The 57,671-nt window shown below is 53.9% G+C and carries 51 protein-coding genes and 1 riboswitch (1 of these 52 only partly in view); of the genes, 34 read left to right on the forward strand and 17 right to left on the reverse strand.

Going from position 1 to position 57,671, the window contains the following annotated elements; all coding sequences use genetic code 11:
- Window positions 1-19 precede the first annotated feature (19 nt).
- The 6 genes from PYL13_RS20380 to PYL13_RS20405 all read left to right on the forward strand — a co-directional run bounded on the left by PYL13_RS20380 (window position 20) and on the right by PYL13_RS20405 (window position 4,861).
- Entirely contained in the window at window positions 20-1,009 is a 990-nt protein-coding gene (locus PYL13_RS20380; protein ID WP_275642141.1) for an ABC transporter permease, read from the forward strand.
- Window positions 1,006-1,842, forward strand: coding sequence for an ABC transporter permease (locus PYL13_RS20385; RefSeq protein WP_250985007.1), 837 nt, complete (start codon window positions 1,006-1,008; stop codon window positions 1,840-1,842). Before PYL13_RS20380 ends, PYL13_RS20385 begins: the two co-directional genes overlap by 4 nt.
- A complete protein-coding gene (locus tag PYL13_RS20390) occupies window positions 1,839-2,639 on the forward strand; it encodes an ABC transporter ATP-binding protein (RefSeq protein ID WP_275642142.1) in 801 nt (266 codons plus the stop codon). Before PYL13_RS20385 ends, PYL13_RS20390 begins: the two co-directional genes overlap by 4 nt.
- The gene (locus PYL13_RS20395; protein ID WP_275642143.1) at window positions 2,636-3,439 is read left to right on the forward strand and encodes an ABC transporter ATP-binding protein; all 804 of its coding nucleotides are present in this window, start codon (window positions 2,636-2,638) and stop codon (window positions 3,437-3,439) included. Before PYL13_RS20390 ends, PYL13_RS20395 begins: the two co-directional genes overlap by 4 nt.
- Window positions 3,426-4,529, forward strand: coding sequence for a pyridoxal-phosphate-dependent aminotransferase family protein (locus PYL13_RS20400; protein ID WP_275642144.1), 1,104 nt, complete (start codon window positions 3,426-3,428; stop codon window positions 4,527-4,529). The genes PYL13_RS20395 and PYL13_RS20400 overlap by 14 nt, the downstream gene beginning before the upstream one ends.
- Window positions 4,530-4,678: 149 nt before the next feature.
- The gene (locus tag PYL13_RS20405) at window positions 4,679-4,861 is read left to right on the forward strand and encodes a hypothetical protein (RefSeq protein WP_259147195.1); all 183 of its coding nucleotides are present in this window, start codon (window positions 4,679-4,681) and stop codon (window positions 4,859-4,861) included.
- A 246-nt stretch (window positions 4,862-5,107) separates the two neighbouring features.
- Here PYL13_RS20405 and PYL13_RS20410 read toward each other — a convergent pair whose 3' ends face one another.
- Window positions 5,108-6,568: a glycosyl transferase family protein gene (locus tag PYL13_RS20410; RefSeq protein ID WP_275642145.1), complete on the reverse strand. Its 1,461-nt coding sequence runs from the start codon at window positions 6,566-6,568 to the stop codon at window positions 5,108-5,110.
- 130 nt (window positions 6,569-6,698) lie between these two features.
- On the opposite strand from PYL13_RS20410, the gene PYL13_RS20415 reads away from it, so the two are divergent.
- Window positions 6,699-8,816, forward strand: coding sequence for a TonB-dependent receptor domain-containing protein (locus PYL13_RS20415; protein WP_275642146.1), 2,118 nt, complete (start codon window positions 6,699-6,701; stop codon window positions 8,814-8,816).
- A gap of 77 nt (window positions 8,817-8,893) precedes the next feature.
- Here the strand turns inward: PYL13_RS20415 and PYL13_RS20420 are convergent, their stop codons facing one another.
- A complete protein-coding gene (locus tag PYL13_RS20420; RefSeq protein ID WP_275642550.1) occupies window positions 8,894-9,835 on the reverse strand; it encodes a 2-hydroxyacid dehydrogenase in 942 nt (313 codons plus the stop codon).
- 148 nt (window positions 9,836-9,983) lie between these two features.
- Between PYL13_RS20420 and PYL13_RS20425 the strand changes: the two genes are divergently transcribed.
- Entirely contained in the window at window positions 9,984-10,844 is an 861-nt protein-coding gene (locus PYL13_RS20425) for a D-amino-acid transaminase (RefSeq protein WP_275642147.1), read from the forward strand.
- A 541-nt stretch (window positions 10,845-11,385) separates the two neighbouring features.
- On the opposite strand, the gene repC is transcribed toward PYL13_RS20425, so the two are convergent.
- The 3 genes from repC to repA all read right to left on the reverse strand — a co-directional run bounded on the left by repC (window position 11,386) and on the right by repA (window position 15,047).
- Entirely contained in the window at window positions 11,386-12,600 is a 1,215-nt protein-coding gene (gene repC, locus PYL13_RS20430) for a plasmid replication protein RepC (protein ID WP_275642148.1), read from the reverse strand.
- 195 nt (window positions 12,601-12,795) lie between these two features.
- Window positions 12,796-13,827, reverse strand: coding sequence for a plasmid partitioning protein RepB (repB, locus tag PYL13_RS20435; RefSeq protein WP_275642149.1), 1,032 nt, complete (start codon window positions 13,825-13,827; stop codon window positions 12,796-12,798).
- Window positions 13,824-15,047 carry a plasmid partitioning protein RepA gene (repA, locus tag PYL13_RS20440; RefSeq protein ID WP_275642150.1) on the reverse strand — a complete coding sequence of 408 codons (1,224 nt, stop codon included), beginning with the start codon at window positions 15,045-15,047 and terminating at the stop codon, window positions 13,824-13,826. Before repA ends, repB begins: the two co-directional genes overlap by 4 nt.
- Before the next feature lie 633 nt (window positions 15,048-15,680).
- On the opposite strand from repA, the gene PYL13_RS20445 reads away from it, so the two are divergent.
- Together PYL13_RS20445 and PYL13_RS20450 are read left to right on the forward strand one after the other, a co-directional pair.
- A complete protein-coding gene (locus PYL13_RS20445) occupies window positions 15,681-17,441 on the forward strand; it encodes an acyl-CoA dehydrogenase C-terminal domain-containing protein (protein WP_275642151.1) in 1,761 nt (586 codons plus the stop codon).
- A gap of 208 nt (window positions 17,442-17,649) precedes the next feature.
- Entirely contained in the window at window positions 17,650-18,525 is an 876-nt protein-coding gene (locus tag PYL13_RS20450; RefSeq protein WP_441296680.1) for a transporter substrate-binding domain-containing protein, read from the forward strand.
- A 21-nt stretch (window positions 18,526-18,546) separates the two neighbouring features.
- Here PYL13_RS20450 and PYL13_RS20455 read toward each other — a convergent pair whose 3' ends face one another.
- Window positions 18,547-19,488, reverse strand: a complete 942-nt coding sequence (locus PYL13_RS20455; protein WP_275642152.1) for a methyltransferase domain-containing protein — start codon at window positions 19,486-19,488, stop codon at window positions 18,547-18,549.
- 144 nt (window positions 19,489-19,632) lie between these two features.
- Here PYL13_RS20455 and PYL13_RS20460 point away from each other — a divergent pair, with 144 nt between their 5' ends.
- Window positions 19,633-19,899, forward strand: a complete 267-nt coding sequence (locus PYL13_RS20460) for a DUF6460 domain-containing protein (protein ID WP_192489032.1) — start codon at window positions 19,633-19,635, stop codon at window positions 19,897-19,899.
- Window position 19,900: 1 nt separating this feature from the next.
- Window positions 19,901-20,395, forward strand: coding sequence for a CAP domain-containing protein (locus tag PYL13_RS20465; protein ID WP_275642153.1), 495 nt, complete (start codon window positions 19,901-19,903; stop codon window positions 20,393-20,395).
- Between the two features lie 48 nt (window positions 20,396-20,443).
- Here PYL13_RS20465 and PYL13_RS20470 read toward each other — a convergent pair whose 3' ends face one another.
- Together PYL13_RS20470 and PYL13_RS20475 are read right to left on the reverse strand one after the other, a co-directional pair.
- Entirely contained in the window at window positions 20,444-21,535 is a 1,092-nt protein-coding gene (locus tag PYL13_RS20470; protein ID WP_275642154.1) for a quinone-dependent dihydroorotate dehydrogenase, read from the reverse strand.
- Window positions 21,532-21,882, reverse strand: coding sequence for a DUF952 domain-containing protein (locus PYL13_RS20475; RefSeq protein ID WP_275642552.1), 351 nt, complete (start codon window positions 21,880-21,882; stop codon window positions 21,532-21,534). Before PYL13_RS20475 ends, PYL13_RS20470 begins: the two co-directional genes overlap by 4 nt.
- Before the next feature lie 252 nt (window positions 21,883-22,134).
- Between PYL13_RS20475 and PYL13_RS20480 the strand changes: the two genes are divergently transcribed.
- Together PYL13_RS20480 and PYL13_RS20485 are read left to right on the forward strand one after the other, a co-directional pair.
- Window positions 22,135-22,785 carry a response regulator transcription factor gene (locus PYL13_RS20480; RefSeq protein WP_192489035.1) on the forward strand — a complete coding sequence of 217 codons (651 nt, stop codon included), beginning with the start codon at window positions 22,135-22,137 and terminating at the stop codon, window positions 22,783-22,785.
- 115 nt (window positions 22,786-22,900) lie between these two features.
- Window positions 22,901-23,572, forward strand: coding sequence for a S24 family peptidase (locus tag PYL13_RS20485; protein WP_250985122.1), 672 nt, complete (start codon window positions 22,901-22,903; stop codon window positions 23,570-23,572).
- A gap of 5 nt (window positions 23,573-23,577) precedes the next feature.
- Here the strand turns inward: PYL13_RS20485 and PYL13_RS20490 are convergent, their stop codons facing one another.
- Window positions 23,578-23,712, reverse strand: a complete 135-nt coding sequence (locus tag PYL13_RS20490) for a hypothetical protein (protein WP_259147181.1) — start codon at window positions 23,710-23,712, stop codon at window positions 23,578-23,580.
- Window positions 23,713-23,820: 108 nt separating this feature from the next.
- On the opposite strand from PYL13_RS20490, the gene PYL13_RS20495 reads away from it, so the two are divergent.
- The 3 genes from PYL13_RS20495 (at window position 23,821) to PYL13_RS20505 (ending at window position 27,364) form a co-directional block, all read left to right on the forward strand.
- Complete coding sequence (locus PYL13_RS20495) at window positions 23,821-24,459, forward strand: YitT family protein (protein WP_250984992.1); 639 nt, start codon at window positions 23,821-23,823, stop codon at window positions 24,457-24,459.
- 78 nt (window positions 24,460-24,537) lie between these two features.
- Window positions 24,538-24,843 (forward strand): XRE family transcriptional regulator, encoded by a 306-nt coding sequence (locus tag PYL13_RS20500; RefSeq protein WP_250984991.1) that lies wholly within the window; start codon window positions 24,538-24,540, stop codon window positions 24,841-24,843.
- 280 nt (window positions 24,844-25,123) lie between these two features.
- Window positions 25,124-27,364 (forward strand): methyl-accepting chemotaxis protein, encoded by a 2,241-nt coding sequence (locus PYL13_RS20505; RefSeq protein WP_275642155.1) that lies wholly within the window; start codon window positions 25,124-25,126, stop codon window positions 27,362-27,364.
- A gap of 73 nt (window positions 27,365-27,437) precedes the next feature.
- Here the strand turns inward: PYL13_RS20505 and ribB are convergent, their stop codons facing one another.
- A complete protein-coding gene (ribB, locus tag PYL13_RS20510; protein WP_250984989.1) occupies window positions 27,438-28,064 on the reverse strand; it encodes a 3,4-dihydroxy-2-butanone-4-phosphate synthase in 627 nt (208 codons plus the stop codon).
- Between the two features lie 129 nt (window positions 28,065-28,193).
- Window positions 28,194-28,340, reverse strand: a riboswitch (FMN riboswitch).
- A gap of 190 nt (window positions 28,341-28,530) precedes the next feature.
- Window positions 28,531-29,553, reverse strand: a complete 1,023-nt coding sequence (locus tag PYL13_RS20515) for a LacI family DNA-binding transcriptional regulator (RefSeq protein WP_250984988.1) — start codon at window positions 29,551-29,553, stop codon at window positions 28,531-28,533.
- A gap of 171 nt (window positions 29,554-29,724) precedes the next feature.
- Between PYL13_RS20515 and iolG the strand changes: the two genes are divergently transcribed.
- The 16 genes from iolG (at window position 29,725) to PYL13_RS20595 (ending at window position 49,996) form a co-directional block, all read left to right on the forward strand.
- The gene (gene iolG, locus PYL13_RS20520; protein WP_259147174.1) at window positions 29,725-30,717 is read left to right on the forward strand and encodes an inositol 2-dehydrogenase; all 993 of its coding nucleotides are present in this window, start codon (window positions 29,725-29,727) and stop codon (window positions 30,715-30,717) included.
- A 143-nt stretch (window positions 30,718-30,860) separates the two neighbouring features.
- Complete coding sequence (locus PYL13_RS20525; RefSeq protein ID WP_192489043.1) at window positions 30,861-31,781, forward strand: sugar ABC transporter substrate-binding protein; 921 nt, start codon at window positions 30,861-30,863, stop codon at window positions 31,779-31,781.
- Window positions 31,782-31,834: 53 nt separating this feature from the next.
- Complete coding sequence (locus PYL13_RS20530; RefSeq protein ID WP_275642156.1) at window positions 31,835-32,941, forward strand: ABC transporter permease; 1,107 nt, start codon at window positions 31,835-31,837, stop codon at window positions 32,939-32,941.
- Between the two features lies 1 nt (window position 32,942).
- On the forward strand, window positions 32,943-33,722 hold the full coding sequence (locus PYL13_RS20535; RefSeq protein WP_275642157.1) for an ATP-binding cassette domain-containing protein: 780 nt from the start codon (window positions 32,943-32,945) through the stop codon (window positions 33,720-33,722).
- 53 nt (window positions 33,723-33,775) lie between these two features.
- The gene (locus PYL13_RS20540; protein ID WP_275642158.1) at window positions 33,776-34,894 is read left to right on the forward strand and encodes a Gfo/Idh/MocA family protein; all 1,119 of its coding nucleotides are present in this window, start codon (window positions 33,776-33,778) and stop codon (window positions 34,892-34,894) included.
- Window positions 34,895-34,898: 4 nt separating this feature from the next.
- Window positions 34,899-36,818, forward strand: coding sequence for a bifunctional 5-dehydro-2-deoxygluconokinase/5-dehydro-2-deoxyphosphogluconate aldolase (locus PYL13_RS20545; protein ID WP_275642159.1), 1,920 nt, complete (start codon window positions 34,899-34,901; stop codon window positions 36,816-36,818).
- A complete protein-coding gene (gene iolD / locus PYL13_RS20550; RefSeq protein ID WP_275642160.1) occupies window positions 36,815-38,647 on the forward strand; it encodes a 3D-(3,5/4)-trihydroxycyclohexane-1,2-dione acylhydrolase (decyclizing) in 1,833 nt (610 codons plus the stop codon). The genes PYL13_RS20545 and iolD overlap by 4 nt, the downstream gene beginning before the upstream one ends.
- Window positions 38,648-38,656: 9 nt before the next feature.
- The gene (iolE, locus tag PYL13_RS20555; RefSeq protein ID WP_275642161.1) at window positions 38,657-39,553 is read left to right on the forward strand and encodes a myo-inosose-2 dehydratase; all 897 of its coding nucleotides are present in this window, start codon (window positions 38,657-38,659) and stop codon (window positions 39,551-39,553) included.
- 119 nt (window positions 39,554-39,672) lie between these two features.
- On the forward strand, window positions 39,673-40,470 hold the full coding sequence (gene iolB / locus PYL13_RS20560) for a 5-deoxy-glucuronate isomerase (protein ID WP_275642162.1): 798 nt from the start codon (window positions 39,673-39,675) through the stop codon (window positions 40,468-40,470).
- A gap of 24 nt (window positions 40,471-40,494) precedes the next feature.
- A complete protein-coding gene (locus PYL13_RS20565) occupies window positions 40,495-41,277 on the forward strand; it encodes a TIM barrel protein (protein WP_275642163.1) in 783 nt (260 codons plus the stop codon).
- A 174-nt stretch (window positions 41,278-41,451) separates the two neighbouring features.
- Entirely contained in the window at window positions 41,452-41,961 is a 510-nt protein-coding gene (locus tag PYL13_RS20570) for a DUF2478 domain-containing protein (RefSeq protein WP_275642164.1), read from the forward strand.
- 197 nt (window positions 41,962-42,158) lie between these two features.
- Window positions 42,159-43,637 (forward strand): sugar ABC transporter ATP-binding protein, encoded by a 1,479-nt coding sequence (locus PYL13_RS20575; protein WP_275642165.1) that lies wholly within the window; start codon window positions 42,159-42,161, stop codon window positions 43,635-43,637.
- Window positions 43,637-44,671 carry an ABC transporter permease gene (locus PYL13_RS20580; protein ID WP_275642166.1) on the forward strand — a complete coding sequence of 345 codons (1,035 nt, stop codon included), beginning with the start codon at window positions 43,637-43,639 and terminating at the stop codon, window positions 44,669-44,671. The genes PYL13_RS20575 and PYL13_RS20580 overlap by 1 nt, the downstream gene beginning before the upstream one ends.
- A 45-nt stretch (window positions 44,672-44,716) precedes the next feature.
- Window positions 44,717-45,760 carry a substrate-binding domain-containing protein gene (locus tag PYL13_RS20585; protein WP_275642167.1) on the forward strand — a complete coding sequence of 348 codons (1,044 nt, stop codon included), beginning with the start codon at window positions 44,717-44,719 and terminating at the stop codon, window positions 45,758-45,760.
- Between the two features lie 61 nt (window positions 45,761-45,821).
- Window positions 45,822-47,075: an LVIVD repeat-containing protein gene (locus PYL13_RS20590; protein WP_250984976.1), complete on the forward strand. Its 1,254-nt coding sequence runs from the start codon at window positions 45,822-45,824 to the stop codon at window positions 47,073-47,075.
- A 161-nt stretch (window positions 47,076-47,236) separates the two neighbouring features.
- Window positions 47,237-49,996, forward strand: coding sequence for a M16 family metallopeptidase (locus tag PYL13_RS20595; RefSeq protein ID WP_275642168.1), 2,760 nt, complete (start codon window positions 47,237-47,239; stop codon window positions 49,994-49,996).
- Window positions 49,997-50,054: 58 nt separating this feature from the next.
- Here the strand turns inward: PYL13_RS20595 and PYL13_RS20600 are convergent, their stop codons facing one another.
- Genes PYL13_RS20600 through PYL13_RS20615 form a run of 4 tightly spaced genes read right to left on the reverse strand, consistent with a single transcriptional unit; the run spans window position 50,055 to window position 53,912 of the window.
- A complete protein-coding gene (locus PYL13_RS20600; protein ID WP_275642169.1) occupies window positions 50,055-50,867 on the reverse strand; it encodes an ABC transporter ATP-binding protein in 813 nt (270 codons plus the stop codon).
- On the reverse strand, window positions 50,864-51,904 hold the full coding sequence (locus tag PYL13_RS20605; RefSeq protein WP_192489059.1) for a FecCD family ABC transporter permease: 1,041 nt from the start codon (window positions 51,902-51,904) through the stop codon (window positions 50,864-50,866). Before PYL13_RS20605 ends, PYL13_RS20600 begins: the two co-directional genes overlap by 4 nt.
- Window positions 51,901-52,893 (reverse strand): FecCD family ABC transporter permease, encoded by a 993-nt coding sequence (locus PYL13_RS20610; RefSeq protein WP_250985121.1) that lies wholly within the window; start codon window positions 52,891-52,893, stop codon window positions 51,901-51,903. Before PYL13_RS20610 ends, PYL13_RS20605 begins: the two co-directional genes overlap by 4 nt.
- Window positions 52,894-52,940: 47 nt before the next feature.
- On the reverse strand, window positions 52,941-53,912 hold the full coding sequence (locus tag PYL13_RS20615) for an iron-siderophore ABC transporter substrate-binding protein (protein WP_275642553.1): 972 nt from the start codon (window positions 53,910-53,912) through the stop codon (window positions 52,941-52,943).
- 331 nt (window positions 53,913-54,243) lie between these two features.
- On the opposite strand from PYL13_RS20615, the gene PYL13_RS20620 reads away from it, so the two are divergent.
- Window positions 54,244-56,385 (forward strand): TonB-dependent siderophore receptor, encoded by a 2,142-nt coding sequence (locus PYL13_RS20620; protein WP_275642554.1) that lies wholly within the window; start codon window positions 54,244-54,246, stop codon window positions 56,383-56,385.
- Between the two features lie 78 nt (window positions 56,386-56,463).
- On the opposite strand, the gene PYL13_RS20625 is transcribed toward PYL13_RS20620, so the two are convergent.
- Together PYL13_RS20625 and PYL13_RS20630 are read right to left on the reverse strand one after the other, a co-directional pair.
- Window positions 56,464-57,516 (reverse strand): ABC transporter ATP-binding protein, encoded by a 1,053-nt coding sequence (locus tag PYL13_RS20625; protein ID WP_275642170.1) that lies wholly within the window; start codon window positions 57,514-57,516, stop codon window positions 56,464-56,466.
- A protein-coding gene (locus PYL13_RS20630) for an NAD(P)-dependent alcohol dehydrogenase (RefSeq protein WP_259147149.1) crosses the window boundary here: on the reverse strand, window positions 57,516-57,671 show its end. Its footprint extends 891 nt past the window's final position; the window shows 156 of its 1,047 coding nt (coding positions 892-1,047); the start codon falls outside the window, past its right edge; its stop codon occupies window positions 57,516-57,518. The genes PYL13_RS20625 and PYL13_RS20630 overlap by 1 nt, the downstream gene beginning before the upstream one ends.

The raw sequence follows: 57,671 nt of genomic DNA on the forward strand, positions 1-57,671 counted from the left end.
ATAGTCGGGGATATCAGCTATGCGCCGGTCCATGACATTAGTGAAACGAAGAGCCGTCAGCGCCATTCCGGTCCTGCTGATCGTTTTGCTGTTTACTTTTGTTTTGCTTGAAAACGCCTCGGGAGACGCCGTTGATGCCTATCTAACCTCGATTGGTGGCGGCGATGCGAACCTTGTGCAGACACTGCGGGCGCAATACGGCCTGGACCAATCCATGCTTGCCCGTCTTTGGCTCTACGTTGCCTCCATAGCGCGTTTAGACCTTGGCTGGTCTCTGTCCTTCGATCGCCCCGTGCTTGCGCTCATACTCGAACGGCTGCCGAATACGCTACTACTCATGGGAAGCGCCACAGCCATTTCTTTCGCATTGGGCTCAGCGCTTGGCATTGTTGCCGGGGCGAAACCGGGAAGTGTGCGTGATCGGTTCCTGTCGGTCTCTTCACTGGCACTTTACGCCATGCCGGGTTTCTGGCTCGGCCTGGTGCTTGCCATTATATTCGCGGTTCAGCTTCGCTGGTTTCCGACATCCGGTATTGAAACCATCGCGTCGGGCAAACAGGGATGGGCGAGGGCACTGGACATCGCCAGACATCTCGTCTTGCCGGTCACCAGTCTGGGTCTGATCTATCTGGCACTTTTCCTGCGCGTCATGCGCGCCTCCATGGCCAGCATCTGGAAACTCGACTTCGTGCTGTTTGCCCGCTCGAAGGGGCTTTCACGTAGCAGGATCGTTCTACGCCATGTCGCACGCAATGCCCTGTTGCCACTCGTCACGGTGCTTGGATTGCAGTCAGCGGCGATGCTGGGGGGCAGCGTGGTGATTGAAAGCGTGTTTGCCATACCGGGGTTTGGACGTCTAGCGCAGGAAGCTGTGTCGGGACGAGATACGCCATTGTTGATGGGCATCATTCTTGTCAGCGCCGTGTTCGTGATTGTCGTCAACCTGCTTGTCGACATCCTCTATGCCACGCTTGATCCGCGCGTCGGGGCAGGGACCACCGGCACATGAAACAGCTCAGTTTTCTCATGGCTTCCGCATCGGGACTGGCCGGCGTGATCATCCTGCTCGCACTGAGCGCGATTGCGCTGGCTGCGCCCTATCTTTTTCCTGCCGATCCTCTGTCGATTGCCGGTGCGCCACTCATTCCGCCGTTCACTGACATGAGCTTTCCGCTCGGAACCGACAGGCTGGGCCGCGATGTTCTGGCCGGGCTGGTACATGGCACACGTGCGTCACTCGCCGTCGGACTGGCCGCAGCTATCGCCGCAATAACCCTCGGTACGATCATTGGCACCCTTGCCGGTTTCGCCAGTGGCCTGATTGATGAGGCACTGATGCGTGTCACTGACGCCTTTCAAATCGTGCCCAGCTTTCTCATGGCACTTGCCTTCGTCAGTACCATCGGTACCTCCATGCCAATTGTGGTCATCGCAATTGCACTCGGCGCATGGGCTGATCCCGCCCGTTTGACGCGCGCACAGGTGTTGTCCATTCGTGAAAGCGATTACGTCGCCTCTGCCCGCACGATCGGCATGCACCCGCTTGAAATCGCCTTCAGGCAGATATTGCCCAATGCCCTGCCACCGGTTCTGGCACTGGCTGCCATCATCGTCGCAGCAGCCGTGCTGACAGAAGCCGCTTTGTCGTTTCTGGGACTGGGAGACCCGAACATCGTCACTTGGGGATCGATGATTGCCGAGGGACGTAATGTGCTTCGCTCAGCACCATCGCTCTCCATCATACCGGGCCTTGGTTTGCTGACACTGGTGCTGGGTGTTTATCTTCTGGGCGAAGGTATCAATCAGGCTTTGTCGAAAAGCGACAGGGGAGGGGACCAATGACGCTTCCACTGTGCCATATCCAAAATCTCGGCATAACCTACCCCAAACAACGAACTCCGGCATTGACAGATATTAACCTTGAGATCTATGCAAGAGAGAGACTGGCAATCATCGGTGAAAGCGGTTCTGGCAAAACGACACTGGCCAGATCTCTCGCGGGACTTTTACCGCAGGGCGCTAAATCGAGCGGCTCAATTGATTGGGCCCTGCATGGAAAGCGCATAAAAGCCCGCCCACAAGCCGGTCGTGAACTGGCATATGTTTTTCAAGATCCTGGAAGTAGCCTCAATCCTGTGCTGAAAATAGGCGAGCAAGTCGCCGAAACTGCACATCAGCATCTCGATATCTCCTATCGACAGGCGTTGAGACAGGCTGTGGACCTGCTGGAACGGGTTCAATTGCCGGAACCTCAGCGCTTGGTGAATGCCTATCCACATCAGCTCTCAGGTGGCCAGAAACAACGTGTAGCAATTGCAGCAGCCATTGCGGCACAGCCATCCATATTGATAGCCGACGAGGCCACAAGTGCGCTTGATAGCGTCACTCAGGCGGCAATTGCCCGACTGCTCGATGGTCTGGTGCAAGAGGAAGGCATGACGCTGATCTTCATCACTCACGACATCGCTTTGGCCAGCAGTCTGGCGGACCGCATTGCTGTTTTGCAATCCGGACGGCTTGTAGAGCAGGGCAGGGCGAGTGAGGTCATAAACTCTCCCGAAGATGCCTACACGCGCGAACTGATTTCCGCGCATATTGATCTTTCCACGCCACCGCTGGTGCTGGAGCCCCAACAATGACCGAACCACTGCTGCAGGTAACAGGACTGTCAAAAACCTATGACGGCGGACCACGCAAGGTGACGGCACTGTCCAATATCACCTTCAGCGTCGAAAAAGGCGAAACGTTGGGTCTTGCCGGCGCTTCAGGTTGCGGAAAATCGACACTAGCCCGTATCTTGATGCGGCTTGTTCCACCGGATAGCGGGTCTATTCGTTTTCAAGGACAGGACTGGCTGGCTCTGCCGCAGGCAGCGCTTCGAAAACAGCGCAAGCACATGCAGATGGTGTTTCAGGACACTTTAGGGGCCTTCAATCCACACGCAACGGTCACAAGTGCGATTGGCGATCCGTTGCGCATCCACAATATTGTGCCAGCCACGGGACGTGAGCGTGAAATTCACCGATTGCTGGAACGTGTGGGTCTACCAGCCAGTTACGCCGTACGCCCGATCATGGCTCTATCAGGTGGGCAACGCCAACGTGTCGCGATTGCCCGGGCCCTGTCACTACGCCCCGATTTGCTGGTGATGGATGAAGCCGTCTCTGCGCTTGATGTCTCCGTTCGCAGCAGAATTTTGAAACTTCTTGTTGAAATTCAGCGTGATACCGGCATTACCTGCATCTTTGTATCACACGATCTTGCCGTTATTCGAGCTGTCTGCCATCGCATTGCGGTGATGGAAAAAGGGCATATCGTTGAAAGCGGTGTTACCGGCAAAGTCATTGCCGCACCGCAATCTGCCGCCGCCAAACAACTGATTGAGGCCGTTCCGCGGCTTAATATATTGCATGAGGACATCCGCAATGCCGAACCGTGACTGGACTTTCCTGCTCGACACACCCCCTTTCCCGGCCGATGCCTATGCGCCATTGGCGGACCAGCTGGCAGCGATACTTGGCACTCGAAACGATGTTCTCCTAATTCAGGCAGAAGCGGTGCTGGCACTTGAAGCCGTTGCGACCAGTCTGGCACGACCAGATCTCAGCGCACTCAACATCGTCACCAGCCCCTATGGCAGCTGGTTCGGCGGCTGGCTGTCGCGCGGCGGCGTGCAAGTGACCAACTTGCAGGCTGCCCCAGCCAAACCGATCACAATCGAAGCTGTCGAAGCCGCCCTTGATGCAGAACCTGACATCCAAATCCTTGCAGTGGTGCACGCGGAATCGGCCAGTGGCATTCTCAATCCATTGGAGGAGATCGTTGCCCTTGCAAAAAAACGCGGCATTGTCACCGTGGTGGATGCCGTTGCTTCCGTCGGCGGCCACGCATTGGAGGTCGACAGGCTGGGCATAGACATCGCCGTCATTGGCCCGCAAAAATCTTTGGCAGGTCCAGCCGGACTATCTGCGATCTCGATTAGCAAAGCGGCATGGGCATTTCTTGATCATGATAATCCCCCACGCGAGTCCATGTTGTCGCTGATTGACCAGAAAAAACAATGGCTTGAGATAGGGAGAGGTGCACTCCCTGGCACACCGGCGCCACTGGAATTCTATGCCTTGAGAGCAGCTTTGCAGCGTGTGGAGCAAGAGGGAATTGCCCACATTGTGGCGCGTCATAAGCGCGCGGCAAGCGCCACCCGCAGTGCATTGCAAGCCCTGAGCGCCACGCTATGGGTGGAAAAAGACCAGGCATCCGCGCTTGTGACAACCGTCATATTACCAGAAAAAATCGCGTTGAATGACTTCGCAGCTCGATCATGGGGTGCAGGATCTGATCTCACATCGGGTGTAGGTCCTGGCGCGGAACGACTTCTCCGCTTCAACCACACAGGACGTCGCGCCGCTCGAGACGCAGTCACCGCCAATATCGATGCCTATATCTCCCTAATCAAACATTTTGATGTCGCACATGACGCGATCTCTGCCCACTCAGCTCTGGCAAAAACCTACGAAGACCCAAATTAAGCCCGCATTTTCTCTCGCGTTCCATCAGTAAACATTCTTGCTATAGTCTACAGAAAAAATAGAAAATTGATTGCCTGACCAATCTTGACGAAAAAGTGGCAACAAAGCACACTTAACCGGACGTAAACGATTAGACAGGAGATACGTAAATGGTAGCAGGTATGAACATGCTTTCCTTTGACCTCTTCGGTCTCGGCCGCAAAATGCCCGAGAACAAGTCAGAAACGGGCAGTGAAAAAACTGCGGCACGCACTTCGCGCGACGAGGCATCTCGTAAGGATGTGGAGCAGGAACACGAACTGTTTTTCTGGTCCCTCTATCCGGTAATTTGACATCCGAACGATATTTGTTGTGGCATTTTTTGAGATAAAAAGTGCCACAACATAAGGCAAGACCGTGATCGAAGAAACGGGATTTATCCTTTTAGATCATGGCCTTAACGGCAACTTCAATATCTCGCCAATCTTTCAATCCATATTTCCACAATACATTTCAGACGCTGGGTTTTAACGCGGCCACTTTATAGCTGTTGCATCATATTGGGGATTTTGAAGGTGCTGTCATACTCATGACCATGGTTACGCAGCCGCCACCAGACGGTCCTTCCATAGTCTCAACGCACGTTGATAGTATTCCAGAAAACTATCGGCCGATGCACATTCAATCGTCATCAGCGCCATGGCGGCCGTCGCGCAAATCACCATTTCCATGCGTTCATCACGCGCCGCACCTGTCCAAACCGCAAACCAGTATTCCCGCATCGTCATCAACGTGTCCGGTTCTGCACCTGGCTGTTTCATGCCCGGAATAGAAAAATCATAGGACGCACCATCCAGCAAACGATAGATTGTCGTCGTTCTGAACGGGCCAAATTCCGGAATATCCCTGATATTGCCGATGATGGACAGTTGCTGCACACCCAGCAACATCGCAATATCGCGGTGTAGATCCCGTCGCGCAGATCCCGACGCACCCATGATGCTGGCCTTCGCGCCCAGTGGATTGATCAACTGCAGAATCGTATTGAGGGGCGAGCGCATTTCCATCAACGGATACAGACCGATAAGCCGGGTAATTTGTGCGTCGAGGGTTTCCATTGGAATAAAGACGCTCGCAGCCGTCTTCAGCGCATTTTTTGCATCTTTGATCGATGCGCAAACGGGAATGCCCGACATCTTCGCAGCGATAACAAATTTTGCTTCGTCCTGACCACCGCCGGCAGAACCGTGCATTGCCACGCGGTAACCAGCCATATTAACCAGTCGCACGGCATGCATGAACCAGGGAGAGGTGCGTAACTTCGGTGATAAATATACCGGCCAATCAAGATCAGCCGTCGTGGTCCCGACATCCGATGCCTTGAGATGAGCACGAAGTGCCGTGACAAAACCTGCAAATTCCGATGTCGTTGCACCGCGGAACTGCATTGTCGCCAACAAAGCACCAATCTGGATCGGATCTGCCTCGCCGTCGAGAATGATGGATAAGGCGTCTTGCGCTTCTTCCTGATTGAGCGAGCGGCTGCGGCCTACGCCTGCGCCGGACAGTGCGATATATTTCGCAAGTCGCTGCATCGGCGGTGCGTTGTCCCCTATCCGGGATAATTTATCGGCGATGTGCTCTGGTGATGGCTGTCCATCCAGAAGCATCGAGGGCCGAACCGCAAGCGGTGGTGCATCCAACAGGGCAGGGCCACTCCAACCGGTTTCGCCGGGCCTGGAGGAGGAGACGGTCTCCTTTTGCGGCGCTAACAACCGATCCGTTTCTGCCGCAAGTGCCCGAACACGAACCCGCAAGGAATCTGCAAGTGGCGTCGGCACCAACCCTCGCGCCGTTCGATGGAATAGTGGATCGCCATAAATTTCCCGCAATTGACCGAGCATTCTGCTCATTGCAGGTGGCTGTATACCCATGCTTGCCGCAGCGCGGCTGACGCTCCCCTCTCGCAAAAGAGTGTCCAGCACGATCAAAAGACGCAACTGTCCTGATCGATCTTGTGGTTGATCAACGCCCCCGCGTCGCTTTTTTTCCCCTGTCACGACATCTCCGTTCTGCCCCGTAACTTCCTCATATTCAAATTTGGAATCATTCGAAAACAACACGGTTGCTCTTATCAGACCCGTTAATTATGTGGATACCATTACTCAAGTTAATTGTCTGGAGTGTCACATGAAGTTGATCGCTGACCGTCGAGGGGACGGGCAGGGGACGATGTTGCGCGCAAAAAAACGCCAGCATCCAAGCGAAAACCTGAAAGCCGGAAAGCACCGAATTGCCTTAGCGTGCCTCGCAGGTACAGCCATTTTCATTGTTCAAAACGCTTACGCGCAGCAGTCAGTTGACACAGCCACAGATGAAGAAGCACTTATGCTTCAACAGATTGTCGTGACAGCCTCGTCGGTCGCAACCGATTTGCGCAATGCACCGGCCAGTGTATCGGTTATCAACTCTGATACATTTGAACGAAAAGCCGTCACTGATATTTCCGAGGCAATCCGCACTCAGCCGGGCGTTAATGTCGGATTTGGCAGTAATGGCACACGCGGTGTCAGTATACGTGGCCTCGGCTCCAGCTACACACTCATCCTCATAGACGGCAAGCGCGTAAACGCCGGCCTGACAACAATGCGCAAATATAACGGCGATCTTGATTGGGTGCCGATCGATGCAATCGAAAGTATTGAAGTCGTGCGCGGCCCGATGTCGACACTTTATGGCTCCGATGCATTGGGCGGTGTCGTCAATATCATCACCAAGAAAAACAGTGATCGCTGGCGTGGATCGGTGACCGCAGAAACGCTGTTGCCCAGCAATGCCCTGACCGGCAACAAACAGAAACTCAGCGGTTACGTCAGTGGTCCGATCATCCCTGATGTCCTGTCCTTCAGCGCATTTGGCAATGTCAGTAAACAAAAAGAAGCTGATGAGAGCTTGGGCGGCGGTGTGGAAACGCCACGCGGCACACGTGATTTCGACCTGACAGGTCGTTTGACATGGACCCCGTCTGCCGATCAAGTTATTGATCTTGAAGCGGGTTTTGGGCGTGAGCGTTACATCCCGTATCTTGAACCGGGCGAGGCCGACACACCGACAACAATTGAGCGCACCTCAGTTTCGTTTCGCCATGTCGGCGAGTGGGACTTTGGTACCTCGACAGTCACCGGCTTTATGGAAAATGCCGAAAACAAACACACCATCACCGATCGTTTGGGCGATGTTCTCGGCAACAGCATCACCGTTCGCAGCTACACGCTGGACGGTAAATTGGCCATGCCGCTGGATTATTTCTGGACCGATGGCCTGACTATTGGCAGCGAATTCCGCTACGAAGAACTGGACGATCCGGAAAATCTTGGCAAGGCCAATACCGTAACCGCAACAAGTGGCTCTCCACAAACCGACAACTGGACAGCTGCGCTGTTTGCCGAAAACAAGCTCGACATCATCGAAACTGTCCATCTGACAACGGGTCTGCGTTATGACTACCACGACATGTTTGGTAGTCATCTTTCTCCACGCGCTTACATCACCTGGGATGTCACTCCGGATTTGACCTTCAAAACCGGTTGGGCTCAGGCTTTCAAAGCGCCTGATCTTCGCCAACTCAATCCGAATTGGGTGCAAACATCCCGCGGCCGTGGCTGCGGTGCTGTCGGCGGCCCTTGCGAAATGGTCGGTAATCCAGACCTCAAACCGGAAACCAGCAACAGTTTCGAAGGCGGTCTTTTCTACGAAAACTCCGCTGGATTGCAGGCAGGCCTGAATTATTTCTTCAATGAAATTGAAGACAAAATTACCTCTGCCCGCGTAGCTTCCCTAATCACTGCCGGCGGCACGAAATATGTTCAACAGATCAATGTTGACCGTGCCAGATCACAGGGGTTGGAAGGTAACTTCTCCATTCCATTACACGACACTTTGACCTGGACAAACTCGTTTACCTGGCTGTTTGAATCGAAGAACCTCGAAACTAACCTGCCATTGTCTGCGGATCCGGAAATCTCCGTCCATACGGAACTGGTTTGGCAGGCCCGTGAGAATTTGAGCTTCACACTCTCAGGCGACTATTACGGAAAACAGGTCGATTATGTCACAACACCTGAAACGCTCATCGCTCAAAACGTCGAGCCTTACTCTGTTGCCAATATTTCGACCAGGTACAGCTTCAATGAGAATGTCGACTTCAAAGCTGGCATCAATAACATCTTCGATGCGCAGCCGAAGAGCGAATCCAATTTTGTGGAAAATGGCCGCACATTCTTCCTTGGCGTAACCACGAAATTCTAAGAGCACAGCTGCGCTTCATCGCGTCACGCTTCAAGATAACCCGGCGTCATCAAAGCCGGGTTATTTTTGCCCAAAATCTAGTATCCCCGTTGAATATCGACAGTCGGTGGCAAGGTGCCATTTTGCCGCCAGTTGCGAATATTGCCAGCAACGATACGCGCGGAACTTTCGCGACTGGTTGGTCCGGAAATGTGCGGTAGCACTGTCACTTTTTCATGATCCCAAAACGCAGAATTATCGGGTAGCGGCTCCACTTCGAAAACATCGAGGACAGCGTGTGAAAGCTGACCACTGTCCAAAGCGTCCAAGAGGTCATCAGTCACGATAATCGGTCCGCGTGCGAAGTTGATAAGGCTGGCGCCCTTTTTCATAATTCCAAACCGAGATGCATTGAGCAATCCACGGGTCTGCTCGGTGAGTGGCACGAGGCAGACAACAATATCGCTACGCTGCAACATGGTGTTCAACCCATCATCACCGGCAACTGTTTCAATTCCGGTTAGCGATTTCATCGAGCGGCTCCAGCCAATCACGTTGAAACCCGCATCTTTCAGTTTTCGGGCAGAAGCTGCACCCAACTCGCCAAGGCCGATCAGACCAACGGCCATTTCGCTCGGTTGCCGATATTCTAGTTCCTGCCAGACACGATGCTGTTGCTGCTTCCGATAAGCGGGCATATCCCGTTGGAGGTAATAACTCCAGGCAAGAACAGCCTCAGACATAACCCGCGAAAGTTCCGGATCAGTCAGTCGAACCAAAGGGGGAGCCTTTGGACCTAACTCCGCAACCAAACGTTCAACGCCGGCCCAAAGACTATGAACCCACTTCAGGTTTGGCAGTGCTGCGATGTGTTCGGGGTCGGGATTGGCGACAACAGCAATTTCTGCGCGCTGCTTTTCATCATCCGACATTGCCGAAAAAGAGATGATTGTCTCTTGCGGTAAAGCCGCACTCAAGGCACTGATCCAGACGGCTTCGGAGGCGGCATCACTCCGCGAGACAAATGCAATAGGCGGCAGTTGGGACATCTATCAAAAACACCTTTTTTGGAAGTGAGTGTAACTGGGTAAACCGTATTCAACCGGTCTGCGGAAGGAAAGCAATTCCCCGTTAATCACACATGTTGTAGGACGGGTGAGCTTCAAAATTCATTAAAGGAAAAGCGAAATGAGCAGGACCGTTTATGTCAACGGTGAATGGGTCGCGGAAGAAAACGCTAAGGTTTCTGTCTTCGATCGCGGTTATCTTTTCGCCGATGCGATATATGAAGTAACCGCAGTCGCTAACGGCAGGCTGATCGACTTCACTGGCCATGCGGCACGTCTCGCCCGTTCACTCGAAGCGCTCGGTATCAAACCGCCGGTGACCAATGATGTTCTCAAGTCGCTCCATTTCGAAATCATTCGCCGAAATGAACTTACGAACGGTTTGATCTATCTGCAAATCTCGCGTGGTGCGGAAGATCGCGACTTTCTCTATAGTGCCAGTCTTGAGCCAACAATTGTGATGTTTACCCAAGCCCGCAATGTCTTGGCAAATCCACGATGGGAAACCGGAATTTCGGTCGCCACGGTCCCTGAAGGCCGTTGGTCCAATCGCCAGATCAAGACCGTACAATTGTTGTATTCGTCGATGGCGAAGATGGAAGTCCAACGCAAGGGCGCAGATGATGCTCTCTTTGTCGAGGATGGTTTCATCACTGAGGGCACATCCAACAATTTTCATATCGTGACCAGCGATGGACAACTTATAACCCGCGCATTATCAAATGCTCTGCTCCATGGAATTACCCGCGGCTCGATTCTTGATATCGCGGAGAAGGCCGGTATTCCGACGGAACAGCGGTCTTTCACACCTGATGAAGCAAAATCAGCCGCGGAAGCATTTATCACTTCGGCCGGGGTTTTCGTTATGCCCGTCATCGCTATCGACGGACAAAATATCGGCGACGGAAAGCCTGGTCCTATAAGCCAAAAATTGCGTTCACTTTATATTCAGCATAGCCTCGATACCAGCGAAGGCCCCTGATTCAGGCAAACAGAAACACCTAAAACCCTGTCAGTTGACAGGGTTTTATTTTGCCCTAACGGGCGGCTTTACATTAGCCGTCACTGTCGTCCCATATCGCCAATAGATTGGCCGCGTCTTTTTTCCCCTTTCTACCGACAATTAAAAACGTCACAGCCACTTCAGTGGCTCATTGCATTTTGTACAGTTGAGTTGATCGATGGTTGATAATCACCTCCACTGCAAATCTCGCTAAGCGAGAGCTGACCTCACTATTTTCTCTCGGCCTGGAAATATGCCGAGCCATCGGGCCAAAATCTCACCAACAGTAGCAGTGGCATTTCGAAACAAATTCTGTTTCCATTTAATGCCACTTGCGAAATCGACTTTAAACCCGCCGGTTCGCTGCAATCTTCCACACTCGGCTGCCAGCGATTAATGCTTCCGACATCAGTCGACTACCATCGTCTTGCTATGAACCACCGACCGATTTCGGAAATCAGACGTTGGACTTTTATAAAGACAAACCCCGACAAGCTCATTTGCACATGACACCACCGCGTCACCCCGCCTGGCGTTGATTAGTCCCAGCCACTCTCAGCAGAGCCATCAACATTGGTCCCAATGAGAATTCGCCAAGTGCTGTGCGTTTGGTCAAATCGCGCAGATACCCGCCAGCTGAATTGATGTGCTGTGCTCGTTCCAGAATGCAGGCGATAGCAACCGCCGCATTTTCAGGACCCATGACTTCGCACGCCGACTGATAGGCGGACGGGCTGACACCCAGCATTGAGCGAACAGTCACCGCGGCACTCATCAAATCGCGCCAATTCTCAATAACGCCGTACGGACCATAGGGCACAATCTCGGGGCAGGCGCGAAGCACCATACCCAAAGGAAATGCCTTCAACTCCACATTCGGCTTGGCTGTTTTGACACCAAGTTTCGGGTCGAGCTCTTCTTCAGAGCTAGTTTCAAGTTCATTAAGAGAGTTGGTATTTGAATTCTGTTTGTGCCGCTCAAAATGATCTGCATTGCCGCTTATATTATTTGAATTGTCTAGTGTTTCCAGCAGATTGAGTACCTCTGCCCTGAGCATCTGCATCTCATCGAGCAGCGAATTCAGTTCATCGGTCGTCGGCGACCTTGGAATACGCGCAACCAGCTCGTTGTAAACTTCTTCAACAGCATGCCAATCGCCGTCTGCCTCTTCGTCGATCGCGGCCGAGACGAGCTTGCGAACATCGCGTCGGCATATCGTTAGAGCTTCTTTTGACCGTCTGAACTTCGCACGCTCTGCAGCCACCTCTTGCGCCAGGTGTGCAAATTCTTCTGCTCGTGCAAGTATTGGTGAAAGGTCAAAACCGAAAGCGTCCTGGACTTCCCCTGAACGACCTTTGCGGGCGAACCGTTTGCCATTAGCGCTGTCTTTGCGGACAATAAGCCCTGCTCCAACCAATGCTGCCAAATGCCGGCGTAATGTTGCATCCGCCATGCCATGGGCGCGAACTGAAAGACTCGCGTTTGATGGAAATACGATGAGCTGGTCACCCTGACGCAGTTCTGTTTCAGGATAAAAGCTCAAAAGCGCGTCGAGCACAGCAAGTGATCTGTCCTGCACGCCGAGCATACCTCGAGCTTCGCACACATCACGAAACACTTTCCACTTATCGGCGGTTTTACCGGATTGAATCTGAGCCGAAGCGACTTGCCGTTTCATCAGGTCAAGCGTCATCGGCCGCCGCCCAAAGGGCGTCGTCACATTGACAGGTTGCATCTTCTTTTACCTCTTTTAAGGCAACAGAAATCCGCTCACCAAAAAGATGCCGAAAACTCTTGACTGTGAATCATGGAAATGCGATTCTCGAAGTGCTAAATCTGAGAGAGGCTTCCATGCGGCAACGTTTGGGGGCCTTTTTCTTTTGCGGTAAATACCTTTCTTCGTTTTCGATCAACAAGATAGCTTGTGCTATCAGTTGTTCTTTTTTGCGCGTTGAAGCGAAAACTGCTCGACGAGTGTCGGCAATTGCTCAGCAACAAACTTGATAAATTCCTTGCCAAGCTGATCCTCGGCAGAAATGCGAACTTCTTTTGCGGACGTATTCAGTGCCACGAGACGATCACCATTGGCGTCGAGTATCTCGGTCGGTGCCTTTTCGGTGACCGTCGGCTTGATGGCTTCCAGCACATTCTGGAACCGCTTGTCTGATGTCAGCAACTTATCATTGCCATCGGCAAGAGTTTTCCGGATTACCTCCAGAGCATTCTTGTTGGCGCTGATGCGCTTAGCGAAATCGACCCAACGCGGTCGACCAATCTTTGGCGCCCGGCCGATGGCCTCAATCACGTCGGCTGGTACTGTGCGGTAAACGCCGCGCATCCGCGCCAGTTCGGCGTCGTCGATTGAAAGCGCCGCATAAATGTCGCGCGGCTTTATCCCAGCCATATCCATACGCGATGCAAACAAGGCACGCTCGATCCAGCTCAAATCCTGCCGGCTGGCATTCTCGATACCTTGCGCGACCACAAGATCCAGGTCGGAAATATCCACTTCCATTGCCTGAACCGGCTTGCCCAGTTCCTTGGCGGCGAGCCACCGGCGATGACCGTAGACAATTTGATAGCGGCCAGCTGCCGTTGGGTGTTTGCGAACCTGAATAGGTACCTTTTGTCCGTCAGTCTCAATCGACGTCTTGAAGGCCTGAAATGCATCCGGGTCATCTTCCGGCAAACGGTCCGGATAGGGGGAGGGGTCAACAACGGCGGTGTCGAGCATCAGCAGTGAACCACCACCAGCCTCTACCAAAGCTTTCAAACGGTCACGCTCGGCACGAATATCATCGATGGCACGATGTGCAGCACCAATGACACCAGCTCCCACACGATTGTTGGCAGCCTGAGGTGCCACTGCCGGTGCAGAAACCTCACCCTTCAGGTGATTTTCCAACTCAGCCGAAAGCAGTCCGAAACTGGCCACGATCGATTTGCGAGATCCTTTGCTCATTTGCGCCCCCAACTGCTATTGATCAAATCAATGATCGCTTCGTTCACGGCATCGACGGCTTCGCGAGCACGTTTATGAGTATCCCGGCCGATCTGTCCCATCTCGAGTTCATAGAGGGAACGTTTGGCAAGTCCGGCCGCTTCCACGGCAGTGCTTTCAATCGATGTTGGCAACAGAACATCGGTGCCAAACAGGTGACGTAGCATCGCCACCACTTGGGACTGAGGCCCATCATTCGGGTCATGACGTGTAATCAAATACCGTATGAAATCTTGATCGAGCTGCGCGCCGCTCTCGTTGAGAACGCCGATCAAATCACCCATCATCAATAGAAACTGGCTCATCGACGCGACATCCAACATGGCAGGATGCACAGTGATGATCATGCTGGTGGCAGCGTAGATAGCGCTCAACGTCAGAAAGCCAAGAGATGGCGGCGTATCCAGGATAACGATATCATAGTCGTCCTGAACCTCATCAAGAGCCAACCTCAGTCGTTCGAAAAAGATCGCGCCTGAACTGGACTTATTGGCGAGTACACGCGGTGTCTCATGTTCATATTCCATGACCTCAAGATTGCCGGGTATCAGATCAATACCGTCAAAATAGGTCTTGCGGATAATGTCGCGAATTGGACGACGCTCAGCATCTTCGTAGCGCAGCGCCGCATATATTGTCTCGTTTGCACCAACATCCACTTCCGGCTGCGCACCAAACATTGCCGACAAGGAAGCCTGTGGGTCCAGATCAAGCGCCAGCACCCGGTAGCCTTGCAGAGCGAGGTAGTGCGCGAGATGGACACAGGTTGTCGTCTTGGCACTACCGCCCTTGAAGTTGGCGATCGCCAACACCTGCAAATGTTCACCAGCACGACGACGCGGCAGAAAACGAAGCGCATCGGCGGGCTTCTGCTTGGCAAACAGTTCGCGCAGCTCATTAATTTGCGGAAGAGTGTAAACTCGGTGATTGTTCTCCAATCGACTCGGAACGGGCCCACGTCCTTCGCTGGACATCAGTTTCAGGGTGGAGTCAGGAATGGACGTCAATCTGGAAACCTCATTGGTCATAAAATGACGCAATGATTTTTCAGCCTTTGGGGGATACATACGAGTTCTGAGTTGCTGCAATTGACCAGACAACACGGTAGCGTGACGCATGATTTTACTACCAGCGTCTTCCTTCACTACAGCTTTGGCGCCTGCACGCTCAACTATCGTCATATTCTCCCCTTGGCGGCATTTTGTCGGTTTGCCGACCTGTGCCCGCCAAGACGTAGAACATGATTCTGACACTTCGTCCAGAAGTGAAGGTTAACAGTGCTTTTACACCACAGAAAACAACGCTCTAGCCGTTTACACGTAAGGCGGAAATCGGGAGAATTGTATAATAAAACTAAATTAGCAAAATCATCTTTCTATATATAATTCAATTAATTACTCATGTCACCCTTGAGTGACTTTATCTTGAAAACATAGGAACCTGCAGATACCCGCCTTTTGAGGGCAAAACCTCCAGCCGTTAGCCATTTCATCATCAGACTGACAAATTCAGACAGTTCATTCATCAAAAACCGCGAATCATTGCCGCCCCTGGCAGGGGTCAGCGGCAACAAGAATGCATTATACTTACACGTCAGCAGAACCCTGTTTCCGCACATATTGCCTGACTCAGTAATGGAGACGCCATTCAAAGAGCCACATAACCGTCGTCCCTCCAATCGAGAAACCGGTATAGATTTGTGAAATTTTCGTCCTTGAAAAGTGTAACAGTCGTTTGGTACATTGAGGGTCAAACAGGTGGTGTGCCATCATCCCTGTTAGGACGCGGCATTCCAAGGGTGGAGGAAATCTGAAATGGCGCCATATACCGCACCGGTCGATGATATCGGGTTTCTGCTGGAGAGAATTTTCAACTTCGATGGTGTTATGCAAGACCTGCGGGGATTTGAGGAGGTCAATGCAGAACTTGCGGTTACCGTCATGGAAGAGGCCGGTAAGTTTGCAACGGGTGTGCTGGAACCGATAAATCGAGCCGGTGATGAGGAAGGTTCCACTCTGGAAAACGGCGTGGTCCGCACACCAAAAGGAATGGCGGACGCCTACAAGACATTCGTCGAAGCGGGTTGGGGCGGGCTATCTGGTGATCCGGAGTTTGGCGGCCAGGGGCTTCCTCGAGTACTGCAACTGTTGCTGGATGAAATGATGGCTTCGGCCAATCTGTCATTTGGGCTTTTCCCAGGCCTGACCCGGGGCGCCGCTGAAGCAATTGCCCACCATGCTGACGACACCTTGAAACAGACATACCTATCCAAAATGACCTCAGGTGAATGGACAGGCGCAATGGCTCTAACCGAGGCGTCGGCCGGCACAGACCTTGGTCTGCTGAGCACACGCGCCGAACCGGTTGGTGACGGCAGCTACAAGCTCAAAGGCACCAAAATATTCATTTCCTCAGGCGACCACGACTTCGGCGGCAATATCATCCACCTGGTATTGGCACGTTTGCCAGATGCACCGAAGGGCGTGAAAGGCATAAGCCTGTTTCTGGCACCGAAATTCCTTGTCAACGCTGATGGTAGCCTCGGTGATCGCAACACAATGTCCGTTGGCTCGCTGGAACACAAGATGGGTATCCACGCCCAACCAACCTGCGTCATGAATTATGACGGAGCGACAGCCTGGCTTGTTGGGGAGGCCGGTCGTGGACTGAATGCCATGTTCACGATGATGAACGCCGAGCGACTTATGGTCGGCATTCAAGGGTTGGGCATTGCCGAAGCGGCCGTTCAAAAAGCGAGCGATTATGCACGTCAGCGTTTACAAGGCCGCTCAGCAGATGGCGCGCGCAGTCCAGTGTCCATTATCGAACACCCCGACGTACGCAAGATGCTGTTGACCGGACGCAGTTTTATCGAAGCCGCGCGCGCTCTGGCGGTATGGACAGCCTTGCAAATGGACATCGCAGACCGGCATTCGGATGAAAAGACAAGGCATGAGGCCGGCAATCTAGTGGCACTTTTGACACCTGTCGTGAAAGCGTCTTTCACCGACTTCGGCTTCGAAACTGCAGTGCTGGCCCAGCAGGTATTTGGCGGGCACGGTTACATCCGCGAATGGGGTATGGAGCAGTTTGTCAGAGATGCCAGAATTACCCAGATTTATGAGGGTACCAATGGCGTACAGGCCCTTGATCTCGTAAGCCGCAAGTTACCACTTGAGAACGGTGGAGTGGTGCGAGGTCTGTTCGAAACGATGCGCCAGGACATGCAAAGTGCTGCCAAGACAGACGCAGCGAAAACAATCGCTGAAAGTTCTCTTGCCGCGTTAAAGCAGTTGGAAGCCATTACCGAAACCCTGCTTTCGCGTCAGAGTGACGCCGCCTTTACCGGCGCTGCGGCAACCGATTATCAGAGGATGTTTGCCCTTGTGTGCTTCGGCTGGATGTGGGCAAAAATGGCGAAAGAAGCGGCCGGCAAAACAAACGCTTTCGAACGTCGAAAAACTGTGCTTGCAGATTTTTTTGCCCATCGCATGCTGCCACAAACCGAGGCTTTGGCCAAAGCCATTGAGAACGGCGCGGTTTCAATCATGGCGCTTGATGCGGAGCTGTTTTAACAAACAGCAGGCATCTGATCAGATCGGCACCAAAATTCAGGTGGGCCAGCTTTTCTGGCTCACTTCGGTTATCATCACCTATCGCTGCAAAAAACAGCTGACAATTTTTAGACATGGATAGTGACCGTTCGGGTGTATATTCAGTATGTAGCATTCTGTTACACTGCCACCGAACTGATGCCTCCTACATCCAAGATGGATCATGCCCATGCCCCGCCAGCTTGCATCGCTGAAGTTACCGAGCGTTTCGATATTTCTAGCAACGCTGGGCATTCTGTTCAGTGCGCCGGCAGAAAGCGCTGAGAAGAATACCGATGGCATGCTTCCGGTCTTGTTTGATACACGCGAGCGTCTTCCTAGCGCCAATATCGCTGACATAAGCAGCATTCGTTTCCTGATGTCGGTTGATTTTCCGCCGTTTAATTTCACCGACCAGAATGGCCGCCTGACCGGCTTTAACGTCGATCTGGTGCGCGAAGTCTGTGCGCAGCTGAAAATGGACGCAAAGTGCCAGATGCAGGCCCTGCCGTTTGATGAGCTGGAAGCGGCCGTGGAGATGGGTGAGGGGGATGCGGTCGTTTCTGGCATGGCGGTCACCGGTTCGCTGCGCCAGCGTTTTTCGTTTTCCCGTCCCTATATGATGCTGCCAGCGCGTTTTGTCGCCAACAAGAATGCCAAGTTGCAAGGTAGTGCAGCAACTGCACTGGCCAAACGCAAGGTCGGTGTTGTCGCTGACTCTCGCCAGCAGGCAATGCTGAAAGCCTTTTTCCCTGACATTACCAGCACCGAATATAAAAATTACGACGAGCTGTTCGAGGCTGTCAAAACCGGTGCTGTAGATACCATTTTTGCCGATGGATTGCGTTTGCCATTCTGGGTATCTGGCGCAGCGTCAGCGGATTGTTGTGAGCTGTTTGACGGGCCCTATATGTCCGACAAATTCCTGGGTGAAGGTCTGACGATTATGGCGAATGATCCCGAAAATGTCCTCATCCCGGCTTTTGATCAGGCGCTGGCGACCTTGTCACGCAATGGTAAGCTGGACGAGATCTATCGCCGCTATTTTCCGCGTGGCCTTTACTGAGGCATCACGCTTCAAGCTCTTTCAATCGGCCTTACGTGCAATGAACAGGATACCCGTGATAGGTTTACCTGCATCCATTCGGATGGTGGTCCGCACGCTCTCCAACAGGTCGAAACCTTTTTTCGCCAAGAGATCACAGACATAATCGAAGGAATGAGCGTATCGCAGCGAAGGGCGAAGCGTGAAGCCAGTTTCATCGCCAGCATCCTCAACGGAAAAAGCGAATATGCCTTGTGGCATCAACAGGCTTTCGGTCAGGTCAAATACCGTCGCTAGGCTTCCGAGATACATCAACACGTCGGCCGCAGCGACAAGATCAGCACGATGTTGGACAAAACTTTCACTAAATAAGGCGGATTCTTCTGGCCCCAACGCCAGATCGGCCTGTCCGAGATAGTCATATATCTCTTTTTCTTCTGCCTTGGACAGCATGTTGGCAGAGATATCAAAGCCTTCAAGCCTGCCTGCCATGGATTTGATTTCAACACCCAGCAGGCCAGTTCCACACCCAATATCAACAACACAGCGAAACGAAGGGGTGGGGATGTTTTTTTCGATCAGGGCCGTAAGTTTGGCCGGAACGGAATATTCGAGTTTTTCAACCAGTGCCGTTTCAAACCGTACGGCATATTCATCGAATAATTCCTCGACATAACGGCTGGGGGGTTGATCGGGCACCTCCGCGGCCCCAAGAACAGCGAGCTTCAGGCTGGCTGCAAATATCCCCTCTGGGTCCAGGGATACCACCCTTTCGTAGGCAGATATTGCGCCTCCCTTATCTCCGGATTTCTCTTGATATTCCCCCAGTTTAAACCATCCCGCCGGCCAGTTGGGGGCCAGTTCCAAGGCTTGCGCCATAAGTTCGGTCGCGGCGAGGTGATCGCCGCTTTCAGCAAGCATTCGGGCATAATCCGCCCGGCGGTCTACGATTACGTCACCGGAAGAAAATTGGGTTGAGGCCATAGCAATATCCTGAAGCGATGGCGCTAATTGCAGCAGTCATAAAAAAACTCAAGTCTTATTTCATTCACGCAGCGCTCATACATATAGAAATAGGGTTGCAGGCAGGCGTTGCCTTTCATATCTCTGTCCCAAAAGGAGAACACAATGGCTGGTGATGTGAACAGGTTCCTCGGGGATAGTCCCGCTCGCACCGTACTGAAGCTGGTGGTCGTATCATTGATCGTCGGTTTTTTGATGGCGATCTTTGGCGTCGACCCATGGGATCTCGTCTACAGCATCCGCAATTTCATTCTCGATATCTGGCACAGTGGTTTTGCCGCACTCGGGAAAATTGGCGATTACCTGATACTGGGAGCGACCATCGTCATTCCTATTTTCATCATCCTGCGAATTTTCAACTACCGCCGTTGATATGACCTTGCAAAACATACCAAAAATCTCGCGCAGAAACATTCTTGCAGTCTCAGCAACTGTCTTGCTGTCGGCCTGCGTATCATCACGCGCACCAAAGCTCTCGGGTAATACCTCGGATGAAACCGGCGCCGCATTGGCGATGGTTAACAAGCTTCGTGAAGGGCGCGGACTTTCGCCCTTAAGCGCCAACACAAGTGCGCGACAGGCGGCTGCAAGCCAGGCGGTTCGCATGGCAAAAGCCGACAAGATGTCCCATCTCATCGGTTTGGGCGACAGCTTCCTCAGCCGTATGAAAAGCCACTCTGTGCCACTTCCTGCTGCGGAAAATATTGCCAGCGGCCAGGCAGAGGTGCAGAGAGCGGTTCAGGCCTGGATTGATTCTCCAAAGCATCTGGAAAACATGCTGGGCAATTATCATGGTCTTGGCGTTGCCGTGGCACGGGATGCGTCTTCAGGAAATCGGCCTTATTGGGCGATGGTGCTTTCAAGCTAACCGCCCAATAGAGACAAATTCAAACCACCTGCAAAATCAGCAAATGGCTCAATCGAGCTGTTTGCTGGCCCATTTATCCACTGCGCTGTCGCGCAACTCCGTTATCGACGAGACCTTTTCTCGATCCATCAGGTTCGAGAGACCACGGATAATCCGTGACGGCAGCGTTGGACCTTCATAGACCATGCACGAATAAAGCTGCAGCAGGTCAGCGCCAGCGCGGACTTTCTCAATGGCTGTCTCAGCAGAGGAAATACCGCCTGCACCAATAATCGGCAGGGACTTGCCAACGCGCTGTCTAACCTTGGCCAGCACGGCGGTCGAACGCTCGAACAATGGTGTACCAGACAGGCCGCCAGCTTCGCCATTATGGGGGCCAGCCTTCAAACCTGCCCGAGATAGCGTGGTGTTGGACACGATCAAACCGTCGAGGTCGTGTTCCAGCGCTTCGGCCGCAATGTCATCCAACCCTTCCTCCGTCAAATCGGGCGCGATCTTCAGAAAAACCGGAATACGTTTACCACTAGCTGCCGCCAGTGCATCTCGCTTGCTCAGCACGGCCGACAGAAGAACGGCAAGGCTTTCCCGTGCCTGCAAGTCGCGCAAACCAGGGGTGTTTGGGGAAGAGATATTGGCTGTGAAATAAGAGGCAACCGAATAGAACTTGTCGATACCGGCAACATAATCGGCAACCCGGTCTGCACTGTCCTTGTTGGCGCCAATGTTAACGCCGACGATGCCATTCAACCGCCCCGCTGACAGGCGTTCAAATGCCACTTCATGGCCCTCATTGTTGAAACCCAAGCGATTGATGACGGCATTATCCTGCGTCAATCTGAAAATGCGTGGTTTCGGGTTACCGTCCTGTGGTTTCGGCGTCAGAGTTCCAACTTCAGTGAAACCAAAACCCAGCTTCAACAGCGCATTTGGCACTTCAGCATTCTTGTCGTAACCGGCAGCCATGCCCAGCGGATTGGAAAATCGAATTCCGGCAACTGTCTGAACCAGACGGGGATCTGCCGCAGGCGCGCAGCTTGGCACGAGACCGCTTTTCAGCGCCTTGATCGACAAACCATGCGCTGTTTCAGGATCAAGCATAAACAGACCGCGACGGCCAATCGACGACAGAAAATCGTTCATTCTGATAGCTCCGGAAAAACATGAAGACCATCTGCACCAAGTGGCAGAGGTTTTTCCCACAAGACAGCATCAAGCGGTAAAGCAGCGTAGAGATGCGGAAACAGATCGCCGCCCCTTGACGGTTCAAAGACGAGAGCCTCACCCAGTTTCGCCGCCTCTACTGCAATAAGCAGCAGATCGTTTTGACCGGAAAAGTGCCGTGCCGCTGTTTCCAAAGCCTGGGCAGCCGTCGAGAAATGAATGAATCCATCCTCAAGGTCGATCGACGCTCCGTCAAAAACACCTTTCTGGCGGGCAGGCTGCCAGAGTGCTTGCGGCACAATCTTGTATATGACGGAAGCCACCATGCCAGTAAATCTCTGTGTGGGGTCAATGATGCCAGCCGATTTGCCCCAAAGGGATGCCCTTGTCCATCTTTCATCGACAAGTTTTACCGATTTCCTTTGGAAATAGCCAAAGACACGCTTTTCAAACGCGCCATACAGCAACATCATGCGCCATAGAGTCAGCAATCAGTTGTATCTACTGGCGGGCAAGATTAAACTTTCCCGTTATAGGGCAAGCGAAAGTGTGCCCGTGCCCTTGGGAGGGGGCTTCCCATGACACAACTCACGATCATCATCGCGGACGATCACCCGTTATTTCGAGGTGCGTTGAAACAAGCCGTCAACGGCATTGATGCAGACCAGACCATTGTGGAGGCCGGGGATTTCGAAACGGCACATGCCGCAGCGCAGGAGCAGAAAGATGCTGACCTTTTGCTGCTCGATCTCGCCATGCCGGGGGTCAGCGGCTTTTCAGGTCTGATGGCATTGCGCGCCGAGTTCTCAAGCCTGCCGATTGTCATCGTGTCTGCCACCGACGACACGACAACAGTCCGCCGCGCTATTGAACTGGGCGCATCTGGTTTCATTTCGAAATCTGCCGGCATTGATGAGTTGCGCAAAAGCATTCAGACGGTTTTGAACGGGGGAATTTCAACACCGAACGGCTATCAGGACGGACGCGAACACGATCCTGACATTGCAGACCTCATCAACAGACTACGCACATTGACCCCACAACAGAGCCGCGTTCTCGGCATGCTTGGCGAAGGACTGCTTAACAAACAGATCGCTTATGCTCTGGGGGTGTCTGAAGCGACCATAAAGGCGCATGTCTCGGCAATCCTGCTCAAACTCAAGGTGGATAGCCGTACTCAGGCGGTCATACAGCTGTCGAAAATAAACAGCTCAGCCATGGTGGCATAGGGAGGAAAGGATTTTATTCCTTCTTCACTTTACTTTATCGTACCAATGTCTAACATGGGGCAGATGACAATAGGGGTGACTCACGTAACAACCCCACTCATGGGTCCATACGCCAATGCTTTCACACGATGCGATCTGGAGCGCTATCGACAACCTTGCTGAACGCAATCAGTTGACCCCTTCCGGACTTGCGCGGCGGGCAGGGCTTGATCCTACGTCATTTAACAAATCCAAACGGCTGGGCCCTGATGGTCGTCAGCGCTGGCCATCGACAGAGTCAGTATCCAAGGTGCTGGAAGCGACCGGCGCAAGTGTCGACGACTTTTTTGGCATTGTCATAACCAACAGTGATACAAACGCTGCATTTCAAAACACCGCATTTTCACAAGCTGAACTTAGGGCAATACCCTTGCTAGGCTTTGCGCAGGCTGGATCCGGCGGCTTTTTTGACGATGGTGGCTTTCCTGCTGGTCAGGGCTGGGACGTTGTTGAGTTTCCAACCTCTCCGGCCGACAAGGCAGGTGTGTACGCTCTGGAAGTACAGGGCGAAAGCATGATGCCGCTCTACAGAGATGGCGATATTCTAATTGTCGAACCCGGCGCCCAAGTCAGACGTGGTGACCGTGTGGTGGTCAAAAGCCGTGACGGCGAAGTCATGGCAAAACTTCTCGCCCGTCAAAGCCCGCGCTCTATTGAATTGCTGTCCTTGAACCCGGCACACCCCAACCGAACATTTGACATCAGCGAAGTTGAGTGGATCGCCCGTATCATTTGGGCAAGCCAATAAGGTGTTCAAAAACGCGCCGATTTGCTGCTTGCTCCTGCAAGCAACACAACGCGTCGCCGTTTTTCATTTTTGCCGTTCTCACGGATATTAAAAAAGCCGTCTGCAACATTCTGTTTATTTCGCGCAAAGCCCTGTGACATAATGTTTTCTTGCATTTTTCATGATAGGTCAGCTTTGCTTACTTACCCTGCTTGATGAACCCTAGGGCGCAATGCAAAATAGCATGCATTAGCCCGAAAGGATGGGGAATGGTAAAGTCCAAAAGCGTCTATGGTATGTGGAAATCAGATCCGTCGCATCACTCTGCGGCCGAAGACATACAGGGCATATTTACCGGCAGCATGATCTCCGCTTTGGGCTTTTATTTCATGAATAAAGTCGGCCTATTGACCGGCGGCACCGCAGGCGTCGCCTTCCTCATGCACTATGCATGGGGCATAAGCTTCGGCCTGCTATTTTTTGTCGTCAACCTGCCATTCTACTACCTGTCGTTCAAACGTCTGGGTGCGGCTTTTTCTCTGAAAACATTCATTGCCATTGCGCTGGTATCGGTGATTACCGAACTGGAATCCCGGATGCTGGTGATTGAAAGCATCAACCCCATATGGGCGGCGCTGCTTGGCGGCCTGCTTTTGGGTTACGGCCTGTTGGCACTTTACCGACACAGGGCAAGTCTCGGGGGCATCGGCATTCTGGCAATATATATCCAGGACCGCTTCGGCATTCGCGCGGGCCTGATACAATTGGCATTCGATGCGGTTGTCATGCTGTGCGCCTTCACTGTGATCGATCCAATCACCGTTACCTATTCCATCCTTGGTGCGGTCGTGCTGAACATCTTCCTTGCCATCAATCACCGCGCCGATCGTTACATCGTGGTGCGGTGATGCTCATTCTTTCCTTTTCAGGCTAAACGAGATTATACTGCTTTGCATTGACCTTTTGACACTGAAAGGGAAAGCAAAATGCCCATTCTGACCCCTGAACTCTGTCACGCAGCACGTGCCCTAGTTAAGGCCGATCAAGCCTTGCTCAGCGAGACATCTGGCGTTCCACTGAACCTGTTGAGACGGTTTGAAAGCGGCATCGAAACACCTCCCCAGAGCGTTCTGAGCGCCTTGAAATCCGCGCTTGAGGAACTCGGCGCTGTCTTTCTGCCTGAGGAAGGTAATGGCGCTGGCGTTCGCCTAAAGTTTGACCGCGAGGAAAGACAAGAAATCGTTGGTTGGGAAGGTGAGGGTGGAAGTGCTGCAGATGACAACGTCATCTAAAAAACAACCTGAAGGCAGAGATTTAAATCCTATAACAATCTCTTCCAAGCAGGTATCAATAATTCCCCCGGACGTGCAATGAATTCAAGCAAGATGAAATTTATACATGCACACCGATAATAAGTTGTAGATTGTAATTAATTCAATTTTTAGCGTTGTCATGCGAAAAGCCTGATATTCAGGGAGTATTCGGCGACATTGTCACCTCCTGTCACAGCTCGTATTGCTGTCGTGTGGAACGTGAAAACCCGAATACGACCTCATATCTCGGGGGAATCGCATGAAAATTTCAATAAAACACACTCTTGTGCTTGCCTTTGTCGGCTTAAGCCTCGCTGTTATTGGTTTGATGAGCAAAATGCTTGTCCAGGAAATTAAAACATACGATAATTCCTCCCGACTTTCAGAACTGGCACAATTGGACGCCAGCTTGTTTGATGGCCTGCTTGGCCTTCGAGGCGAACGTGGCGCCATATCCTCGGCAATCAAACTCGAAACTTCTGCCATGCAGTCAAGCCTCGTCAATCTCGAGACAGGCCGCAAGCAGGTCGATGGTGCCTTCAGCACAATTCGCACATTGGTCGACAATATCGGCTCCGGCGAAATTCAAAGCGCCACCACGCCGGTGCTGGATGCTTATGCCAAATGGACGTCCCAGCGCGCGGACATCGACAATGCGCTGAAGCAGGCTGTCGCAAGCCGTGATCCAGCATTGGGCAAACAAGTGCTGACTTTTGCTGACGGCATGTTGTCGGACCTGGAAAAGGCCGCCAACCGGGTAGAAGCGACAATCAACGGTCGGGAGCCCGGCATGATCATGTTCACGCAGTTGCGCTCGCTTGGATGGCAGGCTCGCACAAACGGTGGCGCGGCGAATTCGACGCTGGTCGGTGGATTGATTGCCAAAGAACCTCTGAGCGCTGCAAAGCTCGCGGAAATCTCCGTACAGGATGCCAAGGTTGACTTTGCACGCGACGTCATTGCCCAGATCGTCGCCAGCCCAACCGCACCTGAACAGCTCAAAAAGCTGTTCGACGTTGCGCAAAATTCATACTTCGGCGGCCCTTACGCGGCGCAAAAAGCCAAAGCCCTCGCAGCCTCCAAGGATGGTGTAGCCGTCGACATCAATGTCGATGATTGGCGCAAAGATGCAGCACCGGCACAGGCATCGCTTGCCGATATCGCATCCGCAGCGCTGGTCGAGATGACCGCCTTCACCGCTGCCAATGCAACATCGGCCACAAGATCAATCATCGCGTACTCCATCGCCACGCTCTTGATAACGGCCCTGTCACTGGTCGGCATTCTAACAATCATCTTCCGTATCACCAATCCGATCGCTGAGCTGACGGCCATCATGCGCAAGCTGGCCGGTGGCGATCTGTCTGTCACGGTTTCGGGTTCCAAACGCAGGGATGAAATCGGCGAAATGGCACGCGCAGTCGAAGTCTTCAAAGAGGCGGCCCTGCACAACAAGGCACTCGAGAGACAGGCAGACGAAAACCGTCGTGCGTCTGAGGCCGAACGCATCTCAATTCAGGAGCGTGCTGAACAGGAAGCAGAAGAGCGTCTCACAAAGGCAACATCCGGCCTTGCAAATGGTCTGAAGCGCCTTGCCTCCGGCGACATGCTTTGTGAGATCAATGAGAAATTCAGCGAGCAATTCGAAGCTCTGCGTGAAGATTTCAACAGATCCGTCCATCAGCTTCGCATTACGCTGGAGCAGGTCAACCAGACCGCGCAGAGCGTCAGCAATGGCAGTGGCGAAATCTCGACTGCGTCGGACCAGCTTTCCAAGCGGACAGAACAACAGGCGGCATCGCTTGAAGAAACCGCAGCCGCGCTTGAAGAGGTCACAACCAACGTTAAGCAGACCTCCGAGCGTGCGGGTGAAGCCCGTGAGATGGTACGTCACGCAAGCCAGCGAGCAGTTGCTTCAAGCACTGTTGTATCTAGCGCAGTCGAAGCCATGCAGAAGATAGAGATGGCCTCCGGGCAGATCAGCAATATCATCGGTGTCATTGATGAGATCGCTTTCCAAACCAACCTTCTGGCGTTGAATGCCGGTGTTGAAGCTGCGCGTGCCGGCGAAGCAGGCAAGGGCTTTGCGGTGGTTGCACAGGAAGTTCGCGAACTGGCACAGCGCTCTGCCAATGCGGCCAAAGAAATCAAAGCGCTGATCGGTAACTCCGAAGCTGCCGTCAATCAGGGCGTTACATTGGTGAATGATACCGGGAGCGGGTTGACCGAAATTGCCCAGCTTGTGACCGCTATCAATGAACACATGGACGCCATTGCGACAGCGGCCCGCGAGCAGGCTTCAGGCTTGGCGGAGATCAACACTTCCGTCAATCACATGGATCAAGTCACACAGCAAAACGCCGCAATGGTTGAGGAGATGAATGCCGCTGGCGCAAATCTCGCCGAAGAAAGTGGTCGTCTTTCCGACCTTCTTGCGCAGTTCAGAATGCAGGAGGGTAACCCCCAGCAAAACGGCTCGTATCGTCGCTATGCGGCGTAACGCTCCGCTCCATACCATCTGATGTCATCTAAACCGCTCCGCGAAAACGGAGCGGTTTAATTTTATCGCCTCATCAGGCTGCGACTTCCGTCACGGTGTTCTGCATGTAGGCAATCAGATCTTCGATCGTAACGAGCAGGATATTGTGCTGCTCCGCAAAGATCTCGAGCTGCGGCAGACGCGCCATGGTACCGTCATCATTGGCAATCTCGCAGATGACGCCCGAAGGCGACTTGCCGGCAAGTCTGCAAAGATCAACGGCAGCCTCGGTGTGCCCAGGACGACCCAAAACACCATTCGGATTGGCACGCAGTGGGAAAATATGGCCCGGACGCGCAAACTCATCCGGCTTTGCCGAAGGATCAAGCAAAGCCTTTACGGTCGCTGCGCGGTCCGCTGCAGAAATTCCGGTGGTCGTGCCGGGCAAATAGTCGACAGACACTGTGAATGCTGTTTTCAGAGACTCTGTATTGTTTGGCACCATCAATGGAATGTCGAGTTCATCAAGCCGTGAACCTTCCATAGACACGCAAATCAAGCCACGGGCCTTGTTCATCATGAAGGCGATCTTTTCAGCAGTCGCATCCTGCGATGCAAAAACGATATCACCTTCATTTTCGCGGTCCTGATCGTCAACAACGATCACCATTTCACCGCGAGCAATGGCCGAGATAGCATCTTCAATTTTAGAGATAGTCATTTCATAGTCTTTCAAGGGTTGAGCCAGAAGTCCGGCTTATGTTGCGCCAACCGTGCTTGGGGGCACTTCGGCAAAACTTCCCTTGGGCGAACAAACACTGCCCAACCACCCCGAAGGATGGCTGTCGTGACCTGCTCTCTTCTATCCGGACTATACCGTCGGCTCCGGCATCTCACCGGATCTGCTGACCTTCCGGCGGAACCGGAAGCGCTCGCGGGCTCCGGGATTACTCCCGATACCGCCGGTGGGGAATTGCACCCCGCCCTGAGAACAGGCTGAAGATAAGTGCATAGGCTGGCGAAATGCAAGGCGTGTTGATTTAAAAATCGATATTTAGATGATCGATACGCTGAACACTGTGTTGAATGAAAAAGATGTCTAAGCTTTGCAGCTAGCGTAGCAAATCATGTATGCAATCTGCCGATTTCTAATGGCAGTTACATGTCAGGCACCGCGCATCTTACGTTCAGGCGCTCTCTCTGGGAATCAGCTTGCCCAAAAACAGCCTGTCAAAATCCTTGTCTTCGGAACTGCCAAGCACCTCAACGAGATATTCGACCATATCGGTCAGTGGTTGGCGATAGGTCGTCAAACGATAATTCGGGCTATCTGCCTGTGGCACATCATCAAAACCGGCCACAGCGATGTCCTCCGGCACCCGCAGACCAAGTTTATGGCGGATGACATCAACAGCACCGAGCGCCAGAGCGTCGTTTTCGCAAACGATGATATCAGGCAGATTGGCCAAATCACGTCCAGTGAACGCCTTCATGATGACGTCAGCTGCCAGTTCAGGATCATAGGCGGGCACGCTTGCTGTTTCCGGTTCAACGCCAAAATAATCCCGCCAGCGGTCAACGAAGGTTTCCTTGCGCAACAAATGTGCGGAATAGGTGCGTGGTCCGGCCAGAAACATCGGACGTTTATAACCGCGATCACGGACGTAATTGGCAATTTCAGTCGTTGCATGCACGTCATCGACGGCAATAGAAATTGTATTCGGGTTACGAGATGTTCTGGCAAAAATGATCAGCTTACGAAACCGCCGGGCGTGCAGGGCGGTTTCCAGAACCTCGTCATCAAACTGAATACCAATCAGGATAACCGCATCAACCCGCCGCTGGCTGGCATTGAGCAAAGCATGTCCAGCATCGTCTTTGTTGAGGGTGTTGACGAGGAGAATGTCCCATCCCTCACGACGCAGGATCCGCGTCAATCGCTCCATCATCACCAGCTTATGAGGATTGGCGAAATCGTCAATGAGCAAAGCAACAAGATTGGTCCGATCAGAGGAGAGACTCGCTGCCCGGAGATCGGGAACATAACCAAGTCGTTCCGCCGCAGACATGACTTTTGCCAGGCTTTTCGGGGAAATAGAGGCGTCTTTGCGAAACGCACGGTTGACCGTCCACCGCGATACGCCAGCCTCAACCGCTACGTCATCCGCGGTAACGTTCGCGGCGAATAGAGGTTTCTTCTCTTGCGGCATAATCGTCTCCTCCTAACCTTATGTCGTGTATCGCGCTTCATTGATAGCTCCTTTTTGCACACGCTTCCATTTATTTTGCTCACGGGAGCAAATTGCTGTTGCTCACGGGAGCAAATGAGTGCTAGGTCTTGCTCACGGGAGCAGGAGGGCTTCCAATTCGGGAGGAATAGAGTGCTTAAAGTTGCATTGCTCGGCGCTGGCCGCATCGGTCGGGTTCACGCGGTCAATATTGCCGCAAACACCAGAAGCGAGCTGGTCGCTGTTGCGGACGTTAATACAGCGGCCGCAGATGAGTTAGCCGGACATTATGGTGCGCAGGCACGTTCGATTGAGGATATCCTGGCCGACAGAGCCATTAATGCAGTCCTTATCGCAACTTCGACCGATACCCACTCTGATCTTATCGAGAAAGCGACAGCAGCCGGAAAGGCTGTGCTGTGCGAAAAGCCGGTGGATCTGTCGCTCGAGCGTGCGAAAGCCTGCTTGGCGAAAACCGAATCCTCGGGCCTGCCGGTGATGATCGGTTTCAATCGCCGTTTCGATCCAAATTTTGCGGCTGTAAAAGCTGCGGTCAACGCCGGTGAAATCGGAAAACCGGAACTGCTGTCGATCACATCATTTGACCCGGCGCCGCCACCTGTCAGCTATGTGAAGGTTTCCGGCGGCCTGTTCCGCGACATGATGATCCATGACTTCGACATGGCTAACTTCATTATGGGCGACGCACCCAAGACCGTGCATGCTGTTGGCACATCGATTGTCGATCCTGAGATCGGCAAGGCTGGTGACGTCGACACTGCGGTGGTGACTTTGACCTACGCAAACGGCCGCATCGCAGTGATCAAGAACAGCCGCCGTGCCATTTATGGTTATGACCAGCGATTGGAACTGCTCGGTTCAGAAGGCCTGCTTTCGGCCGCCAACATTCTGGAAAACACAGTTTCCAAGGCCACCAAGGCCGGCGTGACGAGCGCGAAGCCAGAGCACTTCTTCCTTGAAAGATACATGCGTGCCTATGTTGCGGAATGGAATGCATTTGTCGCTGCAGTCCTTGATGGTGCGGCGATCCCAGTCACACTGAAAGATGGCGTTCAGGCGCTGGCACTTGCTGAAGCGGCAACGCAATCGGCGCAAACAGGTCGTTCGGTTGAACTGACACTGTAGGCATCTGACCACTCGTCATGATGCATGAGTTTTTGGCCGGAGTGCGTAGGGAGAACGCGCACCCGGTCTCGAAATCCGGCTTGGAGGGCCGGGAGGCAAAGGCGTCAGACGGGGCGCCTTGCGAAACTTAACGGGAGGATATCATGAAGAAGTTATTTGCCGCGGTATCAACAGCCGCAATCATTGCTATGGCTGGTCCGGCCTTGTCCGCCAGCATTATTGTTGTTGCACATGGACAGGCGAACGACCCGTTCTGGTCGGTCGTCAAAAACGGCGTGGAAAAAGCCGGCAAGGACACAGGCGCGACCGTAGAATTCCGTTCGCCTGAAACCTTCGACATGGTTCAGATGAGCCAGATGATTGATGCGGCAGTTAACCAGAAGCCAGATGGCCTTGTCGTTTCCATCCCTGACGCCGATGCACTTGGCCCATCCATCAAGCGCGCTGTGGAAGCCGGTATTCCGGTCATTTCCATGAACTCTGGTTCCGATGTCGCTCACGAGCTTGGCGCCCTCCTTCACGTTGGCCAGTCTGAATTCGACGCTGGCAAGGCAGCTGGTGCCAAGCTCGCTGAACTGGGCGGCAAGAAAGGCATCTGCATCAACCAGGAAGTCGGCAACGTGTCCCTCGACCTGCGTTGCAAAGGCTTTGCTGAAGGCTTCGGGCAAGTCACCGTTATCCCAACCGGTAACGACCCAGCAGAAGTGCAGGCCAAGGTTCGCGCCGCTCTCGAATCCGACGCCGACGTTGACACGGTTCTGTCTTTGAACGCCTCGCTGGTCGGTGAACCCACAGTGCAGGCAGCGCAGGCAATCGGCCGCGACAAAGTCATGATCGCTACCTTCGACCTGTCGTCTGGCTTCCTGCAGGACATTGTCGACGGCAAGGCAACCTTCGCCATCGATCAGCAGCAGTTCCTTCAGGGTTATCTACCTGTTTCCTTCTTGGCGCTTCATGCCGAATACGGCCTGATCCCGGGCGGTGACGTACCATCCGGCCCGAACCTTGTGATGAAAGACTCGGCCGCAAAGGTCATCGAGCTTTCCGCAAAGGGCATCCGCTAAGCACCAGCCGGGCCATGCACTGGTGTGGCCCGGCTTTCTATCGGAGGAACAGCATGACGACGGAGACGCTTGCTATGGTGGATGAACGCATTAAAGCTGAGTCCTTTGTGACCAGGCTCATGAAAAGACCAGAACTGGGAGCAATCGGAGGCGTCGTCCTCGTCACGATCTTTTTCCTGATTACCGCCGACAGCACCATGTTCACGCTGTCAGGCATCATGAATTTCATGACCCCTGCAGCTCAATTGGGTATTCTCGGCATCGCCGCTGCCATGTTGATGATTGGCGGTGAGTTCGACCTCTCCATCGGCTCGATGGTCGCTTTTGCCGGGATGTTGTTCGGTGCTTTCACCGTTAATATCGGCCTGCCGCTGATCGTTGCCATTCCCCTGACCATGGGCCTTGCCGGTGCTCTTGGCATTGCAAACGGACTCATCGTCCTTCGCACCAAGCTACCCTCTTTCATCGTCACGCTTGCTGGTCTTTTCATCCTGCGCGGCGCATCACTTGTTGGACTGAAAATCGTCACAGGGGGTTCGACACAGCTGCGTGGTGTCCGTGAAGCAGTCGGCGGCGACTTCATTGCACCAATCTTCTCCGGAGATGCATTCGGCTGGTTCTTCCAGTGGATGGCAGACAAGGGGCTGATCGACACATTGCGCACCGGCGCGCCCAAAGTACCGGGTGTGCCCGTTGAAATCCTGTGGTTCATCGGTTTTGCTATTATCGCAACCTACGTCCTTCTGCGCACGCCTTTTGGCAACTGGATTTTCGCGACAGGCGGTGACTCCGTGGCCGCACAGAACTCGGGCGTCCCAGTCCGTCGCGTCAAACTTTCTCTGTTCATGTTGACAGCAATGGCTGCAGCTCTGGTCGCTATCATCACTGTTATCGATGCTGGTTCTACCGATGCACGGCGCGGCTTCATGAAGGAATTCGAAGCCATCATCACGGCCGTTATCGGCGGGTGCTTGTTGACGGGCGGATATGGCTCGGCTGTCGGTGCATTCTTCGGCGCCATTATCTTCGGCATGGTCACCATTGGCCTCACCTACACCAAATTCGACCAGGACTGGTTCCAGATTTTCCTTGGCGCGATGCTGCTGCTGGCTGTGATCTTCAACAATGCAATCCGCAAACGCGTAACCGGGGAGCGTTGAGATGACTGCACCTATCATCCACATGGAAAACATCAAAAAGCACTATGGCAATGTCATTGCCCTGAACGGTGTGACTTTTGATGTCATGCCCGGAGAATGCCACTGCCTGCTCGGCGACAACGGTGCCGGCAAATCCACCTTCATCAAGACCATGTCGGGCGTACACAAACCCAATGAGGGCAGCATTACCTTCGAAGGACGCCCCATGTCTTTCGACACGCCGCGTGACGCGATGGAAGCCGGAATTGCCACCGTATTTCAGGATCTCGCTATGATCCCGTTGATGTCAGTTACCCGCAACTTTTTCATGGGCCGCGAGCCGACAACGGGTAAGGGTATCTTCAAGCGCTTCGACATCGACCGTGCCAACGAGATCACTGTCCAGGAAATGCGCAAGATGGGCATCAATCTGCGCGGACCTGACCAGGCTGTGGGCACATTGTCTGGCGGTGAACGTCAGACAGTTGCCATCGCAAGAGCGGTCTATTTTGGTGCCAAGGTCTTGATCCTTGACGAACCGACTTCGGCGCTTGGTGTGCGACAAACCTCCAATGTCCTGGCAACCATCATGAAGGTACGCGCACAGGGTGTTGGCGTCGTCTTCATCTCTCATAACGTCCGCCATGCCATGGCCGTCGGTGATCGCTTTACTGTCCTGAACCGCGGCCAGACGCTGGGTACGGCGAAAAAGGGCGAAATCACAGCACCGGAATTGCAGGATCTGATGGCCGGTGGCCAGCAGCTTGCAGAGCTTGAGGGGTCTCTCGGCGGCACGATCTGATCCGTCAACAGACGTCCCCGTATCTATCCATAGAAAGTGAACTGGTGACAGAGATGTCTTATCCAATGCCCGCAAAAGAACTGGGCATAGCCCTGATCGGCACCGGCTTTATGGGCAAGTGTCACGCCATGGCCTGGCGTAATGTGGCAGCCGTGTTTGGCGGGGTGCATCCCCGACTGGAAATCCTGAATGATGTTACGGAAGAGGCAGCGCAGAATTACGCACGTCAGTTCGGATTTGCCCGCGCGACTGCTCGTTGGGAAGATGCGATCAATGACCCCAAAGTCGATGTCGTCTCAATCACTGCGCCGAACGGCATGCACCGCCCAATGGCAGAGGCGGCTCTAAGGGCCGGTAAACATGTCTGGCTTGAAAAGCCGATGGCGCTGACACTTGACGACGCCCGCGCCATGGCGGCGCTTGCCGCACAACATCCCGATCAGAAAACCATTCTTGGTTACAACTACCTGCGCAGCCCGGCATTCCAATCCGCCAGAAAGATGGTTACCGATGGCGTCATTGGCAAGCCCGTGGCATTTCGCGGCGTTTATGACGAAGACTATTCCGCTGACCCGCTCCTCCCTTGGTCATGGCGGATGACTCACGAAGGTGGTGGTCTGGGTGCTCTTGGGGATCTGGGCTGCCACCTCGTGAGCCAAATGATCGCATTGATGGGTCCTGTCACAGAAGTTGTGGCACAGACACAGATCGTTGTTTCAACCCGCAACTCTCCCGAAGGTCCAAAGCCGGTCGAGAACGAAGACAGCGCACTCGCATTGTTGCGTTTCGCCTCTGGTGCCCAAGGTTCGTTCGCCACGTCACGTGTCGCTCGTGGCCGCAAATGCCGTTTGCAGTGGGAAGTGCATGGCACGGATGGAACGCTCGTCTTCGATCAGGAAAACATGAACGAACTTTGGCTGCATCGCCATGGCGAAGCTGGTTTTACCCGTCATCTCACCGGACCGGACCAGCCTGATTTCGCAGCATTTTGCCCGGCACCGGGCCACAATTTCGGCTTCAACGAACAGAAGGTCGTTGAGGCACGCGATCTGTTGCGCGCGATCGCAGGTGGCGCTGCCTGTGGCCCTGATTTCATTCAGGGATTGGAAATCGAAAAGATAATTCACGCCATGGCAACGTCCCATGGAAGTGTCGTGCATATTGAAAGGTAAGGCTGTGACCAAAACACTCGATGTCATTACAATCGGTCGCGCAGGTGTGGACCTCTACGGTGCACAGGTCGGTGGCCGTCTGGAAGATATGGGGTCTTTCGAAAAATACATCGGAGGCTCTCCCACCAATATTGCCTGCGGAAGCGCACGTCTTGGTCTGAAAACAGCGCTTCTCAGCCGTGTTGGCAACGAACATATGGGCCGCTTCATTCTTGAGCAGTTGGCCCGAGAAGGTGTCTCCACCAAGGGCGTCAAAATCGATCCTGAGAGACTGACTGCTCTCGTTATTCTGGGCATCCGCGACGACGAACAATTCCCGCTAATCTTTTACCGTGAAAACTGCGCAGACATGGCATTGTGCGAAGATGATGTTGACGAGGCCTTTATCGCCTCTGCACGCGCCGTCGTCGTGACCGGCACGCATCTCAGCAACACACGCACTGAAGCCGCCGTTATCAAGGCGCTGAAACTCGCGCGTAAACATGGTCTGCGGACAGCGCTTGATATTGATTATCGTCCAAACCTGTGGGGCGTCGCCGGTCATGGCGATGGTGAAAGCCGTTTCGTCGAAAGCCAGAAGGTCACCGCAAAACTGCAGGCATCGCTACATTACTTCGACCTGATCGTCGGGACCGAAGAAGAGTTTCATATTGCCGGCGGCAGCACCGACACACTGGCATGCCTGAGGGCTGTGCGGGCGCTGACGCCAGCAACCCTCGTCTGCAAACGCGGTGCACTCGGTGCCGTCGCATTTGAAAAAGATATTCCTGACAGTCTCGACAAGGGGCAGTCCGGCCAAGGTTTCCCGATTGAAGTTTTTAATGTGCTGGGTGCCGGCGACGGCTTTTTCTCCGGCCTGTTGCGCGGTTGGATGACCGATCAGGACTGGCCAACATCTCTCAAATACGCCAACGCTTGCGGCGCATTTGCGGTCAGCCGACATGGCTGCACGCCAGCCTACCCGAGCTGGGAAGAGCTGCAATTTTTCCTTGAGCGAGGCGTTGTACGAGCTGACTTGCGCAATGATCCGGTTCTGGAACAATTGCACTGGTCAACCACAAGACACACGCGCGTTAATGGTGATTGGTCAACTATGCGGGTTTTTGCCTTTGACCACCGCATGCAGCTTGAGAATATGCCGGGCTACACCTTGGAAAAGGGCGGTGCTTTCAAGGAACTGTGCCTTGATGCAGTCCTCAAAGTGCAAAATGGCCAGGCTGGCTACGGCATTCTTTGCGACAACCGCATTGGCCGCTCCGCCTTGCAACGCGCCTCTGGAACAGGTCTCTGGATTGGCCGTCCTGCAGAACTTCCGGGATCAAGACCTCTGAAGCTTGAACCAGAGCTTGGAACGGATTGCGGGACACTGGTCGAATGGGCACGCGAAAACGTCGTGAAGGTTCTGTGCTTCTGCCATCCGCAAGATAGCGCAGAGGTATGGTCCGAACAGATCGCAACCGTAAAACGTCTGTTTGAATCTGCTCGCCGTAACCGGCTGGAATTCCTTCTGGAAATCATTCCATCCAAGGTGGCAACAATCGATGACGACACGGTCGCAACCCTCGTACACCGTTTCTATGAAGCTGATATTTTCCCTGACTGGTGGAAACTGGAACCGCTGAAGACACATGCGGCTTGGGGCAATGCGATCGACGCCATTGAGGCACACGATCGCCACACCAGAGGCATCGTTGTTCTGGGACTTGAAGCGCCCGAAGCAGAGCTTTCACAGAGCTTCGAGGTCGCCGCGAGCTTCGATCTGGTCAAGGGCTTTGCAGTCGGTCGCACGATCTTTGCAGATGTCGCAACACGCTGGCTGGCAGGCGAGATCACAGACGCTGCCGCCACAGATGAAATGGTGTCGCGTTACGCCCGCTTGTGCCGGGTTTGGGACAATGCACGCGCCAAGGAGTATGCCGCATGACGACCATAAGATTGACAGCGGCACAGGCCATGGTGAAGTGGCTCTCTGCACAGTTGACGGAAGATAACGAACGTTTCATCGACGGTATCTGGGCGATTTTCGGCCACGGGAACGTTGCGGGACTTGGCGAAGCTTTGCAGAAGGCAGGCAACAGCCTGCCAACTTGGCGCGGGCAAAACGAGCAGACCATGGCACATGCGGCCATCGCCTATGCCAAGGCAAAAAAACGCACACGTGCCCAGGCGGTGACATCATCCATCGGCCCCGGTGCGACCAACATGGTCACTGCTGCTGCTCTGGCACACGTAAACCGTCTGCCATTGTTGCTTATTCCCGGCGATGTTTTTGCCAATCGTCGTCCTGACCCGGTGTTGCAGCAAATCGAAGACTTCGATGACGGCACGGTATCGGCCAATGATTGCCTGCGTCCTGTCAGCCGTTATTTCGACCGCATTACCCGGCCGGAACAGCTGCTAACTGCCTTGCCACGCGCCATGCGCGTGCTGACAGACCCGGCCAATTGCGGCCCGGTGACATTGTCATTCTGCCAGGATGTTCAGGCCGAAGCTTTTGATTGGCCGCAAGCGTTCTTTGAAAGCCGCATTTGGCGCATACGCCGTCCAGCGCCGGACACACGCGACCTTGCAGAGGTCGAAAAAGCCATCCGCGCAGCACGCAACCCGGTCATCGTGGCAGGTGGTGGTGTGATCTACAGCGGGGCGGAGCAAGAACTGGCCAACTTCGCAACGCGCCACAACATTCCGGTCATCGAAACGCAAGCAGGTAAATCCTCTTTGCCGCAAACACACCCGATGAACTTCGGTGCTGCTGGCGTCGACGGATCAGCGGCAGCGAATGCTGTTGCGCGTAAGGCTGATGTCGTGATCGGCGTGGGCACTCGCTTTCAGGACTTCACGACAGGTTCCTGGACATTGTTTGAAGCAAAGGACCGCAAACTCATCTCGATCAACGTGCAGGCATATGATGCCGACAAACACGGTGCCATTGGTCTTGTTGCCGATGCGAAAGTTGCGCTTGAAGCACTCAGCGCAGCCTTGGGCGGTCACAAGTCGGAACAGCAAGACGGCGCCTTGCGCTCGGAGTGGCTGGCGGCTGTTGATCTCCACTGTGCAGCGCCCAAGAGTGACGGCTTGCCGACCGACGCACAGGTCATTGGGGCCGTACAACGTGCAACAGACGACGACGCGATTGCAATGTGCGCGGCCGGCACAATGCCCGGCGCATTGAAATTGCTCTGGCAGCCAAGTCAGGGCGGCTACCACATGGAATACGGCTTCTCCTGCATGGGTTACGAAATCGCCGGTGCGATGGGCTTGAAGCTGGCGCGGCCGGAACGGGAAATCATCTGCTTTGTCGGCGATGGGTCCTACATGATGGCCAATTCCGAACTGGCGACTGCGGTTATGCGCAAGGTACCGTTTACGGTGGTTCTAACCGATAACAGAGGTTACGGCTGCATCAACCGTCTGCAACAGGCCAGCGGCGGTGCCGCATTCAACAACCTCTACGCCGATTGCAACATCGAACAACAGCCGCAAATCGACTTTGTCGGCCACGCGGCGTCTATGGGTGCCGTTGCCATCAAGGCGAAGAACATTGCCGATCTTGAACAGCAGATTGCACAGGCCCGACAGCGCGACATTCCAACCGTTATTGTCATCGACACCGATCCGACCAATGGGCCTGGTTTTGGCGATGCTGGAAACTGGTGGGATGTTGCCGTGCCGCAAGTCGGAACAACCGAAAAATTGAAAGAAGCCTATGCCCGCTACCTTGAAGGTATGGCACGGCAAACACTGGTAAATTGAGGAATGAGCATGATCCGCTTCGGAACAAATCCAATCGCCTGGGCCAATGACGACGACCAGACCCTTGGCGCAGATATACCGACAGAACAGATCCTCCGGGAAGCATCCGAGATCGGTTTCGATGGTATTGAAAACGGCCATCGCTGGCCAGATGAACCGGAAGCTTTGAAAAACCTTCTTGGTTCCTACGGTCTTTCCTTCGTTTCCGGCTGGTATTCGCTCAACCTTCTGACCCAGTCTGTCGAAGACGAAAAGAAAGCAATTCAGAAACACCTCGACAAGCTGAAGCACAATGGCTGCAAAGTCTGCATCGTTTGCGAAACCTCCAATTCCATTCAAGGGCTGCAGACAGCACTTTCGGAAAGCCCGCACCTTTCAGCAGACGAGATGAAGGCTTTCGCTGCCAAGGTGGAAGAACTGGCCGCATTCACGGCGTCCCAAGGCATTACGCTGGTCTATCATCATCACATGGGCACTGTTGTCGAAACACCGGAAGAGATCGATGCCTTTATGGCCGCGACCGGCCCGGCAACACATCTGCTTTTTGACGCCGGACATTGCTATTTCGGTGCTAACGGCGCCGATCCGACACCCGTGCTTCGCAAATACGTAAAGCGCGTCGCGCACTTCCATGCCAAGAATGTCCGTCCTGCCATCATGCGACAGGTCCGCGAAAACGGCCTGTCATTTATGGATGGTGTGCGGGCAGGCGTATTCACCGTTCCGGGCGACAGCGAAGGTGGCGTCGATTTCCTGCCGCTTCTGCAAATACTCAAGGATGAAGGTTATCTGGGCTGGATCGTCATCGAAGCCGAACAGGATCCAAAGGTTCGCAATCCGCATCAATACCAGTCACTCGGCCTCAAAACCTTGAAAGAAGCAGCCGCAAAGACAGGTCTCGCCTGACACACACTTGCGCAAGAACGCTGCTCCGGTGAACCGTAAGCAGCGTTCTCTCCTCAATAATTTATTGCATGCATCACCCAACGCGGCTCAAGCGGGTGATATTCCCAGGAGGAAACACGATGCCCAATCTTCTCCATCGGCCTTTTGGCACCCACGGAAAGGTGCACGAAATCACTCCCACTTCGGCTGGCTGGCGTTATGTCGGTTTTTCGCTCTATCGTTTAAGAGCAGGTGAAAAAGCCGCGGAGGCAACGGGTGATCGTGAAGTGATCCTTGTCCTGATCGAGGGTAAAGCCGCGATAAATTCGAACGGCCGGGATTGGGGTATCTTGGGCAACCGCATGAATGTATTTGAAAAGACAGCTCCCCATTCGCTCTATCTGCCAAATGGCTCGAACTGGCAGGCGACGGCCGAAACAGATTGCGTGATTGCCGTGTGTTCCGCTCCTGGCAAGAGTGGTCACGAAGCCCGCCTGATTGACCCAAACAGCATTACGCTTACACAGCGCGGCGAAGGTAGCAACACCCGCTACATCAACAATATCGCCATGGAAAACGAGGATTATTGTGACTCGCTGCTGGTCACCGAGGTCTTCACACCCGCTGGCAACTGGTCAAGCTATCCAAGCCATCGCCACGACGAAGATGATTTTCCGCGCATCACTTATCTCGAAGAGACCTATTATCACCGCCTGAACCCTGCGGACGGTTTTGGCGTGCAGCGGGTCTATACAGATGACCTGCAATTGAATGAGACCATGGCAGTTCACGACGGCGACGTCGTCTGCGTGCCACGTGGCCACCATCCCTGCGGCGCGCCCTATGGCTTCGAAATGTATTATCTCAATGTGATGGCTGGCCCACTGCGCAAATGGCGGTTCGTTGCTGCACCCAATGTCGAACATCTCTTGAAGTAACCGCAGAACCTCAGAGTATTTATCATGACCCAGCCGTTTACACTTGCCGTCTGCGCCGAAATGATCTGGCGGGACAAGCCGATTGAATGGCGTTGCGCACGCCTTGCCGAAATGGGGTTTGACGTCGGCCTTTGGAACTGGCCGGATCATGACCTGGAAGCCTTGGTACAATCCGGCGCCAGTTTTTCGATCATGAACGGTTACCTCACTGGCCGTTTGGCCGACGATGAAGGAGCCACTGAACTGCTGCGCTCAGCACGGGAAACCGCCCAAATTGGTAAGCGGCTTGGTGTCGCCCGGCTTAACCTGCATGGCACTGGCCTCGGCGAGGGCGGCCTGCCGGCTCAACCCACTGAGATCGTCACCGGCAAAATGTGGCTCAAGGCACGCGATACTCTGGCACGTATCGCCGAGATGGCGGAAGAGGAGGGTGTCGTCTACACGCTTGAGAACCTCAATCTTCCGGTCGATCACCCCGGCACACCTTTTGGTCGGGCAGAAGACACGCTTGCTCTGGTGTCATCCGTCAACCATTCCCGTCTGCGTCTCAATCTTGATCTCTATCACGTGCAGATCGGTGAGGGTAATCTGATTGAAACCTGCAAATCCTGCCTGCCATGGGTCGGCGAGATACAGGTGGCGGACGTACCTGGACGATGTGAACCCGGCACCGGCGAAATCAACTATCCGGTAATCGCAAAAGCATTAAACGACATGGGATATCGCGGACCGGTCGGCATGGAGGCATTTGCAAAAGGTGATCCTGAGCATGCGCTTGAAGCCTTCCGCAATGCCTTCACCTTATAGGCAAGGTTTCTGAGCGACGCTCTTTTCGCGCATTGTCTACGTCCAGTCTTTCACAGCCACAAACCAGACAAGACAAGCCGTTTACAGCATCGGCTATTGACGACGTGAAACACCGCATGGTTCATGCATTTCAGAATATCGGCCAATGTCTGGTATGACGGAAATGTGAGGAAAATGACCATGCGGCTTGGGTACATCAACCTGACAGACGGCGATGAGTTGGACAAATGCCTGTCGCAGCTCGTCAAGCTGTTCGAAGAAGCTGGCATGAAACCCTCAGGCGCAATTCATGCACCATACAAAGGTCCAAACCGCAGCAAATGCGACATGGACCTTCAGATTTTACCGGATGGGCCAGTGTTTCGGATCAGCCAGAACTTAGGTGAACTCGCAACCGGATGCCGGTTGGACAGTGCTGCTCTGGAGGCAGCAACAACAGAAGCTGCTGCACGCGCAGAGGGCGCCTCCGTGTTGATCGTCAACAAGTTTGGCAAACATGAAGCCGAGGGTCGCGGCTTTGTTTCGATGATCATCGACGCCATGGAACGGGACATTCCCGTAGTCATCGGTGTCAACAAACTCAATCTCGAAGCCTTTCTCTCTTTCGCGGATGGCTGCGCGGAAATCCTGCCAGCAGACCCGAATTACATTGTAAACTGGGTAACAGCTGAGGCAGTACACTAGACGACGCGAGATAAAATACTGCGCCACAGCACAGGCAATTCACTTGTTTTTCTTAGCAAAATTCAAGTTCTCGCAATGGCCCGACGGACTGTTGGAAATTTATTCCGTGGATTAGGTCGAGAATAGAATTCACGGCCTTGTTTGCCGACAAAGGATGGCTACGAAATCCTGATAATATTAGCAGGTTTTCTTCCATCATGCCTCTTCTGGACGTTCAAAATATTTCGCGAGCATTTGGCTCGACGCACGCCTTGAGGGATGCCTCTTTGCAGGTCGAGCGCGGCGAAATTGTAGCCCTCATGGGCGCCAATGGTGCGGGAAAATCCACGCTGGTAAAGATTCTGTCCGGTCTCTACACGGCAGATTCTGGCAGAATCGTCTGGGAAGATACAGACTACAAACCGCAAAACCCGGCCGAGGCCGCCGCACGCGGCATTGTCACCGTTCATCAGTCCACTGACGTGGTCGGCATTCCCGGTCTGAGCGTTGCAGATGCGCTTTTGCTCAATCAATTCGTTGATCGCAGTTATCCGTTTTTCCTCTCTCACAGAACAGTACGGCGCGAAGCAGCACGCATTCTGCAGGAAGCGGGTTTTGATCTGCCCCTTGATCGCGACTTCGAGACGCTTGGCACTGCGGACCGACAGATGGTGGCTATAGCGCGCGCGCTCTCGCAAAACGCACGTCTACTTATTCTAGACGAACCGACTGCAAGTCTCTCGGTACGGGAAGCGGAGCGTCTCTATGAGATTTTGCGGCAACTGAAGGCACGCGGCATCGCCGTCCTTTATATCTCACACCGCACTGCAGATCTGGAGGCGTTGGCTGACCGGGTTGTCATCTTGCGTGGTGGTCGCAATGTCGGTGCCTTCAGCAGACCAATTGATTTTTCAGCCGCCATCGAGACAATGATCGGACGGTCGCTTGAATCGGCACGGCCCGACCAGCGGCAATTTGGACAGGCGGTTCTGGAGCTGAAAGGTATTCAGCTATTACCCGATAGTCGGCCATTCGATCTGACCGTTCACAAGGGTGAAGTCGTTGCGATAACCGGCGTGCTCGGTGCCGGCAAAAGTCGTCTTCTCTCCGGTCTGTTCGGTGTCGGTTCATTCGTCTCGGGTAGCATCACATTGAACGGACGGCCGTTCAATGCGCGCAAGCCGGCAGACGCCATTGCCGCAGGCGTGGTCATGGCGGCTGAAGATCGACACACTTCGTCGCTGATACATGCAGGTTGGCCCGGTGAAAGCATCGCCTCCACCATCAGCCTGCCGCATCTGAACCGTTGGTATCGTTCAGGTTTCATGTTCTCGAAACGCGAAGAAAATGAGGGCAATGCCGCCATCAAACGGCTTGGCATCAAGGCAGTCGACTCTCTCGCGTCAGTGTGGTCGCTGTCTGGCGGCAACCAACAAAAGACAGTGATTGCACGTTGGGAAGCGGAGCCAAGCCGGGTGTTGCTTTTGGACGAGCCATTTCAGGGTGTGGACGTCGGTGCGCGTCAGGACATCATCGCAACAATTCGCGGCCACACCGAACGCGCGACATTGATCGCAACCTCAGATGCGGAAGAAGCGCATGAAGTTGCGGACCGCGTATTGGTGATGGACCACCATACGCTGCGCGAAGAAACCAAACATTCGGCCTTCACCGGCTATCAAGAGGACACTGTCTAATGACCAACAGCGCCCAACACACTTCTGAAAATCCACGCGGCGGCAATGGTCTGGAGACAGTTCGAGAAACCATTCGCCGTGGTGCGGTTTTCATTCTGCTGATCGCGCTTGTTGTCGGCTTCTCACTGGCGCAACCCGCATTCATCAACATCAACAACTTGATGAGCATTCTGCAGGCGGTATCCGTCGTCGCGATCATCGGCGCAGGTGTCACGGTCACGCTTGCTATTGGTGGCTTCGATCTTTCTGTCGGCGCAGTTGCTGCTTCGAGTGTGATGGCCGCGAGCTACGCCATGATCGTGCTTGGCCTGAATGCCTATCAGACCGTACCGCTGGTGCTGGCCTTCGGTGCGCTTGTCGGTTTCACCAATGCATTTTTAATTGTGAAGCTGAAGGTACCAGACCTATTGGCGACCCTATCGACCATGTTCCTGCTGACCGGCTTGCAGCTTATTCCAACCGCCGGGCGCTCGATTTCGGTCGGCCTCATTCTGCCCGATGGTACGACAGCCACCGGAAAATACGATCCGGCATTTCTGACAATTGGCCGTTCCAGCCTGTTTGGCACCATCCCGTTCTCCGTGCTGATGATGTTGCTGGTCGCCCTCATCCTGTTTGTATTGACGGAGCGGACGCGATTGGGACGCCTGCTTTATGCGACGGGTGGCAATGAAGTAGCCACACGACTGGCCGGTGCGAATGTCAACCGCATAAAGACCTTCGCCTATGTGCTTTCTGGCACTCTTGCTGCGTTGGGCGGCATTATCGTTGCCGCACGCGTCGGCAGAGGCGACGTATCGTCAGGCGCATCGCTGTTGATGGATTCTGTTGCCGCGTCGCTGATCGGTTTCGCGGTTCTCGGCCTGCGACGTCCAAACGTCCTCGGCACCCTGATCGGCGCTGTGTTTGTTGGTGTGTTGCTGAATGGCCTGACCATGCTGAACGCCCCTTATTACACGCAGGACTTCATCAAGGGTGCTGTGCTCGTCGGGGCACTGGCGCTGACCTACGGCATTGGCCGCTCCCAAAACTAACCAGGCATTCTCTCGAATTATTCTTAGCAACGAAATGGAAAAACCATGTTCAAGACACTGAAAAGGCTGGCAGCCGTTGTAATTGCCGGTTCGATTTTCACCGCACCGGCGTCCGCTGCCGGTATCGCCGGTGCACCAGCACCATTCGACAGCAAGACTGTTAACATAGCCGTCGTCAGCTTCCTTGGTAGCGGCGACTGGTTGCAGGCATTTGAAGCTGGCGTGAAGAAGCAGGCTGATGCACTCGGCATCAATCTGACAGTCTCGCAGGCACGTAACGACAATGACACCCAGCGCAATCTGGTTGAGCAGGCTATCAATCTCGGCGTTGACGGCATCATCATCAATAACGGTCGCCCTGAGGTTCTGCAGGACGTAGCGCAGAAGGCGCTTGATGCCGGCATCAAGGTTGTCGCCTATGACGTAGACCTCGATAACCCGCAGATCCCGCAGATTGAACAGAGCGACAAGGATATGGCGAAGCTTGTTCTTCAGCAGGCTGTGAAAGATAAGGGCGAGGCATTTGTCGGCGGCGCCGTTTATGTTGCAGGTTTTGCACCACTTGATCGCCGTTATGGCGTCTGGAAAGAATTTGTCGAAAAGCACAAGCTGACTGAAAAGGCCGTATGGGGCGTCGTGAACGACACGGTACCAGCATCAGTAGCTGACCAGACCAAGGCAATCCTGCGCGCCAACCCGGATATCTCCGTCATCTTCACGCCTTGGGACGAATTCGCCAAGGGCGTAAAGCTGGCTATCGATGAGCTGGGTCTTTCTCAGCAGGTCAAAATCTATGGCGTCGACATTTCGACCGCTGACATTCAGCTGATCACCGAGCCAGACAGCGCATGGGTTGCAACTGCCGCCACCAACGCCGCTGTTGTGGGTGAAGTCTCTGTTCGCGCCGTATCGCTGGCGATTGCCGGTCAGTTCCCTGGCCGTTCCGTCCTCCTTCAGCCAACCCTGATCACCCGTGACGATCTGGTCAACAACAACATCGGCACGATCGAGGAGCTTCAACAAAAGTTCCCGGCATTCCAGAAGAGCGACGCTGCCTCTGCCGAATGGATTCCTGCTGCAAAGCAGTAAGACCAAAGATGAAAATGACGCCGCCCGCAAGGCGGCGTTTTCCCTTTACCAAGCAATGAGAATGGCCATGACAGACCTGCCAAAACCGGATTTCGCCCGCAATATGAAACTGATTGGCCATAGCGATATTGGCGGTCGTGGTGATGGCCTGCAGCTTATGGTTCACCACAACCACGCGTATATTGCCCACCCCTGGTCGCAGGGCTTCTCAATCGTCGACGTCTCGGACGCCAAGAACCCGCGTACGGTCAATTATGTAGCGGCGCCTGCGAACACCTGGAACATCCATCTGCAGACACACGGCGATCTGCTTTTGGTCATCAATGCGCTTGACCTGTTTGCCGACGTCGAAACCTTCACCGATGAGAAGGCCTATTACACCAAGTCGGTAGGTGAAACCGTCGCGGCGACAAAACGCGAGCGTTCCTGGACGGCTGGAATGAGCGTCTACGATATTTCAAGCCCCGCTCAGCCCCGCAAAATCGGCCAACTGGATGTCGACGGCGTCGGTCTGCACCGCATCTGGTACGTCGGCGGCCGTTACGCCTATGCTTCAGCGCTTCTGGATGGTTTTTCGGATTATATTTTCGTGACTATCGACCTTGCCAATCCCGCGAAACCCGAACTTGTCGGTCGCTGGTGGTTGCCGGGCATGAACCTTGCGGCTGGCGAAACACCAAACTGGGGTGAGGGGCGTCGTTATGCACTTCACCACGCCCTTGTGCATGGCAACACAGCCTATGCCTGCTGGCGCGATGGCGGCCTGACCCTTCTTGATGTGTCGGATCATTCCGCACCAAAGCTGATCAAACACCACAACTGGTGCCCTCCCTATGGCGGTGGCACGCACTCTCCATTGCCATTGCCAGGACGCGATCTGCTTGTCGTCGCCGACGAGGCGGTACTTGATAACGAAGAAGACGGCCGCAAACATACGTGGGTATTCGACATCCGGGTTCCCGAAAACCCGATCAGTATTTCGACATTCCCGATCCCAAATGAGATCGACTACACCAAAAAGGCCGGCCATTTTGGTCCACACAATCTTCACGAAAACCGCCCCGGTTCGTTTGTGTCGGAAACTCTGATTTTTGCGACATGGCAGAATGCCGGTATCCGGGCATTCGATATATCCGACCCCTATCACCCCGTTGAAACGGGCGCGCTCGTACCGGCTGGCCCAACAACAATGACGGACCGGAGACCAAATCGGCCTAGGGTTATCCAGTCGGCTGACGTTTTTGTTGATGCCAATGGCCTGATCTATGCAACCGACTACAATGCTGGCCTTGAAATAATCGAATATGGCGGCTGATCGCAGACGCTAGCACCCCTATGGTCCGTTGATGATATCGGAGGACCATAGGTTTCGCTTTTAATCATTCGCCAAATACTCAGATTTTTTGTGAGATCAAACGAGATCAAACGTCGAATACCAGTGAACGCATTCGTTCGTGGAATTTTGAAAGTGACGTTATGATCTTTGTGCGCGCCGTGTTTGCCCTAGTTACCCTTTTTGCCGGACTTCAGTTTGCTCAGGCTAATGGTGTGGAGTGGGACAAGAAGGTGACGCACGGAAAGTTGGATAACGGCCTCTCCTACATTCTCTACGACAGCAAACGCGCAGATGAACCGTTCAACATCCGCCTTGTTGTGCACGCCGGATCTGTTGATGAAGAGATACCCCGTGGCACTGCCCACATCCTTGAACATATGGTGTTCCAGTCGACGCAGGCGCACCCCGAGACATTACACACCTACTTTCAGAAGCTTGGGTGGCGCACCGGCGTGCAGATCAATGCAGTCACGCGCGAAGCAGAGACCCAATTTATGGTTCGTACCCGCCCGAATGATGCGCTCGATGTAGAAGGGTCCTTGGCGCTGGTTGCTGACATGGCCTTTGGCGCGAAACTGTTGGCCGAGGACTGGGACAAAGAACGTTTCGTCATTCTTGAAGAACTGCGCCATGATAACAAGGTGGCTGAACGCATCAACCGACAGAAAAAAGAGCTGCTGCGTGCAGGTTCGCGTTATGTTGATCGTCCGACGATTGGCACACGTGAGGGAATTGAAGCGACGACCATCGCTGACATCAAGGCGTTTTACGATACCTATTATGTCGCGTCCAACATGACCCTGATCGTCTCTGGCAGGATAGATGCGGCAAGCACTGAGAAGGCGATTATCAGTCTGTTTGGCTCAGCACCGAACAAGCCACAACCATCCAGAGACTACGTGGCATTCCCGTTGAAAGATGAACTCTCCATCGGCCAGGTACAGGACCCACAGGGCACCACCTCGCAAGTAACCTATGCTTTCAGACTGGAAATGCCACCCCGTCAAAGCGATGACGGCAGACTTGCCTATCTCGAGAAATATTTCCTGACCCGCCTGATGCGCGACGCGATACAGACGCAGGGCGAACATTACGGTGAGATGGTCAATTCTCTCAGTTTCGTCATTCAAGAACCTGTAGAGCGGCGGCTTATTCTGGCCTTCAACGCCAGAAGCGAAAATCATGACAGAGCGAAAGACATTTTGCTTGAAAGTGTCGAGCGACTGCGGCGCACGGGCCTGTCTCGGGATGGCTTCGACGCTCTGATGAAAGATGCTGTCCGGATCAACAGTCGCAATCCTGACGCCGCAGCCCAGCGAACCTATGCGGAGTGGGAAGACCGTATTACCAGCGCGGTGATGATGGATTCCGTGCTGCAAGACGCAGCTGAAAAGGCGAGGGACACACAAGCCCTGCTAGAGCAGATCACCTTCGAAAGCCTGTCTGCCCGTATGCAAGACATGCTGCGCGCGCCCGACCAGGTGATGATGTATCAGGTTCCGGGCGACAAGACGGTAGAGCTTCCATCGGTCGACGATATCAGTGCCCAACGTCAGGCGTTGTCCACGGTTACAGCACTCCCCGATTTGCCCGCGATTGTAGCGAAGGCGCCGGTTGCGAAAGAGCAACCGCTGCCAATATGGCCAACAGACGCGACGGTTGATGAAACGGGAGAAATCGTTTCGGAAACCCGCCATGACAACCCAACGATACAGGAATGGGTCCTTTCGAACGGCGATCGCGTGGTCTGGCTGGCGCGCGACACGACGGATGGCAAGGTCTATCTATCAGGACAATCCAGACCGGGTTTCATGAATGCCGAGTTCGGCAGCACAGTTTCACAGGCTGCCATTCAACTCTGGGAACAAAGCGGTTTTAATTTCTGGTCACAGGACGAATATGAACTTTGGAAAAAAGCCCAGCCAGCGAGGTGGAGTTGGGCGCTGAAGGACAGCATGCTCGACGTTGCCGTGGCTGCAAAACCGGAACAACTCCCCGAATTGTTGCGTCAATATGCAGCGAGTATAAAATTTGGTCTGGTTCGTGAAGAGGCATCTGACGCTTTCCGCACCCAGATGGCCAGCAACCTCACCTCTGCCAATGAATATTCGCAGTTGCTCTACGGAGAGTCTGCCGATCACCCCGGCGATGCAAACATTGGAGTGATTGATGCACAGGCGTTGGAAAAAGCAGCTCGCGCGCTCGTCGCGGAACCGGTCACCTGGTTTGCGGTCGGTCCCGCCCCAACGCCTGAGACCAAAACCACATTTGCAAAAACAGTGAGTGCGTTGGCACGCGCTCCGTCTCTCACACCAGCACCCGCCAGGCAGCAAGACGGCATACACAAAAAGAGCATTCAAACATTTAGGGATCATCGGGCCCAGGTCGAAATATCTACGTTCACAGCCCTTGAATGGACGCCAGAAAAAGCCTTCCTCATTTCGACGCTGACACCACTCGCACAGCAGGCGCTGAAAAATGAACTGCGCAATCATCTTGGTGGCATCTACACGCTGCAGTTTGAGTTGCGCATGGACCCAGAGACCAACCGCAGCATCAGTACCTTGTCGTTCATTTGTGCGCCGGAGCGGGCAGAAGAGCTGGCAGACGCTGCCATAAATGTCCTGAAGAACATGCCGCAGAACATACAGGCTGTGGACTTCAAGCGATTGCAGGCAGACATCGACTTTGCCGAAAGCGGGCGTATGAGTGACGCCAACACTTGGCTGCGCCGACTGTCTTTGAGTTACCGCCGTTACGGCGACCCGACCTACCTCAGCAACATGCCAAAATTGAGCGAACAGTTGACGCCGATCGCGTTGCAGACCTATGCCGAGCAGGTGTTTAAAACAGATAATATAGCTGTGCTGACCCGCTTGCCTCTGGCCAAGGCGCAGTAATTGCAACGCTCAGATCGCTAGACGCAGCGTGTTGATAGTTGCTGCGTCTGCTCCGTAATTATACGGCCTTATCACCGACCATCTGATGCCTGCCCATCGGCAGCATCAGCGGCCGCCCTGAGGTAGGGTCGGTTATGATGCGGCTCTCAAGGCCAAACACCTGTCGCACATTGTGCTCTGTCAGAACCTCTTCCGGCTTTCCCGTGATGTGCAGTCGTCCACATGCCATGGCGACAAGATAGTCGGCATATCGTGCCGCCAGATTGAGGTCGTGGAGAACCATGACGATTGTCGTTCCACGCGACTGATTGAGATCGGTCAACAGATCCAGCACCTCAATCTGATGGCTGATATCGAGGAAGGTCGTTGGTTCGTCCAGTAACAGGACTTCAGTCTGCTGCGCCAGTGCCATTGCAATCCAGACACGCTGCCTTTGCCCGCCGGAAAGTTCGTCGACCGGTCGTTCTGCCAGCTCAACAGTTTTGGTGGCAATAAGCGCTGTCGCGACAGCTTCATCATCCGCTGATGTCCAGCGCGTAAACATGCCCTGATGCGGATGCCTGCCACGGCTGACAAGGTCTGCCACCATGATACCTTCAGGCGCGATAGGGGATTGTGGCAAAAGCCCCATCACTTTCGCCAGTTCCCGTGATGGCATTTTGTGAATGGACTTGCCGTCAAGCAGCACGTGGCCTGCACGCGGCGTAATCAGCCGCGACATGGTGCGCAGCAGTGTCGACTTGCCACAGGCATTGGCGCCAACAATCACTGTGATTTTGCCATGTGGCACCACCAGATCGAGGTCATTCAGAATGACGCTATCGCCATACCCGGCTGAAAGTTTCGTGGCGGCAAGTGAATAGGTAGTCATAGTGAACCTCCGGCGCGATTGACGCGCACGATAAGGAAAATGAGGTAGGGGGCGCCGAGCGCACCCGTAACGACACCGACCGGATAACGGCTGGGCAACAGGAATTGCCCGCAATAATCGCCAACCAGAACGAGCGTTGCGCCGACCAGTGCCGAAGGCACAAGCAACGAACCATTGTTACCCATGATCCTTGCAGCGATCGGCCCGGAGAGGAAAGCAACAAATGCAATAGGCCCGGCCACTGCTGTGGCAAATGCGATCATTCCAACTGATGCGATGATAACGATGATCCGTGTCTTGGCGACACGCACGCCAAGTGCTGCGGCAGTATCATCGCCGAGCCGTAAGGCTTCCAGATCACGAACGCGGGTCAGCAGCAGTCCACCGAAGGCAGCCAAGGCGAGAATGAGCGGCAGTGTCTGCGACATCTGTGCACCGTTCACACTGCCCGTCAGCCAGCGCATCGCCTCCTGAAGGCTCCAGGCCGGCGCGACAGACAATATGTAAGCAATAAAACTCTGCAGCATGGCAGAGACACCAATGCCGACAAGGATCAATCGCGTCCCTGCAACACCGTTGCGAAACGACAGAGTATAGACCAACAGCGCAATACCAAGCCCGGAGACGACGGCGAAAACTGACACGATCGGCCCGCTGAGCGACAGGACAACAATGGCAAAAACCGCAGCGGCACTTGCGCCGGAACTGATGCCGATAATGTCAGGGCTGGCGAGTGGGTTGCGGAGCATGATCTGAAAGGCGACGCCACCCATGCCAAAACAAAGTCCCGCAACAATGGACAGGACAGCGCGCGGCAACCGCAACTGACCAACGGTGAAACTCAAACCCGGGATATTCTCACCAAGCAACACACGGATAACGTCTTTCGGCGGCGTAAACGTCTGGCCGGACATCAGCGTCAGTGCAAAGACGGCACATAACAACACCACCAGACCGGAGATAACAAGCCACCGGCCACTAGCGCGCTGACGCCGGTTTCCAGCGATCGAGGTGATGACAGGGGAAAGCATGCTCATAATTCACGCACCCTTTGCCGCCTGACAATCCAGATAAAAAACGGCGCCCCGACGAGTGCAGTGACAATGCCCACATCCAACTCGGCAGGCCGTGCCACGATGCGTCCCATAATGTCCGCGGCCAGTAGTAGGCAAGCTCCACTCAAGGCCGAGAAAGGCAATAGCCAACGGTGGTCTACCCCCACCAGCAGGCGGCACAGATGTGGAACGACGAGACCAAGGAAACCGATCGGACCACAAATCGCAGTCGTTGCACCACATAAGAGGATTGCCCCGAATGACGCTATGGCCCGGGCAGTCGCAACACGTTCGCCCAGACCAGCGGCCAATTCATCGCCGAGCGCCAATGAGTTCAACTTGCGAGCCGACAATAGGCTGATCGCAAAACCAACGATCAGAAACGGCAGCACATGAGAAATACGCTCAAATGTCGCCCCACCAACACCACCGATCTGCCAGGCGCGAATGCCGCCCGCAATATCATTGCGTGGCAAGACTACAGCGATAACCAAAGAGGAAAAAGCGACCGATGTCGCGGCACCAGCCAGTGCCAATTTGAGCGGTGTCGCACCGCCGCGCCCCATCGAGCCGATGACGTAAACAAAAACAGCTGAAATGCCGGCACCTAAGATGGCGACCATGATGTAGGCGTATGCCGACGCGATACTGAACCACGCCACACCCACCACGACCGCCAAAGACGCACCCATATTGACGCCGAGAATGCCGGGATCAGCCAAAGGATTGCGGGTAACGCCCTGCATGATCGCACCTGCCAAACCGAGTGAAGCGCCCGCAAGCAATGCAAGCAGAGTCCTTGGCAGTCGGACTGCGACAGCAGCTTGGCTTATATTATCCGTATGGCCACGCAATGCCATTACGATATCGCTCCAAAACACGTCTCGTGTACCGATCGCGACCGACAAGGCGCACAAAAAAGCAAGTGCTGCCAGCACTAGAACCAAACCCAAGAACCGCGAACGGCGCATATTTCCCGGAAAAGCCTTCGCAGCCTGCGAGGACCCTTTATTCAATATCATTTGGACTTTCCCGCCGCCTCGGCAAGCAGATTGACGTAGTCTTTCAACACCCACGAAATCGACAATGGTGTTGGATTGGATGCAGTACCGAGTGGATTGCGGCCCAGCATGACGATTGCGCCATTGGCGACAGCGGGCATTCGCGAAAGCAGGGGATCAGCGTTCACCGCATCCAGCAAGGCCTGGCTGCCGTAAGTCACGACGATATCAACATCATCAAAGGCGTCGACACGTTCTGCACTGACGCCCGCAGCAAACTGGCCCTTGGTGGTTGCATCCAAAACGCTCTTGGGTGACTTAAGACCGAGATCGGCAAAAAACTTCACACGAGTGTCATTGGCGGTATAAAAATTGACGATGCTGAGGTTCGTGGTGTCGAGATGCGTCACAAACATTGCCGACTTGCCCTCAAGCTGAGGATGCCCAGCGACAGTATCAGTGATCTCCTTTTCAATCCGCTTAATTAGTGCATCGCCTTCTTTCGCCATGCCGAGCCCTGCGCTGTTAAGGCGGATCATATCGCGCCAGTCAGTCGCCCAGGATGATTCCGGATAAGCAACAACCGGTGCAATCTGGCTCAACGTGTCGTAATCGGCCTGACTGAGGCCGGAATAGGCTGCGAGAATGACGTCCGGCTGGGTTGCAGCGACGGCCTCGAAGTCAATTCCATCCCCCTCATCAAACAGCACAGGCTTTTCAGTACCAAGCTCTTTCAGCTTTTCAGCGACCCATGGCAACAGACCGTCGCCATCGTCATCGCCAAAATTGGCTGCAGCAAAACCAACGGGAACAATGCCCAATGCCAACGGAACTTCATGATTGGCCCAAGCGACAGTCGCGACGCGCTCTGGCTTTTTGGCAATCGTGGTTGTTCCCAACGCATGTTTGATGACGATCGGATAAGACGTGGTTTCGTCTGCACGGACCTGTGTGAATGCCAGCAATGAAAGGCATGTCACAACCACCATTGCGTAAAAATCGAAGAACCTTGGCACGGCCAACCCTCCTTGATATTTAAAGTTGGCTTTCCAGTTCCAGTTTAATGGGGATGCGTCAAGGCTTACGCAAACGACCAACCGGCAGCGCGTCAAAGTTTCCGGAGTTTCATACAAAACCAGAGGAATCTACAATACCAGACTGTACGCCTCAAGTTAACAAGCGCGGAAGGTGAATACAGGGTATCGCCACAGTCCGTGCCATTCTGCATCAAAGCGACGCACAGAACCGCTTTGGCAAAGGACTAAGAAATGCACCCTGTTGGTGACCAGCAACAACAACGCCAACCTCTGGAATTTGGACATGCACAGCAAAAAAAACGGCAGCACAGGCAAACGGTCCGGTCTTCATTATCGCAATGCTGCCCTTCTTGGATGCACGGCACTGATCGCTTTTTCGCCGGTAACATCGCTGGCGCAAGATGCAGACAGTTCAGGTTCCAATACCGTCTTGCAAACCATTACTATTGATGGCGCCGGCGCGGATGATGACAGCAAATCCATTGTTGCTACCAAAACAACCAGTGGCGGCAAGATTGCTACGGACATCATGAACACGCCTGCCAGCGTTTCTGTGATCACGTCAAAAGAAATCCAGCAACGTGGCGCGCAGAACGTCGAAGAAGTGTTGCAATACACCGCTGGCGTCACGACTGATTTTTATGGCTCAGACGACCGGTTTGATTATTTCAAGGTTCGCGGTTTCGATGCCTATATGTATCGAGACGGCCTTTTGATCGGTCGTCCCTTTGGTGGTCTCCGTGAAGAGCCTTTCGCATACGAACGTGTAGAAGTGCTAAAAGGCGCCAACTCGGCAACATTCGGCGTTTCTGACCCAGGTGGCGCCGTCAACTACATGACGAAGCGACCCAAAAACGAAAGGTTTGGCGAAGCCTATGTGACCGGGGGATCTTACGACCGCGCCGAAACAGGGATCGATTTTGGTGACAACATCACTGAAGACGACACGCTATCGTATCGCATTACGGGCAAGGTCAAAAATGCAAAGGCCGAGTTCGATTTCTCGAATGATGACGAGAAGTTTTTTATGGGCGGCCTTACATGGCGTCCTACCGATGTCACCAGCCTGACCGTCGTTTACGATCATCTTAATACTGATGGCGTACCGGGAAGTGGTGGTCATCCTGTTGGGACGGATTTCAGCAGAAGTCGTTTCTTCGGCGAGCCGGATTTCAATTATCGCGGAGTCAACAGAAACTCCTTGAGCGTCATGTTCGATCATGATTTTGGCTCAGGTCTGAGCTTCAGTACAAATGCCCGATATAGTAAAGCAAACACCGATTTTGGTTACGCATATATTGCGTCGACGCCAACGAATGGCTCTACAACTGCTAAGCGTTCATTCTTCGTAGACGATTCATCAGATGAGAATTTCATCGTTGATTCACGCCTGCAATACGAGGCGAACTTTGACGCAGTCGAAAGTAAGACCCTGTTTGGCGTCGAATACAATAACCTATCCTCTGATGGTCAGATCAACTTCGGTGACGCACCCGGTATTGATTGGACCAACCCGATATATTCGGGCGCGCCAACATCTGTTCCTCTGGGTGAAATAACGCGAAATCGCCAATACACTGCGGCTATATATGCACAACAAGATTTGACGTTCTCCGAAAAACTCATAGCTACCGTCGCGCTTCGAAATGATTGGCTTGATTTGAAGCAACACTCCACTTCGTATTGGACAGGGTCCGAAGTTGTTAGCAATGATGAAGATCGCTTGAGTGAGCTTACTAAGCGCTTTGGCGTCACCTATCGCTTTACTGATGCGTTTGCCGCCTATGCAAGCTACGCGGAGTCGGTGGCACCACCAACAGTAGGCGTTCAACCCGAGCGCGGCGACCAAATTGAATTGGGTGTAAAATATCAACCGACAGACTTTCCGGGTCTATTTACTGCCGCGATCTACGACCTGACCAAGTCAAATATTACTGTCACGAACCCAGTGACAAATCTTCCGTCGACCATCGGTGAAGTTAGGGTTCGGGGATTGGATCTTGAGGCAAAAACAGAGCTGACAAACAACTTCAGTTTGACAGCAGCCTACTCGTACCTGAAATCAGAGATCACTGAGAATGGCACTGGCGGGAACATTGGCAACGAACTGCAATTCGTACCCAGTCATTCAGCTTCGTTGTGGGGTAATTATACTCTCGAGGGCAACGACACCATTGGCGACATGACTTTTGGCTTGGGTGCTCGTTACATTGGATCTTACTATTTCGACGATGCAAACACGCAAAAAACTGGAAACAACGTCGTTTTCGATGCGTCGCTCAACTACAAGATTCAGGAAAACACATCGCTGGATCTGAATGTCAGCAATCTGTTCGACAAGAAGTACGTCGCTTATGGCGGTTTTGGAGCTGACTTCTACAATCCGGGCCGGTCGTTCGCCGTCACACTGCGCCGGACTTGGTAATAAAATACCCCCACCTGACAGACTGTCTGGTGGGGGTACACGTTTTAATTCCTGTTTTGCCCGGAATGGCGTAATCGATCAGGCCGACAGACGTTGTCCGCTCGTCGTATCGAACAGATGCAGGTTTGCAGGATCAACGTCGAAGCCGATGTTTTGTCCCACATTCAGGCGCGTTTCTGCTGGAATTGCGACGCTGAATTCATGCCGACCACTCTTCAGTGTTACCAGACGTGTTTCGCCATGAAACTCGTTGCGATCAACCTGTCCACGGAAGGTTCCGGCCGTTTCGTTCAGGCGAAAAGCGCCAGGACGAATACCAACTGTCACAGCACCGGGGCGGACATTGAAAGGTGCGCCCAGGTTGACTGTATCACCAGCCAAAACCCCATCTGATGCCTGTAGCTCCAGGAAGTTCATGTTCGGCGTACCAATGAAACCGGCTGCAAACAATGTGGCAGGCGTCTGATAGATCTCCTCTGGCGTACCCATCTGTTCGATATGACCATCCTTCATCAGCACGATGCGATCAGCCAACGTCATGGCCTCAAGCTGATCATGCGTCACATAGATGCTGGTGGTTTTCAGGTCATGGTGCAGACGGGCGATTTCAACTCGCAGGCTTCCGCGCAGCTTGGCGTCGAGGTTTGAAAGCGGCTCGTCAAACAGAAACACTTCCGGTGTCTTGATCATAGCACGCGCAATCGCCACGCGTTGCTGCTGACCACCGGAGAGCTCTGTCGGTTTGCGCGACAGATAGACGTTGAGACCCAGCGCTTCGACGACCGGTGCCAGACGTGCGTTGATGGCATCCTTTGCAACACCCGCACGTTCAAGACCGAATACGATGTTCTCGCGAACAGTCATATGCGGATAAAGCGCGTAGTTCTGGAACACCATGGCAATACCACGATCACCGGGATCGCGGTCATTCATACGCTGACCGCCGATGAGAAGATCGCCGCCAGAGATATCTTCCAGGCCGGCAATCATGCGAAGCATGGTGGATTTTCCGCAGCCCGATGGGCCGAGGAAAACCACGAATTCATGGTCATTGATCGACAGGTTGAAGTCTCGCATGACTTCAAGCGAACCATAAACCTTACGGATGGAACGGCATTCGACTGTAGCCATCAGCTCGTTTCCTTATCCAGCACGATTTGCAGCTTCACATCTTCAGGGCGCCCTTCGGCAGCCCGCTCAAAAGCGGCAATCGATTGATCGAAATTATATGTGTCCGAAACGAGCGGCTTGAGATTGACCTTGCCAGCAGCAATCAGCGCCAGCGC

This window comes from Agrobacterium sp. Azo12 (assembly GCF_029193765.2).
Taxonomy (GTDB): Bacteria; Pseudomonadota; Alphaproteobacteria; order Rhizobiales; family Rhizobiaceae; genus Agrobacterium.

Bases quoted from the DNA above. Each gene is read 5' to 3' on its own strand.
- PYL13_RS20490 (WP_259147181.1), bottom strand. From the start codon at position 23,712: ATGTCACAGGGCTTTGCGCGAAATAAACAGAATGTTGCAGACGGCTTT.
- PYL13_RS20580 (WP_275642166.1), top strand. From the start codon at position 43,637: ATGACCAACAGCGCCCAACACACTTCTGAAAATCCACGCGGCGGCAAT.
- PYL13_RS20610 (WP_250985121.1), bottom strand. From the start codon at position 52,893: ATGCGCCGTTCGCGGTTCTTGGGTTTGGTTCTAGTGCTGGCAGCACTT.
- iolE (WP_275642161.1), top strand. From the start codon at position 38,657: ATGATCCGCTTCGGAACAAATCCAATCGCCTGGGCCAATGACGACGAC.
- PYL13_RS20600 (WP_275642169.1), bottom strand. From the start codon at position 50,867: ATGACTACCTATTCACTTGCCGCCACGAAACTTTCAGCCGGGTATGGC.
- PYL13_RS20485 (WP_250985122.1), top strand. From the start codon at position 22,901: ATGCTTTCACACGATGCGATCTGGAGCGCTATCGACAACCTTGCTGAA.
- PYL13_RS20390 (WP_275642142.1), top strand. From the start codon at position 1,839: ATGACGCTTCCACTGTGCCATATCCAAAATCTCGGCATAACCTACCCC.
- repC (WP_275642148.1), bottom strand. From the start codon at position 12,600: ATGCAACCTGTCAATGTGACGACGCCCTTTGGGCGGCGGCCGATGACG.
- PYL13_RS20475 (WP_275642552.1), bottom strand. From the start codon at position 21,882: ATGGTGGCTTCCGTCATATACAAGATTGTGCCGCAAGCACTCTGGCAG.
- PYL13_RS20620 (WP_275642554.1), top strand. From the start codon at position 54,244: ATGCACAGCAAAAAAAACGGCAGCACAGGCAAACGGTCCGGTCTTCAT.
- PYL13_RS20590 (WP_250984976.1), top strand. From the start codon at position 45,822: ATGGCCATGACAGACCTGCCAAAACCGGATTTCGCCCGCAATATGAAA.
- repA (WP_275642150.1), bottom strand. From the start codon at position 15,047: ATGACGATAGTTGAGCGTGCAGGCGCCAAAGCTGTAGTGAAGGAAGAC.
- PYL13_RS20575 (WP_275642165.1), top strand. From the start codon at position 42,159: ATGCCTCTTCTGGACGTTCAAAATATTTCGCGAGCATTTGGCTCGACG.
- PYL13_RS20385 (WP_250985007.1), top strand. From the start codon at position 1,006: ATGAAACAGCTCAGTTTTCTCATGGCTTCCGCATCGGGACTGGCCGGC.
- PYL13_RS20505 (WP_275642155.1), top strand. From the start codon at position 25,124: ATGAAAATTTCAATAAAACACACTCTTGTGCTTGCCTTTGTCGGCTTA.
- PYL13_RS20455 (WP_275642152.1), bottom strand. From the start codon at position 19,488: ATGGCCTCAACCCAATTTTCTTCCGGTGACGTAATCGTAGACCGCCGG.
- PYL13_RS20425 (WP_275642147.1), top strand. From the start codon at position 9,984: ATGAGCAGGACCGTTTATGTCAACGGTGAATGGGTCGCGGAAGAAAAC.
- PYL13_RS20395 (WP_275642143.1), top strand. From the start codon at position 2,636: ATGACCGAACCACTGCTGCAGGTAACAGGACTGTCAAAAACCTATGAC.
- PYL13_RS20625 (WP_275642170.1), bottom strand. From the start codon at position 57,516: ATGGCTACAGTCGAATGCCGTTCCATCCGTAAGGTTTATGGTTCGCTT.
- PYL13_RS20400 (WP_275642144.1), top strand. From the start codon at position 3,426: ATGCCGAACCGTGACTGGACTTTCCTGCTCGACACACCCCCTTTCCCG.
- PYL13_RS20540 (WP_275642158.1), top strand. From the start codon at position 33,776: ATGTCTTATCCAATGCCCGCAAAAGAACTGGGCATAGCCCTGATCGGC.
- PYL13_RS20595 (WP_275642168.1), top strand. From the start codon at position 47,237: ATGATCTTTGTGCGCGCCGTGTTTGCCCTAGTTACCCTTTTTGCCGGA.
- PYL13_RS20480 (WP_192489035.1), top strand. From the start codon at position 22,135: ATGACACAACTCACGATCATCATCGCGGACGATCACCCGTTATTTCGA.
- ribB (WP_250984989.1), bottom strand. From the start codon at position 28,064: ATGACTATCTCTAAAATTGAAGATGCTATCTCGGCCATTGCTCGCGGT.
- PYL13_RS20460 (WP_192489032.1), top strand. From the start codon at position 19,633: ATGGCTGGTGATGTGAACAGGTTCCTCGGGGATAGTCCCGCTCGCACC.
- PYL13_RS20515 (WP_250984988.1), bottom strand. From the start codon at position 29,553: ATGCCGCAAGAGAAGAAACCTCTATTCGCCGCGAACGTTACCGCGGAT.
- PYL13_RS20570 (WP_275642164.1), top strand. From the start codon at position 41,452: ATGACCATGCGGCTTGGGTACATCAACCTGACAGACGGCGATGAGTTG.
- PYL13_RS20585 (WP_275642167.1), top strand. From the start codon at position 44,717: ATGTTCAAGACACTGAAAAGGCTGGCAGCCGTTGTAATTGCCGGTTCG.
- PYL13_RS20450 (WP_441296680.1), top strand. From the start codon at position 17,650: ATGCCCCGCCAGCTTGCATCGCTGAAGTTACCGAGCGTTTCGATATTT.
- PYL13_RS20470 (WP_275642154.1), bottom strand. From the start codon at position 21,535: ATGAACGATTTTCTGTCGTCGATTGGCCGTCGCGGTCTGTTTATGCTT.
- PYL13_RS20405 (WP_259147195.1), top strand. From the start codon at position 4,679: ATGGTAGCAGGTATGAACATGCTTTCCTTTGACCTCTTCGGTCTCGGC.
- PYL13_RS20465 (WP_275642153.1), top strand. From the start codon at position 19,901: ATGACCTTGCAAAACATACCAAAAATCTCGCGCAGAAACATTCTTGCA.
- PYL13_RS20380 (WP_275642141.1), top strand. From the start codon at position 20: ATGCGCCGGTCCATGACATTAGTGAAACGAAGAGCCGTCAGCGCCATT.
- iolB (WP_275642162.1), top strand. From the start codon at position 39,673: ATGCCCAATCTTCTCCATCGGCCTTTTGGCACCCACGGAAAGGTGCAC.
- iolD (WP_275642160.1), top strand. From the start codon at position 36,815: ATGACGACCATAAGATTGACAGCGGCACAGGCCATGGTGAAGTGGCTC.
- PYL13_RS20535 (WP_275642157.1), top strand. From the start codon at position 32,943: ATGACTGCACCTATCATCCACATGGAAAACATCAAAAAGCACTATGGC.
- PYL13_RS20525 (WP_192489043.1), top strand. From the start codon at position 30,861: ATGAAGAAGTTATTTGCCGCGGTATCAACAGCCGCAATCATTGCTATG.
- PYL13_RS20615 (WP_275642553.1), bottom strand. From the start codon at position 53,912: ATGGTGGTTGTGACATGCCTTTCATTGCTGGCATTCACACAGGTCCGT.
- PYL13_RS20445 (WP_275642151.1), top strand. From the start codon at position 15,681: ATGGCGCCATATACCGCACCGGTCGATGATATCGGGTTTCTGCTGGAG.
- PYL13_RS20495 (WP_250984992.1), top strand. From the start codon at position 23,821: ATGGTAAAGTCCAAAAGCGTCTATGGTATGTGGAAATCAGATCCGTCG.
- PYL13_RS20500 (WP_250984991.1), top strand. From the start codon at position 24,538: ATGCCCATTCTGACCCCTGAACTCTGTCACGCAGCACGTGCCCTAGTT.
- PYL13_RS20530 (WP_275642156.1), top strand. From the start codon at position 31,835: ATGACGACGGAGACGCTTGCTATGGTGGATGAACGCATTAAAGCTGAG.
- PYL13_RS20605 (WP_192489059.1), bottom strand. From the start codon at position 51,904: ATGAGCATGCTTTCCCCTGTCATCACCTCGATCGCTGGAAACCGGCGT.
- PYL13_RS20565 (WP_275642163.1), top strand. From the start codon at position 40,495: ATGACCCAGCCGTTTACACTTGCCGTCTGCGCCGAAATGATCTGGCGG.
- PYL13_RS20415 (WP_275642146.1), top strand. From the start codon at position 6,699: ATGAAGTTGATCGCTGACCGTCGAGGGGACGGGCAGGGGACGATGTTG.
- repB (WP_275642149.1), bottom strand. From the start codon at position 13,827: ATGAGCAAAGGATCTCGCAAATCGATCGTGGCCAGTTTCGGACTGCTT.